The sequence below is a fragment of the Mesorhizobium sp. M0052 genome (genome assembly GCF_040323255.1).
Taxonomy (GTDB): domain Bacteria; phylum Pseudomonadota; class Alphaproteobacteria; order Rhizobiales; family Rhizobiaceae; genus Mesorhizobium.
In genome coordinates this window covers 279515-328271 of the sequence record NZ_JAMYUS010000005.1, presented here as the reverse complement: position 1 = coordinate 328271, position 48757 = coordinate 279515, and the positions used below count along the sequence as shown (strand labels likewise).

Genomic DNA, 48757 nt, shown 5'->3' with positions numbered 1-48757 from the left:
TCTCGGGCCGTGGCACGGTCGTGACCGGCCGCGTCGAGCGCGGCATCGTCAAGGTCGGCGAGGAACTGGAAATCATCGGCATCCGCCCGACGACCAAGACGACCTGCACGGGCGTCGAGATGTTCCGCAAGCTGCTCGATCAGGGCCAGGCCGGCGACAACATCGGCGCGCTGCTGCGCGGCGTTGATCGTGAAGGTGTCGAGCGCGGCCAGGTTCTGGCCAAGCCCGGTACGGTGAAGCCGCACAAGAAGTTCGTGGCCGAAGCCTACATCCTGACCAAGGACGAAGGTGGCCGTCACACGCCGTTCTTCACCAACTACCGTCCGCAGTTCTACTTCCGCACGACCGACGTGACCGGCATCGTGTCGCTGCCGGAAGGCACGGAAATGGTTATGCCCGGCGACAACATCACGGTCGATGTCGAGCTGATCGTGCCGATAGCCATGGAAGAGAAGCTGCGCTTCGCCATCCGTGAAGGCGGCCGCACCGTCGGTGCCGGCATCGTCGTCACCATCAAAGAGTAATTTAGACTTAAACCGATCTGTCGCGGGCGCAGGATTTGCCCGCGCCGCGCCAGAACAAGGAAGTGACGCATGAACGGACAGAATATCCGCATCCGCCTGAAGGCGTTTGATCACCGCGTGCTTGACGCCTCGACGAAAGAAATCGTGTCGACGGCCAAGCGCACCGGAGCAAACGTCCGCGGCCCCATTCCGCTGCCGACGCGGATCGAAAAGTTCACGGTCAACCGGTCGCCTCACGTCGACAAGAAGAGCCGCGAGCAGTTCGAGATGCGCACGCACAAGCGTCTGCTCGACATCGTCGATCCGACCCCGCAGACGGTCGATGCTTTGATGAAGCTCGATCTGGCCGCCGGTGTCGACGTCGAGATCAAGCTCTAAGGGAATGAGAGCGCGGTAAGGGGCGGTGCCCCTGGCCCGGAACTCTAAAGGAATTGAACCGATGCGTTCAGGTGTGATTGCAAAGAAGGTGGGAATGACCCGCATCTATAATGATGCCGGGGAACATGTTCCCGTCACCGTTCTCCAGATGGAGAACTGCCAGGTCGTGGCTCAGCGCACGCAGGAGAAGAACGGCTATACGGCCGTCCAGCTCGGCGTTGGCCTTGCCAAGGTGAAGAACACGTCGAAGGCGATGCGCGGCCATTTCGCGACCGCTTCCGTCGAGCCGAAGGCGAAGGTCGCCGAGTTTCGCGTCTCCGCCGACAACATGATCGATGTCGGCGCCGAGATCACCGTCGAGCACTTCGTCGCCGGCCAGAAGGTCGATGTGACGGGCACGACGATCGGCAAGGGTTTCCAGGGCGTCATCAAGCGCCACCACATGGGTGGTGGCCGCGCGACGCACGGTAACTCGGTTTCGCACCGTACGCACGGTTCGACCGGCCAGCGTCAGGATCCGGGCAAAGTGTTCAAGGGCAAGCATATGGCTGGCCACATGGGCGACACCCGCGTCACCACACAGAATGTCGAGATCGTTTCGACCGACGCTGATCGCGGCCTGATCCTGATCCGCGGTGCGGTTCCCGGATCGAAGGGCGCCTGGATCCTGGTCCGCGATGCGGCCAAGGTGGCACTGCCGGCCAATGCGCCGAAGCCTGCCGCGATCCGCGCCGTTGCCGCCGAGAGTGGCGCCAAGAACGAGGCTCCGGCCGCAGAGGGAGCAGAATAATGGATCTCAAGATCACAACGCTTGGCGGCAAGGACGCCGGCAAGGTGAAACTCTCCGAGGAGATTTTCGGCCTTGATCCGCGCGAGGACATCCTGCAGCGCGTCGTGCGCTGGCAGCTGGCCAAACGGCAGCAGGGCACGCACAAGGCCAAGGGCCGCGCCGAAATCGCGCGCACCGGCGCCAAGATGTACAAGCAGAAGGGTACGGGCCGCGCCCGTCACCATTCGGCACGCGCTCCGCAGTTCCGCGGCGGCGGCAAGGCCCACGGCCCGGTCGTTCGCAGCCACGAGCACGATCTGCCGAAGAAGGTGCGCGCTCTGGGCTTGCGGCATGCTCTCTCGGCCAAGGCCAAGAGCGCGTCGATCATCATCATCGACGAGCTGAAGCTGACCGAGGCCAAGACGAAGGCGCTGATCGCGAATTTCGCGACGCTGGGCCTGACCAATGCCTTGGTGATTGGCGGTGCCGAGCTTGACCAGAACTTCAAGCTGGCGGCGACCAACATCCCGAACATCGACGTGCTGCCCATCCAGGGCATCAACGTCTACGACATTCTGCGCCGCGGCACGCTGGTCCTTTCGAAGGCCGCCGTCGAGGCTCTCGAGGAGCGCTTTAAATGACCGACCTCCGTCATTACGACGTGATCGTCTCGCCGGCGATCACCGAAAAGTCGACCATGGCTTCCGAGAACAACCAGGTTGTTTTCAACGTCGCCAAGAAGGCGTCGAAGCCGGAAATCAAGGCCGCTGTCGAAGCGCTGTTTGGCGTCAAGGTTACGGCCGTGAACACGCTTGTCCGCAAGGGCAAGATCAAGCGCTTCCGCGGCACGATCGGCCGCCAGAGCGACGTCAAGAAGGCGATCGTGACGCTGGCCGACGGCCAGTCGATCGACGTCGCGACGGGTCTCTGAGCTAGGCCGCGAGGACAGGACAATGGCACTTAAAAAATTCAACCCGGTAACGCCGAGCACCCGCCAGTTGGTCATCGTCGACCGCTCGGGCCTCTACAAGGGCAAGCCCGTCAAGGGCCTGACCGAAGGCCTGACGAAGTCGGGCGGCCGCAACAATCACGGCCGCATCACGGCCCGCTTCATCGGCGGCGGTCACAAGCGTTCGTACCGCATCATCGACTTCAAGCGCCGCAAGTTCGACGTCGTCGGCACGGTCGAGCGCATTGAATACGATCCGAACCGCACCGCCTTCATCGCGCTGATCAAGTATGACGATGGCGAGCTGTCCTACATCATCGCTCCGCAGCGCCTTGCCGCCGGCGACAAGATCGTGGCCGGTGAATCGGTCGACGTGAAGCCGGGCAATGCGATGCCGCTGGCCTCGATGCCGGTCGGCACGATCGTCCACAACATCGAGCTGAAGCCGGGCAAGGGCGCCCAGGTTGCCCGCTCGGCAGGTGGCTACGGCCAGCTGGTCGGTCGCGACCAGGGCATGGCGATCCTGCGCCTCAACTCGGGCGAGCAGCGTGTCGTTCACGGCTCCTGCATGGCCACCGTCGGCGCCGTGTCGAACCCCGACCACGGCAACATCAACGACGGCAAGGCCGGCCGCACGGTCTGGCGCGGCAAGCGCCCGCACAATCGCGGCGTGACCATGAACCCGGTCGACCATCCGCATGGCGGTGGTGAAGGCCGCACCTCCGGTGGCCGTCATCCGGTCAGCCCGTGGGGCAAGCCGACCAAGGGCAAGAAGACGCGGTCCAACAAGGCGACCGACAAGTTCATCCTGCGCTCGCGCCATCAGCGCAAGAGCTAAGAAGAGGTAACGCCAAGTGACTCGTTCTATTTGGAAAGGCCCCTTCATCGACGGCTACCTTCTCAAGAAGGTGGACAAGGTTCGTGAAGGTGGTCGCAATGAGGTGATCAAGATGTGGAGCCGTCGCTCCACCATCCTGCCGCAGTTCGTCGGCTTCACCTTCGGTGTCTACAACGGCCAGAAGCATGTTCCCGTCTCGGTGAACGAGGACATGGTCGGTCACAAGTTCGGTGAATTCGCTCCGACCCGGACCTATTACGGTCACGGCGCGGATAAGAAGGCGAAGAGGAAATAATCATGGGCAAGGCCAAAGCTCCGCGCAGGCTTGCTGACAACGAAGCGCGCGCCGTTCTGCGCACGATCCGTATCAGCCCGCAGAAGCTGAACCTGGTTGCCGCGCTGATCCGCGGCAAGAAGGTCGCGACAGCGCTTTCCGATCTCGAATTCTCGGCCAAGCGGATTTCCGGCACGGTCAAGAAGACGCTGGAATCGGCTATCGCCAACGCGGAAAACAACCACGACCTCGACGTCGATGCGCTGATCGTGGCGGAAGCCTATGTCGGCAAGTCGATCGTCATGAAGCGGTTCCATGCTCGTGGCCGCGGTCGCGCCAGCCGTATCGAAAAGCCGTTCTCGCACCTCACGATCGTCGTTCGTGAAGTCGAAGAAAAAGGGGAGGCCGCATAATGGGCCAGAAAGTCAATCCGATCGGTCTGCGCCTCGGCATCAACCGCACCTGGGATTCGCGCTGGTTCGCGAACACCGGCGAGTACGGCAAACTGCTGCATGAGGACATCAAGATCCGCAAATATCTTGAAAAGGAACTGAAGCAGGCTGCGATTTCGAAGGTCGTGATCGAGCGCCCGCACAAGAAGTGCCGCGTCACCATCCATGCGGCGCGCCCGGGCCTGATCATCGGCAAGAAGGGCGCCGACATCGAAAAGCTTCGCAAGAAGCTGATGGAGATGACGAAGTCCGAGACGCACTTGAACATCGTTGAAGTGCGCAAGCCGGAAATCGACGCGACCCTGGTCGCCCAGTCGATCGCCCAGCAGCTCGAGCGTCGTATCGCGTTCCGCCGCGCCATGAAGCGCGCCGTTCAGTCGGCGATGCGCCTGGGCGCCGAAGGCATCCGCATCAACTGCGCCGGCCGTCTCGGCGGCGCCGAGATTGCGCGCATGGAATGGTACCGAGAAGGCCGCGTGCCGCTGCATACGCTGCGCGCCGATGTCGACTACGGCACGGCCGAAGCGCATACGGCTTACGGCATCTGCGGCGTCAAGGTCTGGGTGTTCAAGGGCGAAATCCTCGAGCACGATCCGATGGCTTCGGAGCGTCGCGCGACCGAGGGTGATGCTGCGCATGGCGGTGGTGGCGATCGCGAACGCGGTCGTCGTCGCGAAAACGCCTGATTATTTAGGAATTTGGAGTTAGAACGATGCTGCAGCCAAAGCGCACAAAGTTCCGCAAGCAGTTCAAGGGCCGTATCCATGGTACCGCAAAGGGCGGCACCAACCTGGATTTTGGTGGTTTCGGGCTGAAGGCGCTTGAGCCGAACCGCGTCACCGCGCGTGAGATCGAGGCGGCCCGCCGCGCGATCACTCGTGAGATGAAGCGTGCCGGCCGCGTGTGGATCCGTATTTTCCCTGATGTGCCGGTGACGTCGAAGCCGACCGAAGTGCGCATGGGCAAGGGCAAGGGCGCTGTCGATTACTGGGCGGCGCGCGTCAAGCCGGGCCGCATCATGTTCGAGATCGACGGCGTCAACGAAGAAACCGCCCGTGAGGCGCTGCGTCTCGGCGCGGCCAAGCTCTCGGTCAGGACGCGCTTCGTACAGCGCATCGCAGAATAAGGACGGGCTGATCATGAAAGCCGAAGACATCCGGACGAAGACCCAGGACCAGCTGACCGACGATCTGGCCAGCCTGAAGAAGGAGCAGTTCAACCTGCGCTTCCAGAAGGCCACCGGCCAGCTCGAGAAGACCGCGCGCGTGCGGCAGGTTCGCAAGGACATTGCGCGTATCAAGACCATCGCTGCGGAAAAGTCCGCGGCCAAGAAGGCTTAAGGACGAAAATCATGCCAAAGCGCATTCTGCAGGGCACTGTCGTCAGCGACAAGAACGAGAAGACGGTAGTCGTCAAGGTCGAACGGCGCTTCACGCATCCCGTGATGAAGAAGACCGTGCGCATGACCAAGAAGTACAAGGCGCACGACGAGAACAACGCCCACAAGGTCGGCGATCAGGTGTTCATCCAGGAATCGAAGCCGATTTCCAAGGACAAGCGCTGGATCGTCGTGTCTTCGGACCAGGCGTAACAAACCGAATTTTGGACAGACCGGGGAGGGGCTTTGAGCCCGTCCCGTTAGAAGAGAAGAAGGCGGCCAGTCATGATTCAGATGCAAACAAACCTCGACGTCGCGGATAATTCCGGCGCCCGTCGTGTCATGTGCATCAAGGTGCTGGGCGGCTCGAAGCGGAAATACGCTTCCGTAGGCGACATCATCGTGGTGTCGATCAAGGAAGCCATTCCGCGCGGCCGCGTTAAGAAGGGCGATGTGATGAAGGCGGTCGTGGTTCGCACGGCCAAGGACATCCGCCGCCCGGACGGCAGCGTGATCCGTTTCGACAAGAACGCGGCCGTTCTCGTCGACAACAAGAAAGAGCCGATCGGCACGCGTATCTTCGGACCGGTTCCGCGCGAACTCCGCGCCAAGAACCACATGAAGATCATCTCGCTCGCGCCTGAAGTGCTGTAAGGAGCCGGACCAATGCAAAAGATTAGAAAAGGCGACAAGGTCGTCGTGCTGGCCGGCAAGGACAAGGGCCGTTCGGGCGAAGTCCTCTCGGTTCAGCCGAAGGAAGACACCGCGCTGGTGCGCGGCGTCAACATGATCCGTCGTCACCAGAAGCAGTCCCAGTCCCAAGAGGGCGGGATCATCACCAAGGAAGCGCCGATCCAGCTGTCGAACATCGCGCTCGCCGACCCCAAGGATGGCAAGCCGACCCGCGTCGGCTTCATCTTCCAGAAGGACGGCAAGAAGGTGCGCGTCGCCAAGCGCTCGGGAGAAGTCATCAATGGCTAAGGCTCAAACCACGAAGCCCAAGGCTGAAAGCAAACAGTCCAAGGCCCAGAACACGCCGCGCCTCAAGCAGGTCTACAACGAGACCATCCGCAAGGCGCTGCAGGAGCAGTTCGGCTACGAGAACGAGATGCAGGTTCCGCGCATCGACAAGATCGTGCTGAACATGGGCGTCGGCGAAGCGACCGCGGATTCGAAGAAGCCTTCGATCGCGGCCGAAGACCTGGCGATGATCGCCGGCCAGAAGGCCGTCGTCACCCGCGCCCGTAATTCGATCGCCGGCTTCAAGGTCCGCGAGAAGATGCCGATCGGCGCCAAGGTCACGCTGCGCAAGGAACGCATGTACGAGTTCCTCGACCGTCTCGTGAACATCGCACTGCCGCGCGTCCGCGACTTTCGCGGACTGAATCCGAAGAGCTTCGATGGCCGTGGCAACTACGCCATGGGCATCAAGGAACACATCGTGTTCCCGGAGATCAACTACGACAAGGTTGATCAGATCTGGGGCATGGACGTCATCGTTTGTACGACTGCGAAGACGGACGACGAAGCCAGGGCATTGCTCAAGGCCTTCAACTTCCCCTTCCGCCAGTAACGGCAGCGAGAAAAGGAAAAATCTGAAATGGCAAAGACCAGCTCAGTCGAGAAGAACAACAGGCGCCGCAAGCTTGCCGACCAGTACGGTCCCAAGCGCGCTGCCCTGAAGGCGATCATCATGGATCAGTCCAAGCCGATGGAAGAGCGTTTCCGCGCTCAGCTGAAGCTTGCTGCCCTGCCGCGCAACTCGGCCAAGATCCGCATCCGCAACCGCTGCGAAGTTACCGGCCGTCCGCGCGCCTATTATCGCAAGCTCAAAGTATCGCGCATCGCGCTTCGTGATCTCGGCAATAACGGCCAGATCCCGGGCCTGGTCAAGTCGAGCTGGTAAGGAGGACATAACATGTCATTGAGCGATCCTCTCGGCGATATGCTGACCCGCATCCGCAACGCGTATGGCCGCAAGAAGTCGAGCGTTTCGACGCCGGCCTCGCGCCTGCGTACCCGCGTCCTCGACGTGCTGAAGGCTGAAGGCTATATCCGCGACTACAGCCAGACCGACTTCGACAACGGCAAGTCCGAGATCGAAATCGAGCTGAAGTATTTCGACGGTGCTCCGGTCGTGCGCGAAATCGCCCGCGTCTCGAAGCCGGGCCGCCGCGTTTACGTCTCGGCCAAGTCGATCCCGCACGTCGCCAACGGCCTCGGCATCGCCATCCTTTCGACGCCGAAGGGCGTGATGGCCGACCACGAAGCACGCGAACAGAATGTCGGTGGCGAGATCCTCTGCCAGATCTTCTGATCTGGCAGCTGACCGCAAAGTGGAATCCGGTCTTCGGATCGTTCCCGAAGACAGAGACCTGAAACAAGAGAAGTGACGAGGACAACCAAATGTCTCGTATTGGAAAGAAACCCGTTTCGCTGCCGCAGGGCGTGACCGCGACCGTCAACGGCCAGACCGTGACGGCGAAGGGCCCCAAGGGCGAGCTGAAGTTCGTGGTGAACGACGAAGTGCTGGTCAAGATGGAAGGCAGCGAAATCGCTGTCCAGCCGCGCGACCAGACCAAGACCGCCCGCTCCAAGTGGGGCATGTCGCGCACGCAGATCGTCAACATCCTGCAGGGCGTCAAGGACGGTTTCGAGAAGAAGCTCGAGATCACCGGCGTCGGCTATCGCGCGGCACTCCAGGGCAAGAACCTGCAGCTGGCACTTGGCTTCAGCCATGATGTCGTCTACCAGACGCCGGCTGGCATCACGATCACTGTGCCGAAGCCGACGGAAATCACCGTGACCGGCATCGACAAGCAGCAGGTCGGCCAGGTTGCCGCCGAGATTCGCGAGTATCGCGGTCCCGAGCCCTACAAGGGCAAGGGTGTCCGCTATGCCGGCGAGAAGATCGTCCGCAAGGAAGGCAAGAAGAAGTAGTAGGCCTGGCCCCGAAAAGTTGCAGACTTTTCGGAAAAGGCCAAGCCAAAGAACTGCAACGCCGCGGGGAGCGGTCGCGGGAGGCGCTTTCGCCTACCGCACATGGCGGCCCCCCGTTTTTTGAAGGCAAGGAAGACTATCATGGCTACCAAGGAATCCATCCAGCGCCGCGCGCAGCGCGTTCGCCGTCAGATCAAGAAGGTCGCCGGCGAGCGCCCACGTCTCTCGGTTCACCGCACGTCGAAGAACATCTACGTGCAGGTCATCGACGACGCCAAGGGCCATACCATCGCGGCGGCATCGACACTCGAGAAGGACCTCAAGGGTTCGCTCAAGACCGGCGCCGACACCGAGGCAGCAGCCGCTGTTGGCAAGCTGATCGCCGAGCGTGCTTCGAAGGCCGGCGTCAAGGAAGTCGTCTTCGACCGCGGCGCCTATATCTATCACGGCCGCGTCAAGGCGCTGGCCGAGGCTGCCCGTGAAGGCGGTCTGAGCTTCTAATTGCCTGATCCCGAACCGAAGGTCAGCGCAGCAAAAAGTTGCAGACTTTTCGGACAAGATCATGCAAGGAAAAATAATTCGCCCCCGGTGACCCAAAGAGGCGCACCGGATCTTATCAGCAACCGTGCTTCCGGAAAAAAACAAGGAACAGGATATGGCACAGGAACGTAGGGATGGCGGCCGCGGCCGCGATCGTGAAGAACGCGATGACGGCATGGTGGACAAGCTCGTCCACATCAACCGTGTCGCCAAGGTCGTCAAGGGCGGCCGTCGCTTCGGTTTTGCAGCACTCGTCGTCGTCGGCGACCAGAAGGGCCGCGTCGGCTTCGGTCACGGCAAGGCGCGCGAAGTGCCGGAAGCGATCCGCAAGGCAACCGAGTCGGCCAAGCGCGACATGATTTTCGTGCCGCTGCGCTCGGGCCGCACGCTGCACCACGACGTCGAAGGACGCTGGGGTGCCGGACGCGTGCTGCTGCGCGCTGCCAAGCAGGGTACCGGCATCATCGCCGGCGGCCCGATGCGCGCTGTCTTCGAGACGCTCGGCATGCATGACGTGGTCGCCAAGTCGATGGGTTCGTCGAACCCCTACAACATGGTTCGCGCCACGTTCGACGCGCTGAAGAGCCAGATGCATCCCAAGGATGTGGCTGCTGCGCGCGGCATCAAATATTCGACCCTTCAGGCCCGCCGCGGCACCGCCGTTGCGGCTGAAGAATAGTCGATCTGACCAGGGATTTTGACCATGGCCAAGAAAGCAACCAAGACCATCACCGTTGAGCAGATCGGTTCGCCGATCCGCCGCCCGAAGGAACAGCGCGCAACGCTGGTCGGCCTCGGCCTCAACAAGATGCACAAGCAGCGCACGCTGGAGGACACTCCCTCGGTGCGCGGCATGATCGCTGCCGTCCAGCATCTCGTCCGCGTCGTGGACGAGGGCTGAGCAAAAGCGCAGGAGAACCCAGATGAAACTCAACGATCTGCGTGACAAGGACGGCGCGACGCACTCCAAGAAGCGTCTCGGCCGTGGCATCGGCTCCGGCTCGGGCAAGACCGGCGGTCGCGGCGTCAAGGGCCAGAAGGCGCGCTCCGGCGTTGCCATCAACGGCTTCGAGGGCGGCCAGATGCCGCTCTATCGGCGCCTGCCGAAGCGTGGCTTCAATAACATCTTCGCCAAGAGCTTTGTCGTCGTGTCGCTGGCTCGTATCCAGACGGCGCTCGATGCCAAGAAGCTCGACGCCAAGGCGACCGTGACGGCCGAGGCACTCGTTGCCGCCGGCGTCATCCGCCGCGTCAAGGACGGCGTGCGCATCCTCTCGGACGGCGAGCTCAAGGCAAAGCTTGCCTTCGACGTCGCCGGCGCCTCCAAGGCCGCGATCGAGAAGATCGAAAAGGCCGGCGGTTCGGTCAAGCTGCCGGAAGCGGCAGCGGAGTAACGGCAATTTGAAGCGCGGTCGGCAGGAACGGTATCCGTTTTTGTTCACGATTGCGCTTTGATCCGATCAATTAGGCGGCCGCGTCAACGCGGCCGCTTGCATGTTTGGAGCCCGGAGCTTATCTCGTGAGCTTCGGTGCCACGCGCCGCCTGAGCTGCGGGCATCGAGCGTGACATACAAATCAAAGAAGTAGCGCATGACGTTGTCCGAAAACCGCTTCACACTTTTCGGCATCATGCTCTAGCGGAGAATCAGGCATGGCTTCGGCTGCTGAACAACTAGCCTCGAATCTGAATTTTGCGGCTTTCGCCAAGGCGGAGGACCTGAAGAAGCGAATCTGGTTCACCGTCGGCGCGCTGCTCGTCTATCGCCTCGGCACCTATATCCCGCTGCCCGGCATCAATCCGGATGCATTCGCGCAGGCCTTCTCTTCGCAGGCCAAGGGCGTGCTCGGCATGTTCAACATGTTCGCCGGCGGCGCCGTGCAGCGCATGGCGATCTTCGCGCTCGGCATCATGCCTTATATCTCAGCCTCCATCATCATGCAGCTGATGACCTCGGTCATTCCGTCGCTGGAAGCGCTGAAAAAGGAAGGCGAGCAGGGCCGCAAGGTCATCAACCAGTACACGCGCTACGGCACGGTACTCCTGGCGCTGGTGCAGGCCTACGGCATTTCAGTGGGCCTGGAAGGCGGCAACGGCATCGTCAACGATCCCGGCATGTTCTTCCGCATCTCGACCGTCGTCACGCTGGTTGGCGGCACCATGTTCCTGATGTGGCTGGGCGAGCAGATCACCGCCCGCGGCATCGGCAACGGCATTTCGCTGATCATTTTCTCCGGCATCGTCGCCGGCCTGCCGCGCGCCATCTCCGGCACGCTGGAGCTCGGCCGCACCGGCGCCCTATCGACCGGGCTGATACTCGCGATCATCGTGCTGGCCATCATCGTCATCGCGCTGATCGTGTTCTTCGAGCGCGCGCAGCGCCGCCTGCTGATCCAGTATCCGAAGCGCCAGGTCGGCAACCGCATGTTCCAGGGCGACACCTCGCATCTGCCGCTGAAGCTCAACACGTCGGGCGTCATTCCGCCGATCTTCGCGTCGTCGCTGCTTTTGCTGCCGGCAACGGTCGCCGGCTTCTCGCAGACGACAAACCTGCCGGCCTGGGCAAGCACCGTGCTCGCTTCGCTCGGCCACGGCCAGCCGCTCTACATGCTGTTCTATGCGGCAATGATCGTGTTCTTCGCCTTCTTCTACACGGCCATCGTGTTCAATCCGAAGGACACCGCCGACCAGCTCAAGAAGCATTCCGGGTTCATTCCGGGCTACCGTCCGGGTGAGCGCACCGCCGATTACATCGACTATGTCCTGACGCGCATCACCGTCGTCGGCGCCATATATCTGGTGCTGGTGTGCCTGCTGCCCGAGTTCCTGATTTCGGCGACTGGCGTACCATTCTACCTCGGTGGCACATCGCTTCTGATCGTGGTCAGTGTAACCCTCGATACGGTGGCGCAGATCCAGGGTCACCTGATCGCGCACCAGTATGAGGGCCTGATCAAGAAGTCGAAGCTGCGCGGGGGGAAGAAGGCCAGATGAGATTGATATTGCTTGGGCCGCCAGGAGCGGGCAAGGGGACGCAAGCACAAAGACTGGTAGAAAAATACGGCATACCGCAGCTGTCGACGGGCGACATGCTGCGGGCCGCCGTACAGGCCGGCACTGAAGTCGGCAAGCGCGCCAAGGCGGTGATGGATGCCGGCGAGCTGGTTTCCGACGCCATTGTCAACGCGATCGTGGCCGAGCGCATCGACCAGCCCGATTGCACCAACGGTTTCATCCTCGACGGATATCCGCGCACGCTGGTGCAGGCTGATGCGGTTGAATCGATGCTCGCCGAGCGCGGCATTGGCCTCGATGCCGTGATCGAGTTCGTCGTCGACGACAAAGCGTTGGTCGGCCGCATCGTCAAGCGCGCCGACGACGCCAAGGCCGCCGGACAGCCGGTGCGCAAGGACGACAATCCGGTGGTGTTCGAAGAGCGCCTGCGGGAATATTACAAGAAGACGGCGCCGCTGATCGGCTATTATTACGCCAAACGCTCGCTTAGGAGTGTCGACGGCATGGCTCCTGTCGACACCGTGACGGCGGAGATTGAAGCGCTGCTCGCGGCGGTGACGCGGGAGACCGTTACGGTAAAGTAAAGATTGCGCTTGACTGGAACGGTTCGCTGGGTTATGGCGGCCCGTCTTCCTATCAGGCATGAGGCTTGCTTGTCCGCAAGGGCAAGGCAGCCGCATTGAAACTAGGGAACTCCCGCAAGGGCCGGCCTCCACCGGACGCGGGGTAATTTGAACAGCGCCGCGCATGCCTTGTTTTGAAGGCCGGCCGGTCCCACATGGAGAAGAGAAGAATATGGCTCGTATAGCCGGCGTCAACATTCCGACCAACAAGCGCGTCGTCATTGCGCTTCAGTACATTCACGGCATTGGCAAGAAGTTCGCCCAGGAGATCGTCGACAAGGTCGGCATCCCGGCCGAGCGCCGCGTCAACCAGTTGACCGACGCGGAAGTGCTGCAGATCCGCGAGACCATCGACCGCGACTACCAGGTCGAAGGCGACCTGCGCCGCGAAGTGTCGATGAACATCAAGCGTCTCATGGACCTCGGCTGCTACCGCGGTCTGCGTCACCGCCGTTCGCTGCCGGTTCGCGGCCAGCGCACGCACACCAATGCACGCACCCGCAAGGGCCCGGCCAAGTCGATCGCCGGCAAGAAGAAGTAAGTGAGCGAATAGCGAGTAGCCATTAGCGAGTAGGGGTCCCTATTCGCTAGTCCCTATTCACTACTCGCTTTCAAAGGTGGAGCCGCTGGCATTACGGCGGTGTAGAGATCAACTGAAAGGACTATCATGGCCAAGGAAGCCGCTCGTGTTCGCCGTCGCGAACGCAAGAACATCTCGTCGGGCGTTGCCCACGTCAATTCGACCTTCAACAACACGATGATCACCATCACCGACGCGCAGGGCAATTCCATTGCCTGGTCGTCGGCCGGTGCCCAGGGCTTCAAGGGTTCGCGCAAGTCGACCCCGTTCGCCGCCCAGATGGCTGCCGAAGACGTCGCCAAGAAGGCCCAGGAACACGGCATGCGCATGCTCGAAGTCGAGGTCTGCGGACCCGGCTCCGGTCGTGAATCGGCGCTTCGCGCCCTGCAGGCGGCCGGCTTCACCATCACTTCGATCCGTGATGTGACGCCGATCCCGCACAATGGCTGCCGCCCGCGTAAGAAGCGCCGCGTCTAAGACATTACCGAACGCCGCGTGAGCGCCTCAAGGCGCTCCTCCACGGCACTCCAGGTCGCCCGCCACGATTGGATGGTGGCGGGTCAACGGAAGGAAAGCATCATGATCCAGAAAAATTGGCAGGAACTGATCAAGCCGAACAAGATCGAGTTCTCGTCGAAGAAGAAGACGCTGACCACGCTGGTCGCCGAGCCGCTCGAGCGTGGCTTCGGCCTGACGCTCGGCAACGCGCTGCGCCGCGTGCTTTTGTCTTCGCTGCGCGGTGCGGCTGTCACCGCCGTGCAGATCGACGGCGTTCTGCATGAATTCTCGTCGATTGCCGGCGTGCGTGAGGACGTGACCGACATCGTCCTCAACATCAAGGAAATCGCCATCCGCATGGAAGGCGATGGTCCCAAGCGCATGGTCGTTCGCAAGCAGGGCCCGGGTGCGGTTCTGGCTGGCGACATCCAGACGGTTGGCGACGTCGAGATCCTCAACCCCGACCACGTCATCTGCACGCTGGACGAGGGCGCTGAAATCCGTATGGAATTCACAGTCGACACCGGCAAGGGTTACGTGCCGGCAGACCGCAACCGCGCCGAAGACGCGCCGATCGGCCTGATCCCGGTCGACAGCCTGTATTCGCCGGTCAAGAAGGTCTCCTACAAGGTCGAGAACACCCGCGAGGGCCAGGTTCTCGACTATGACAAGCTGACCATGACCATCGAGACCGACGGTTCGATCTCGGGCGAGGACGCGGTGGCATTCGCTGCCCGCATCCTGCAGGACCAGCTTGGCCTGTTCGTCAATTTCGACGAGCCGCAGAAGGAAGTCGCCACCGAGGCCGTCACCGAGCTCGCCTTCAACCCGGCGCTGCTCAAGAAGGTGGACGAGCTCGAGCTTTCGGTGCGTTCGGCCAACTGCCTGAAGAACGACAACATCGTCTACATCGGCGATCTCATCCAGAAGACCGAAGCCGAGATGCTGCGCACCCCGAACTTCGGCCGCAAGTCGCTGAACGAGATCAAAGAAGTGCTCGCGGCGATGGGCCTGCACCTCGGCATGGAAGTGCCGGACTGGCCGCCGGAAAACATCGAAGACCTGGCCAAGCGTTACGAAGACCAATATTGAGCATGAAGTCCAAGGATCGGCGGCGTGGGCCGCTCGATCCGACGGTCATGCGGAAAACCATCAGAGGCCGTGGCCTCTTGAGCAACTGAAGGAAAAGAGCCATGCGCCACGGTTTTAAAGGCCGCCGCTTCGCCCGAAGCATTAGCCATCGCAAGTCGATGTTCGCCAACCTCGCCGTGTCGCTGCTCGAGCATGAGCAGATCGTCACCACCCTGCCGAAGGCGAAGGATTTGCGTCCGATCGTCGAGAAGCTGGTGACGCTCGGCAAGCGCGGCGACCTGCATGCGCGCCGCCAGGTCATTGCCCAGATCGGCAATGAAGGCGTCGTCAAGCGTCTGTTCGACACCATCGCGCCGCGCTACGCCACCCGCAATGGCGGCTATCTGCGCATCATGAAGGCCGGCTTCCGCCACGGCGACAATGCCGCCATGGCAGTCATCGAGTTCGTCGATCGCGACACCTCGGCCAAGGGCGCCGGCGACCGCGCCCGCATCGAGGCCGAAGGCACCGACGAGGAAGCCGCTGCCGCATAAGGCTCGGTTTTTCAGGAATGACTTCAAGGGGCCTTCGGGCCCCTTTTTGTTGCCGGCGTCCTACGTTTAGCGTGTCTTACGTTTAGCGAGTAAGCATCAGGTAGTCGCGACCGCTAAGCAGATTCCAATTGAAGGCGCCGGGAATCTCTTCGAACGCCGGTTGGGGATAGGAATAGATACTGTCGAGGGTGGCGCGGGAATCTATATCGCTGACCACTCGCGACACGGTGGAATTGGTCAGGTATTTTTGGGCGTCCCCATCTTCGATGAAGTCTGTATCGACTCGGAAATGAATCTGAACGGGACCCGCGCAGATGTTCAGCAATATTTCGTCGCTCAAGGCGGCGTAGAACACCGCTGCCTCTTCTGGAGCCCAAAGGCCGGCAGTCAAGAATTCCGAAGGTGTCGTCTCTCCACTGAACCCATCCAATGAGAGCACAAGGCGATCGGTGAGAACCTCAAAATCACCTTCGAGATAGCCCGCTTCTTCGATCTGAAACCAGTTCATCCAATGAGGTGCTTCTTCATCAAAGGAAATTTCGAGCTTTCCGAAAGTCCAATAGACCGGAATCGTCTCTGCATGTTCCGTGATCCAGCCGTCAGGCGGACCTAGCATACTGGCGATGTCGATCATTTTCAGAGAAGGGAAAACAGGCCCAAAAGTGCCGGTCTTCAAAAAGTCACGGAATGACAGGAGTTGTTTTTTCATGAGGGCCGACGAAGGTTTTCAGTTTCAAGTCGACCTATAGCTGCTTTGCTGCCCAGAATAATCGGATTTCAGCGGCTTAGCCTTTCATTTTGCACAATCGTCGGGACAATGCCCCCGAACTTGCCTTGGAGGATTCGCGAATGCGCGCCAACCGACTGTCTCTTGTTCTGCTCTTCGCCATAATGGCGTTCGCAGCCGCGCCGACAGTCAGGCAGGCGCTGGCCGAGGACGCCGCCAAGCCAGCCGATCCGGGGCTCTCCGATGTGCTGACCGACCTCTTGCATGGCGTCGAGGGCGAGAACGGCACCTCCGGTCCCGACAAACGCGTGCCGTTCGGCCGCGAGGAGGTGCAGCTTTCGTTCGCGCCGCTGGTCAAGCAGACGGCGCCGGCGGTGGTCAATGTCTATGCCTCACAGACGGCCAAGGTCACGTCGCCCTTTGACGGCGACCCGTTCTTCGAGGAATTTTTTGGCCGCGCACAGCCGCGCGCGCAATCCTCGCTCGGCTCGGGTGTGCTGGTTGACCCGAGCGGCGTCGTCGTCACCAATTTCCACGTGATCAAGGATGCTGACGAGGTCAAGGTCGCGACCGCCGACGGGCGCGAATTCACCTCGAAGGTCATGCTCAAGGACGAGACGCTTGACCTCGCCGTGCTCAAGATCACCTCCGACAAGCCGTTCCCGGTGATTGCCATCGGCGATTCCGACGCGCTCGAGGTCGGCGACCTGGTGCTGGCCATCGGCAATCCGTTCGGCGTCGGCCAGACCACCACCAGCGGCATCGTGTCGGCGCTTGCCCGCAGCCATATCGGCGTTTCGGATTCGGGCTACTTCATCCAGACCGACGCCGCCATCAATCCCGGCAATTCCGGCGGCGCGCTGATCAACATGGGCGGCCAGCTGGTCGGCATCAACACCGCCATCTACAGCCGCAGCGGCGGCTCGATCGGCATCGGCTTTGCCATCCCCGCCAACATGGTGCGCGCCTTCGCCGACGCGGCCAAGGCCGGGCTCGATTTCTTCGAGCGGCCCTATATAGGCGCCGAGTTCGAAGCGGTCACACCGCAGATCGCTGAATCGCTTGGCATGGAGAAGCCGACCGGCGCGCTGGTGTCGTCGGTTGAGGAAGCCGGACCGGCGGCCAAGGCAGGGCTGAAGCCCGGCGATGTCGTGCTGCAGCTCAATGGCACGACGGTCGAAGGCATCGAGGCGCTGGATTACCGCATGGCGACCCTGTCGATCGGCACCAAGGCGACCTTCGCCATCCTGAGCAAGGGCCAGCAGGCGACGATGGAGATTGCACTGGAGCGCGCGCCGGAAGGCGCCAAGGCGTCGGAAGTGACCCTGCATGGCCGCAGCCCGTTCTCCGGCGCCAAGGTCGCGGAACTGTCGCCCAGGCTCGCCCAGCGGCTCGGCCTGCGCACCGACCTCAAGGGGGTAACCGTGGTCGACATCAACCGCGATTCGCCGGCCGCCGATTTCGGCTTCCAGCCGGGCGACATCGTGCGCGAGGTGAACGGCACGACGGTCGATACGGCGGCGACACTGGCGCAGCTTGCCCAGCAGGATACACGCTGGTGGCGCTTTACCGTCGAGCGCGGCGGGCAGATACTGCGCCAGGTGTTGCGTTACTGAGGCGATCTTCCCATTTCTGAGGATCGTGCTCCAACCAGAAGACCTAGATGGCCGATCTGTTCAGCGTCGATGAACCGGAAAGAGCGCCGCCCGGCCGGCCTTTGGCCGATCGGCTGCGTCCGAAAAACCTCGGCGAGGTTGTCGGCCAGGAGCATTTGACCGGGCCGGACGGCGCGCTGACGCGGTTGATCAACTCCGGTTCGCTCGGCTCGATGATTTTCTGGGGGCCACCCGGCACCGGCAAGACCACGGTGGCGCGGCTGCTGGCCGGCGAGACCAGCCTTGCCTTCGAGCAGATCTCAGCGGTGTTTTCCGGCGTTGCCGATTTGAAGAAAGTGTTCGAGGCGGCAAAGCTGCGTCGCACCAATGGCCGCCAGACGCTGCTGTTCGTCGACGAGATCCATCGCTTCAACCGCGCCCAGCAGGATTCGTTTCTCCCGGTCATGGAGGACGGCACCGTCGTGCTGGTTGGCGCCACGACCGAAAATCCGTCCTTCGAGCTGAACGCCGCGCTTCTGTCGCGCGCGCGGGTGCTGGTGTTTCACTCGCTGGGCGAGGACAGCATTGCCAAGCTGATGACGCGCGCGGAGGAGACGGAGGGCAGGGCGCTGCCGCTCGACGACGAGGCGCGGGCGATGCTCATCCGCATGAGCGATGGCGACGGCCGGGCCTCGCTGACGCTGGCCGAGGAAGTCTGGCGCGCCGCCAAACCCGGCGAGGTTTTCGATCCCGAAGGGCTGCAGCGCATCGTCCAGCGCCGCGCGCCGATCTATGACAAGGGCCAGGACGGTCACTACAATCTGATCTCGGCGCTGCACAAATCGGTGCGTGGGTCCGACCCGGACGCGGCGCTTTATTATCTTGCCCGCATGTTCGACGCCGGCGAGGATCCGCTCTATCTCGGCCGCCGGCTGGTGCGCATGGCGATGGAGGATATCGGGCTGGCCGACCCGCAGGCGCTGGTTATCGCCAACGCCGCCAAGGACGCCTACGACTATCTCGGCTCGCCCGAAGGCGAACTGGCCTTCGCCGAGGCCACCGTCTATCTCGCCACCGCGCCCAAATCCAACGCCGTCTATACCGCCTTCAAGGCAGCCACGCGGGCGGCGAAGGAGTTCGGTTCGCTGCTGCCGCCCAAGCACATCCTCAACGCGCCGACCAAGCTGATGAAAGAGGAGGATTACGGCGCCGGCTACCGCTACGATCACGACCAGCCCGATGCTTTTTCCGGCCAGGACTATTTCCCCGAAAAGATGGGCCGGCAGACCTTTTATGATCCGCCCGAACGCGGCTTCGAGCGCGATATCAAGAAACGGCTGGACTATTGGGCAAAGCTGCGCAGCGAGCGGGAAAAATAGGTGCGCGGGACAAACGGGACGAACTCGGCCTGCCCGCGATGAACTGAAATTCTGTCCCCGCCAGTCACAGCAGTGTGATTGTACCGCATGACAAAAAGCCCTATCACGTCGCATGACTCGGCCGGGAGGCTGCCAGGACGGGCGATAATTCGGAACGGGGACAGCGCGCGGCGCGAACAGAAATGACAAAATCCCTTCGCAAAACGCTTCGCCAGGCTGTGATTGCTGTCCCGCTGCTCGTGCTCGGCTTCTATTTCATTCCGATCCTGACCACGATTTGGATCGTCTGCGGCCTGATCGATGTGCTGCGCAACGCCAGCAAGGATCTGTCGCTGTTGCGCGGCTATTTCCTCGGCAATGGCATCTTCACCTGGCTGCTGTCGCCCTTCAATCTGCTGGTGGACCTCGTTTGCTACCGCAACCCGGGTGTGTGGAAGCTGGAGCAGTTTCCTGCCGATTATCAGCGCGAGGTCAACGAGGTTCTTGACGTCTTCAAGGCGCGCAAGGACGAGATCATCGCCGATATCGACGCCAATTTCGGCACCGGTCGTCGCGGCATGTATGTCTATCAGTGGTACGGCAAGCACCGGATCGACAATGTTGCGGAATTCAACAAGGATTTCAAATACATCAAGACCATTGCCGTGTCTGTCTTCAGAGGCAAGGAATCGACTTCCTGGCATTTCGGACCGCTGCGGCTCAGCCTGCGCATCCTCTACAATCTCTTGCCGGTGAAGGCAGAGGTTTTCGTCGAATGCAACGGCGCCAGGAATTACTGGCACGACAACCCGCTCTATATTTTCGACGACACGCTGCTGCACCGCTCGGTCAACGAGTATGATGGGCGCCGCTACTGCGTGTTCATGGACATCATCCGCCCGTCGCCGTTCCCCGGTTTCATCGCCGGACTTCTGGCCATCGTTTCGGTCACCGTCGAGCGCATCAATTCCATGTTCTACAAGAACTGGAAGATGATCGGCTCGAGCAAGGCAAAGAAGGTCGAGACGACCTGAGGCGTTAGCCTGAAGGGATTGACCGCACTGCCTTGGCCGGGCAGTAAACGGGCATGTTCAATCTGCTTCTTGTTGTGGTCGGCGGCGGCATCGGCGCCGGCATCCGCCACCTGACCAACATCGGCGCCTTGCGCCTCGTCGGGCCCAACTACCCCTGGGGGACAATGGCGATCAACATCCTCGGCTCCTTTGTTATGGGGCTGTTCGTCGCCGCGCTGATGCGGCGCGGCGGTTCCAATGAGCTCCGGCTGTTCGTCGCCACGGGCATCCTTGGCGGCTTCACCACCTTCTCCGCCTTTTCGCTCGATTTCGCGACCCTGTGGGAGCGCGGAGCGACGCTGACGGCGTTGGGATATGCGCTTGCCAGCGTCGTTGGCGCCATTATCGCCCTGTTTCTGGGACTTTGGCTCGCAAGAACCGTTTCATAGTGTTATTGCCCCGACCTGGAGCACGCCGCATCCTCTGGACGCGCTGCAGAAACTTTGATCTTGCGCATGATCCTTTCCGAAAGCCGGAGTAGATTTTCGGGGTCACGCGTTAGAAACGGATAAAGCGAAAATCATGGCAGGCGTAGAACAGATCACGGTGGAGGCCGGCGAGGCGGGCATGCGGCTCGATCGCTGGTTCAAGACCCATTTCCCCGGCCTCGGCTTTGGCCATCTGCAGAAGTTGCTGCGCTCGGGCCAGATCCGCGTCGATGGCGGCCGGGTCAAGGCCGACAGCCGTGTCGAGCCCGGCCAGGTGGTGCGTGTGCCGCCGCTCGAGGTCGACAAGAAGGGCGAGAGTGCGCTTACGGGTTACTCGATCCGCAACCAGGGCGACGCCGATGTGCTGGCCAAGATGCTGATCCACGAAGATCCAAAAGTCTTCGTCTTCAACAAGCCGGCCGGCCTGGCGGTGCAAGGCGGCTCGGGCGTCACCCGCAATGTCGACGACATGCTGGAGGCCTGGCGCAGCCAGAAGGGCGAGAAGCCGCGCCTGGTGCACCGGCTCGACCGCGACACGTCGGGCGTGTTGGTGGTTGCCCGCACCAGGCTTGCGGCGATGAAGCTTTCCGAGTCATTCCGGGCGCGCGAGACCAAGAAGACCTATTGGGCGCTGGTCAAGGGCGTCCCGCCCAAGCGTGAGGACAAGATCTCGACCTGGCTGATCAAGGAGCCGACCGAGGACGGCGACCGCGTGCGCGTGGCAGCCCATGGCGAAAAGGGCGCCGACCACGCCGTGTCCTACTATCGCATCATCGAGCAGGCGGCTCAGACGATGACCTGGCTGGAAATGGAGCCGTACACTGGCCGCACCCACCAGCTGCGCGTTCATGCCGCCTATATCGGCTGCCCGATCCTCGGCGACCCCAAATATTTCGAGGCCGACACCAACTGGGACTTTCCGGGCGGCATTCAGAACCGCCTGCATCTGCATGCGCGCCGCATCGTCATTCCGCACCCGGACAAGGGCGTCATCGACGTCACCGCGCCGATGCCGCCGCATATGCGCCAGAGCTGGAACCTGATCGGCTTCGACGACGCCAGCGCGGAGGACTGACATTGGCCGTTGCCTCGGTATTGGATCGCCGCGATGCGGTCGATCTGGCGGCTGCTTCCATCATGGTCGGGTTGACCTTTTCCTGGGGGCTGAACTAAGTCGCCGCCAAGATCTCCTATGCCGGCTTCGATCCGGTTTTCGTCTCGATCGCACGTTCGATCATTGGCGGGCTCTGTGTGCTCGGCTGGTGCTGGCTGCGCGGCATCAGGCTGTTTAAGGCCGACGGGTCGCTTGTCGCCGGCATCATCGTCGGCGTGCTGTTCGGCGTCGAGTTCCTGTGCCTCTATATCGGGCTGGAATACACGACCGTTGCCCGCAACACACTGCTGGTCAACACCATGCCGTTCTGGGTCCTGATCGGCGGCCATTTCCTGCTCGGTGAGCGTATCAACGCGCGCAAGCTTGGCGGGCTCGTTCTCGCCTTCTGCGGCCTGGTGGCGGTGTTTTCAGACGGGATTGCCGGCGGCACCGACGTGACCTTGATGGGCGATCTGCTCAGCCTCGGCTCCGGTATTCTGTGGGCGGCGACCAGTATCGTCATCAAGCGTTCGAAACTGGTCGAGACCAGTGCCGAGAAATTGCTGCTTTATCAGCTGGCCGGTGCGGCCATTGTCGGTGTCCTGGTTCTGCCTTTCGCCGGCCCGCCGATCCGCGCGGTCAGTGCCTTGCCGACATTGGCGCTGCTGTTCCAGTCGCTCTATATAGTTGCCTTCACCTATGTGCTGTGGTTCTGGCTGCTCAGGCGCTATCCGGCATCGGGCCTGTCGAGCTTCGCCTTCCTGTCGCCGGTGTTCGGCGTCCTCTGCGGCGCTATCATTCTTGGCGAGGCGCCAACGACCAGGATCTTTGTGGCGCTTGGGCTGATCGCAGTCGGCCTGATCATCGTCAACCGGCCGGCGCGCAAGCAGGTACCTGGATAGAAAGTTCGACCATGCGTGACATCCTCAACGACCTCGAAGCGGGAAAGCATCTGTCCGATCCGGATCCGGTCCGCCGCGCGCAGATCCAGATGAAGACGCACCTGCCGAAGCGCTTCTACAAGGACGTGTCGGTCGCAGCTGTGGAGGACGGTTTTGCCGTCCATCTCGACGGCAAGCCGGTGCGCACGCCGGGCAAGGCGCTGCTGGCGCTGCCGACCGAAAAGGCCGCCGCCCTGGTCGCCAATGAGTTCGCTGCACAGGGCGAGACCATCGACCCGGTCACGATGCCGGTGCTGCGTCTGGTCAACACCGCCATCGACGGCGTCGCCAGCGACCCGCAGGCGGTGCTGGAGGACGTCTTGCGCTTCGCCTCGTCCGATCTGACCTGCTACCGCGCCGACGCGCCACAGGGGCTGGTCGAGCGGCAGAACCAGCATTGGGATCCGGTGATCGACTGGGCGAGAGCGACATTAGGGGCTCGGTTCAATCTCGCCGAGGGCATCATCCATGTCGAGCAGCCGCGCGAGAGCATCGCAGTGCTCGGCGCTCATCTTGCCCAGCGTGCCGAGCCGCTGCGGCTGGCCGCAATCCATGTCATGACTTCGCTGACCGGGTCGGCGCTGCTGGCGCTGGCGGTCGATTACGGCGCGCTCGATGGCGACGCGGCTTGGGCCGCCGGCCATGTCGACGAGGACTGGCAGATCGAGCATTGGGGCCAGGATGCCGAGGCTGTCGCACGCCGCTCGGCCCGCAAACGCGACATGATGGCGGCCGTCGGCCTGCTCGATGCGCTGAAGACCTGATCCTCGGCCTTTGCCGCACTGCACCTAATACCAAAGTCATAAATCCAAGGTCTGTCTGCCTCCGGCGGTCGCTTTCTGTCATTTTTTACGCTGATGGCTGGTTCGAGTCGCGTTCAGAGGGAACGCCGACGATGACGCCCAGCGTCGAAGGCAGACGATTCACGGGAGGACAGTTCAATGGCATTGGCATCGACCGCCGGCGGAGCCAGCCGCGGCATGACACGAGAGGAGAAGAAGGTCATCTTCGCCTCCTCGCTGGGCGCGGTTTTCGAATGGTATGATTTCTATCTCTACGGAGCGTTGGCCGGCGCGATCGGCTTGACCTTCTTCAACTCGTTTCCCGAAAGCACCCGCTACATCTTCACGCTGCTGGTCTTCGCCGCCGGCTTCATCGTGCGCCCGTTCGGCGCGCTGGTGTTCGGCCGCATCGGCGATCTCGTCGGCCGCAAATACACATTCCTTGTCACCATCATGATCATGGGTCTGTCGACTTTCCTTGTCGGCCTGCTTCCGGGTTCAGAGACACTGGGCATTCTGGCGCCGATCCTGTTGATCGCGCTGCGCATGCTGCAGGGCCTGGCGCTTGGCGGCGAGTACGGCGGCGCCGCGACCTATGTCGCGGAACATGCGCCGGACGACCGTCGCGGCTTCTACACCTCATGGATCCAGACGACGGCGACGCTCGGCCTTTTCCTGTCGCTGATTGTCATCCTGCTGGTGCAGAATTCCGTAAGCAAGGACGCCTTCAACGCCTGGGGATGGCGCATTCCGTTCCTGGTCTCGGCTATCCTGCTCGGCATTTCGGTCTGGATCCGGCTGTCGCTTTCGGAATCGCCGACCTTCCTGCGCATGAAGGAAGAGGGCAAGAGTTCCAAGGCGCCGCTGTCGGAAGCCTTCGGCCAGTGGAAAAACGCCAAGATCGCCATCCTGGCGCTGTTCGGCCTCACCGCCGGTCAGGCCGTGGTATGGTACAATGGCCAGTTCTATGCACTGTTCTTCCTGGCCAATGTGCTCAAGGTCGACGCGCAGTCGGTCAACATCATGATCGCCATTGCGCTGGCACTCGGCACGGGCTTCTTCGTCTTCTTCGGCTGGCTGTCCGACAAGATCGGCCGCAAGCCGATCATCATGGCCGGCCTTGCGCTGGCAGTCGTCACCACCTTCCCGCTGTTCAAGGCGTTGACCTGGGCCGCCAATCCGGCGCTCGCCACCGCACAGCAGAACACGCGCGCCACGGTGACGGCGGCTCCGGGAGACTGCAACTTCCAGTTCAACCCGACCGGCACGCGCGTACCGGTCAGTTCGTGCGATATCGCGACCGACTTCCTTGCCAAGAACTCGGTGCCTTACGACATCGTCTCTACCGCGGCGGCGGGGACCCCGGCGAGTGTCATGATCGGCAGCGAAACTGTGGCGTCTTATGATGCCAAGGCCGCGGGCGACAAGAAGGCTGCAAGCGACGCTGCCTTCAAGAAGGGTATCAACCTCGCGCTTCAGGGTGGCGGTTACCCGTTGAAGCGCGCTGCCGCCAAGGTTGCCGACCAGAAGCTCGACGCCTTTGTCGCGGCCAATCCTGAACTGAAGCTCGATGCGGCAGCCATCCGCGCCGGCGAAAAGACCGCGGTCCCGACCGAACAGGCCATCAAGGACAAGGTGCTGACCAAGGATGAGGCCGCGGGCGCCACCGAGGTGACCGTGTACAGCGTTCCGGCAGCGGGCGCGTTCGCGATGTTTGCCGACCCCGCACAGGTCAACTGGGCAAAGGTCATCGGCATCCTGTTCATCCTGGTCCTCTACGTGACCATGGTCTACGGGCCGATCGCGGCGATCCTGGTCGAGATGTTCCCGACACGCATCCGCTACAGCGGCATGTCACTGCCCTATCACATCGGCAATGGCTGGTTCGGCGGCCTGCTGCCCGCGATCGTGTTCGCGTTCAGCGCCTACAAGGGCGATATCTATTACGGCCTTTGGTATCCGGTGGTGATCGCGGCGGTGACGCTGATCATCGGCATGATCTTCGTCAGGGATACGCTCGGCACCGACCTGCATACCAAGCAGTAGCCGACGGCTCTGTATCAAACAAAAAACCCGGCGCGAGCGATCGCGCCGGGTTTTTGATTTGTGGGCCTGTTCGATCTATCAGCGCGGAAGACGCCTAGCTCTTGCGAGGCTGTTCGGCCTCCGCAATGGCGGCCTCATGATACCAGGCCCCGCCATGGGCAAGCGGGTGATCGCGCAGCGAAGCAAGCTCTGCCGCAAACTTGGCCTTTACGCCTAAATTTGAGGCACCCGCACGCGCTGCCACCGGGAACATCAGGATTTTGGCCGACGGACGGGCTGAGGTGATTTCCATGGTCGGTCTCCTTTCTTCTGGAGAGGCTCTTCGATTCATCTTTCCATCAAGGTAGGTCCTGCAATCCTTTTAGGCAAGATGCCTAAAGAAAGATCGGCATTTGCCTGTTATTTAAGCAAATTCTGCCTTTGATTGATCCGGGCGCATTGCTTAGGCGGCTTGCCATCACCGGCGGGATGAAAGGGCATTTTTGCCGCACCCTGACCAACTGAAGTGGCACACGATTTGCATTTTATCGACCGGCAGCTGGGCTGCTGGATGGCTCGGCGCGCCGGCGTCATCCAGGTTCGGTGATCAAGCAACGAGAGGCTCTAGAATGACGAAATACAAGCTCGAGTATATCTGGCTCGATGGTTACACGCCGGTCCCCAATCTTCGCGGCAAGACCCAGATCAAGGAGTTCGCCGAGTTCCCGACGCTCGAGCAGCTGCCGCTGTGGGGCTTCGACGGTTCTTCGACGCAGCAGGCCGAAGGCCACAGCTCCGACTGCGTGCTGAAGCCGGTCGCCGTATTCCCGGACCCGGCCCGCAGCAATGGCGTGCTGGTGATGTGCGAAGTGATGATGCCAGATGGCGTGACGCCGCATGTGTCCAACAAGCGCGCCACCATCCTCGACGACGAGGGCGCCTGGTTCGGCTTCGAGCAGGAGTATTTCTTCTACAAGGACGGCCGTCCGCTCGGCTTCCCCGAGAGCGGCTATCCGGCGCCGCAGGGCCCGTACTACACCGGCGTCGGCTATTCGAATGTCGGCCCGATCGCGCGCCAGATCGTCGAGGAGCATCTCGACCTTTGCCTCGCAGCAGGCATCAACCATGAAGGCATCAACGCCGAAGTGGCCAAGGGCCAGTGGGAATTCCAGATTTTCGGCAAGGGCTCCAAGAAGGCCGCCGACCAGATGTGGATGGCCCGTTATCTCTTGCAGCGCCTGACCGAAAAATACGAGATCGACATCGAGTATCACTGCAAGCCGCTTGGCGACACCGACTGGAACGGCTCGGGCATGCACGCCAACTTCTCGACCGCCTATATGCGCGAAGTCGGCGGCAAGGCCTATTTCGAAGCGCTGATGGCTCAATTCGACAAGAACCTGATGGACCACATCGCCGTCTACGGCCCGGACAATGACAAGCGCCTGACCGGCAAGCATGAGACCGCGCCGTGGAACCGCTTCAGCTACGGCATCGCCGACCGCGGCGCCTCGATCCGCGTGCCGCATTCCTTCGTCAACAATGACTACAAGGGCTACCTGGAAGACCGCCGCCCGAATTCGCAGGGCGACCCCTACCAGATCGCTTCGCAGATCCTGAAGACCATCGCGGAGGTTTCGACCAGCGCCCAGGTCTCGGCGGCCGCCTAAGCATCTATAGCGGCGCAGGCTTCGTAAGCCTGCGCCGTAGCCTGCCGCTACCACATCTACGGTCTGCTATTGGTCAAACAAAAACCCCGGCGTCTGAACTGACGCCGGGGTTTTTCCTTGTCGCTGAGGCTTATCGTTCAGACCGAATAGTACATGTCGTATTCGACCGGATGCGGGGTCATTTCGAAGCGCATCACTTCGGCCATCTTGAGCTCGATGTAAGAGTCGATCTGGTCGTCGTCGAAGACGCCGCCGGCTTTCAGGAAGCCGCGGTCCTTGTCCAAGCTTTGCAGCGCTTCGCGCAGCGAACCGCAGACGGTCGGGATCTTCTTCAGTTCCTTCGGCGGCAGGTCGTAAAGATCCTTGTCCATCGGCTGTCCCGGGTGGATCTTGTTCTTGATGCCGTCGAGGCCGGCCATCAGCATGGCGGCGAAAGCGAGGTAGGGGTTCGCGCCCGGATCGGGGAAGCGGACCTCGACGCGCTTGGCTTTCGGCGACGAGCCGAACGGAATGCGGCAGGAGGCCGAACGGTTGCGCGCGGAGTAGGCGAGCAGAACCGGTGCTTCATAGCCAGGCACAAGGCGCTTGTAGGAGTTGGTCAGCGGGTTGGTGAAGGCGTTGATCGCCTTCGCGTGCTTGATGATGCCGCCGATGTAGAACAGGCACGACTCCGACAGGCCGGCATATTCATTGCCGGCGAAGGTCGGCTTGCCGTTCTTCCAGATCGACTGGTGGACGTGCATGCCCGAGCCGTTGTCGCCGAAAATCGGCTTCGGCATGAAGGTGGCCGTCTTGCCATAGGCGTTGGCGACCTGGTGCACGACATATTTGTAGATCAGCATCTTGTCGGCGTTGCGGACCAGCGTGTCGAACTTGATGCCGAGCTCGTGCTGGGCAGCGGCAACCTCGTGATGGTGCTTTTCGACGCGCACGCCCATTTCGGCGAGCACGGTCAGCATTTCGGAGCGCATGTCCTGCGCGCTGTCGATCGGCGGCACAGGGAAGTAGCCGCCCTTGACGCGCGGGCGGTGGCCGAGATTGCCGGTCTCGTAATCGGTGTCGTCGTTGGACGGCAGTTCGGTCGAGTCCAGCTTGAAGCCGGTGTTGTAGGGATCGGCCTTGTACTTGACGTCGTCGAAGACGAAGAACTCGGCTTCGGGGCCGACATAGATGGTGTCGCCGATGCCTTCGGCCTTCATGTAGGCCTCGGCCTTCTTTGCAGTGCCGCGCGGATCGCGGTTGTAGGATTCGCCGGAGACCGGATCGAGAATGTCGCACAGGATGACCATGGTCGACTGGGCGAAGAACGGATCCATGTGGACGGTGTCCGCATCGGGCATCAGCACCATGTCGGACTCGTTGATCGCCTTCCAGCCGGCGATCGAGGAGCCGTCGAACATGACGCCGTCGGCGAACATGTCTTCCTCGACCTCGATGACATCCATCGTCACGTGCTGCAGCTTGCCCTTCGGATCGGTGAAGCGCAGGTCGACGAATTTCACGTCGTTGTCCTTGATCTGCTTCATGATGTCTTTGGCTGTCGTCATGTCGTTTCTTCCCTGTGTGATGACGTTTCGAGGAGACGTTAATCTGAAATCAGAAAGCTCAGACGGCGTCCATCCCCGTTTCGCCGGTACGGATGCGAACGACCTCCTCGATGTTGGAGACGAAGATCTTGCCGTCGCCGATGCGGCCGGTCTGCGCCGCCTTGCGGATGGCTTCGATGGCGCCTTCGACGGCGTCGTCGCCCAGCACGACTTCGATCTTCACCTTGGGCAGGAAGTCGACGACATATTCGGCGCCGCGATAGAGTTCGGTATGGCCTTTCTGGCGGCCAAAGCCCTTGGCCTCGGTCACGGTAATGCCTTGCAGACCGGCCTCCTGAAGCGCTTCCTTCACTTCGTCTAGCTTGAACGGCTTGATGATCGCTTCGATCTTTTTCATGTAGAAAGTGGCCTCCACTGCCAAAAAAACGGGTTGTGCGCCCCGCTTGCGCCTCCATCAAGCACGAACTGTGCCAATTTCAGCCCACGCGAAGCGGTTTCGCGCAATTCCAATGCCGCGCCGCGCCGGGATGCACATTCGCGTCATCCTCTGCTTCGGCTGCGGCAAAGCTGCCCGAAGCCTACACATTGCCGCTTCGGGCGTCTGCACGATAATTAGGCAGATTGCGCATTTTGCAGGCCCGCGCGGATCCGTGGCACCAGTCTGCGAAAGGATTGGCCGCACGCCAACGCAGCACCTGGCCGTTTGCTTCGAATCCGAAACTGGACAATGCTCGATAGGGACAAAGGGGTCGGCCTTGAACGAAATGCGGATCGGCAATCCATGAGCAATGAAGTCCTGTCGCCGGCCGAGATGGGCGAGACCGACCGGCTGGCGATCGCGGCCGGTCCGCTCGACGGCTATGGCCTGATGCAGCGCGCCGGCGAAGCGGTCGCTGCTGTGGTCCTGGCACGCTATCCCGCAGCAAGCCGCGTGCACGTGCTGTGCGGCCCCGGCAATAATGGTGGCGACGGCTATGTTGTAGCGCGGTTGCTGGCCGAGGCTGGTGTGAATGTGGCGCTCTGGGCCGAAGGCAAGCAGAAGCCCGGGAGTGATGCGGCGCGAGCTTCCGAGGCCTGCAATCTGCCGGTCGAGCACATCGGACACTGCTACCCGGAACCGGGTGAAGTCGTCGTGGACGCGCTCTATGGTGCGGGATTGTCGAAGAAGATATCCCTGCATGCCTCTGCCGTCTCAGGATTGGCCGCGGCGGAGCGCGTGCCTGTGGTGTCAATCGATCTGCCTTCTGGTGTGTCGGGCGAGACCGGCTTGAGCAACGCTTATTTCAAGGCCGACGTGACGGTGACGTTCGTGCGGAAAAAGCCCGGCCATCTGCTGATGCCGGGGCGCAGCCTCTGCGGCGAGATCATCATCGCCGATATCGGCATTCCGGATGCGATCGTCGATGAGTTCAAGATCAAGACGTTCGAGAACACGCCTGACTTCTGGCTATACAGTTTTCCGAAAACGGCGGCCGATACACATAAGTATAAGCGCGGCCACGTCAGCGTCTTTTCCGGCGGGCCGAGCGCGACAGGTGCGGCGCGGCTGTCGGCGATGGCTGCAGCCAGAGCCGGGGCAGGGGCGGTGACCGTGCTCTCGCCTGAAAATGCCATGCAGGTAAACGCCGCGCATCTGACATCGATCATGCTGCGCGAGGCCGGTTCGATGGAGGAAGTGCAGGAATTTTTGTCGGCGAGGCACCCCGAAGTACTTGTGTTCGGACCAGGGCTCGGGCCGAAACCCAAAGTGGGGGATTTCGCGTTGCAATTGATCGCGACGGTCGCTGACCTAAACCGCACGTCGACGAGTTCATTCGGAATTCAGCGCCCTGCCATTGTCTTGGATGCTGACGCCATCACGTCATTGGCGCATCAGCCTCAGGCCCTGTTCGACGCCGCGCTGCTCCCGTTGGGGCCGGTATTGGTGCTGACGCCGCATGAAGGCGAATTCGCCAGACTTTTTCCCGACATCGCGAAGGACAAGAAGCAGTCGAAACTCGCCAAGGCGCGCGCAGCCGCTGAACGAGCCAACGCCATCATGGTCTACAAGGGCGCCGACACCGTCATCGCGGCGCCGGACGGCCGCGCGGTGATCAACGCCAATGGTGCACCATGGCTCGCCACCGCTGGTTCCGGCGACGTGCTGGCGGGCATTGTCGCCGCGCTGCTGGCGCAGGGCATGCAGGCATTCGAGGCCGCCTGCGCAGCGGTCTGGATACACGCCGAGGCCGGCAGCCGCTTCGGACCGGGTCTGATCGCCGAGGATCTCCCGCTGGCACTGGTGCCGGTGCTGCGTGAACTGGTCGATGCACGGCAGAAGGTGGCGATCAGATGAAGCATTTCGCGCTCGCCATTGCAGCCATCATCGCGCTGTTCGCGTCACATGGCGTGCGTGCTCAAGAGCCCGTGACCATCGTCGACGATCCGGCGGTGCTCGCCGCCCTCGATGCCAAGGGTTTTGGCTTCGCCCGCATTTTCGCCGTCGACGGCGCGGACGATCTGAAGACGCTCTACAGTGAGGCGCCGGCCTATCGTGCTGTTGTCGACATGGTTGCGGCCGATATTGCCGCGCTGCGGGCCGAGATAAAGGCCGGCGGGCGCACGCTCTACGAGGTGACCGACGGCAATGTCGGCCGCATCATGGATATGCGCTGGCTGAAGACCGAGGCCGCGCGCTTCCGCCTGGTCGGCGTCGTCAACCGGCTCGACCGGCGCGATTTCAATGTTTTGGCTGGCGACAAGAGCTGTGGCGAGGTGCGCTTCATCTATCGCCTGGCCTACAGTTTCCGCAAGAACGGCAAGGTTCTGGCATCGCGGCTGCCATTCAATTTCAACGCCGTCTACAGCGTGGCGCCGGATGCCGATGGCGGCTGCGTCGGCGTTGCCGGGCGCTGGACACCGCAGATCGACGAAAACGTCGATGCCGGCTGGCTGGCCGGCGGTTCGCTGGCACCGGAGGAACTGACGTTCAAGCAGCTTGAACTCAACGCGCAGGTGGTGCGCTTTCCCTCGGGCCAGGAGACCGAATTCGGCGGGCAGGCGGCCTATCTGATGCGGATCTTCGGCATCGATGGCGCTGCCATCAGCGAGAAGCCGCTGGAGAATACGCCTGACGTTGCGCGGCTCTCGGATGATGCCGCACTGAAGAAAGGGCTCGCCGACTACGTCAGCGCCAATGTCGCGGCCGTCGATCTCGGCGTCTACGAAATCCCCGACGAATTCCTGGCCAAGAAAATCATCTCGTGGTCGACCTTCGGCAGCGCGAGACGGGCCAACCATCCGTTCACGCCGCTGTTCCAGCCAGCGGATTTCGCCGGCTTGGACTATGCGGCGCTAAAGCTGGTGCGGACACCGGAGGCGCTGGTCGAGCGGCTGGACAATGGCGCCTGCCAGGGGTGCCACCAGGCGGGCTCGACGGCCGGCTTTCACTTCATCGGCCTCGACGACAAAACGACGTCGCCTCTCAACCGGATCGAGGTCGGCATCTCGCCGCATCTCCATGCCGAGATTGCGCGACGTGAGGCCTGGCTGCGCGCGACGGAAGAAGGCAAGGAGCCGAACCGCTACCGGCCGCTGTCCTTCGCGCCGCCGGCGACATGGACCGATGCCGGCGATGTCGACTACGCCCCGGCCGAGATCGCGATGCCGTGCCTGATGCCGGATGATGCAAAACGCTTCGGCGCGACCTGGCAATGCGGTGGCGGCACCGTCTGCACGCCGCTCGCGACGGCCTCAGGCGTGCATACCGCGCTGGCGCAATGTCTGTTGCCCACGGACAGTCCAAAGATGTTTTCGGGCCATCCCTGCCTGACCGGGTCGATCTCCAGCAACCCGTCTCAGCCGTTCAACGACCGCTACAAGATCACCGGCCAGTTCGCCGCTTTTGCGCCGACCCTTTCGCGGACCGCCTACACCTGCCGGCCACCGAAAATCGGCGTACCGGCAGGCATCGCTTATCGCGCCTGCGACGACAAGGACCGCAGCTTCGCCGCCTTCAAGACGGGCAAGCCGATGCCATCGGAAATTTGCGGCATGGTCGGCGGCAAGAAATTCGACACCTGCGTCGCCACCAACAATTTCGACCAGTGCCTCGGCGGCGCGGTCAACCGCGGCAACCGTCCCGCATGTTCGGCCGATCATTTCTGCCGCGAGGATTATATGTGCCAGTCGCTGCCGCCGGACACGCCGGGCGCCGACAAGGTAAAAGGCATCGGCTACTGCTCGCCGACCTATTTCATCTTCCAGATGCGCATCGACAACCACGCAACGCCTTGGGCGACCGCGACCAGCGCCCCCAGGGATGCGGGGTTCGGCGCGGCGGAAGAGGAGTGAGCCTGCGAGTTGGGCGACCACCAGTTCAGCGCTGGAGATAGTCTTCCATCCGCGCAGTCCATTTGGTGTCGAATTCCGCAATATGCCGCTGTGCTACGCTCGAGTTCAGCAGCGTCGAGAGCGCGGTCACGGCGATCGGGTCCAGGTCGGGCGGCTCCGTGTAGCCAAGCGCCGCCAGCCGTTGAGCCCATGATGGATGGGTAGACTTTGCGTCATCCGGGCTTGCCCACGCCTTGCGGGCGCAAACATTGAGGCAAATGGGTTCTCGCAGCTGGCCGGCAGCTTCCAGCACGCGCTCGAGCGGCGCTCGCGGCGGACGCAAAGCACCTCGCAATTCATGCCGCAAAGGGTCATAGACCGTCTCCGTGAAATGCACGTCTGCCGTGGCAAGAAGCAACAGCGCGCGTGCGGCGTGCTCGGCGTCGCCGGAGGATGCCGCGTGTCGATCTGCCTTGATCTCCGCTTCGCGCGAAAGCCGGATTTCTTCCCGCTCGAACGATTGCGCCAGCCAGCCGATAGCGGCGTGGAGCAGGCTGCCTGTGATCGTGGTTCCGGGCGGGGCATACTCGAAGACAAATCCGAAACCGTTTTCGAACTCAGCGAGATTGAGGCTGCCATTGGTATCCTTGTTGCGCACATGCGCGTCCTCATGGGCAAGGATCGCGGCAAGCGCTCTTTCATCGGTCACTGCGAGGAGAGGGATGCCAATGGTTAGAAACAGCCGATTGCCGAGAAGGCCGAGAAGCGTGCGCTCTTCGCGCACGCTGGCGTTCAGGTTGCCCTCTAGTATGACAACCGTGCGCGCAGCACGGCGCGGTCCGGCGACGCTCCGCCACAGCGCCCACAGGCCGGGCGCTTCTGCTTCACTGACGCCTTTGATCTTGCTGCGTCGGAAGCCCGCAAACAATGTGCCGAACAGAAATGCCAAGGCCGTGGTGGCGATCGGCATGACGACGAAGCCGCTGGCCATAAACCAGATTGGTTGGTTGTCGAGCAGGGACATCCAGACGCAGAAGACGATGAGAGCGGGAACAACGAAAAACAGGACCGTGAACCTGCCAAACCGCCGACCGGCGCTGATGATCAGTCGCGACATTGGATGTTACAACGGGATGTTGTCGTGCTTCTTCCAAGGGTTCTGCATGTCCTTGTTGCGCAGCATGCGCAGTGCCCGGGCAATGCGGCGGCGGGTCGAATGCGGCATGATCACCTCGTCGACATAGCCGCGTTCGGCGGCGACGAAGGGCGACAGGAAACGGTCCTCGTAAGCCTTTGTGTGAGCTGCGATCTTTTCGGCGTCGCCAATATCCTTGCGGTAGATGATCTCGACCGCGCCTCTCGCCCCCATCACCGCGATCTGCGCCGTCGGCCAGGCATAGTTCATATCGCCGCGCAGGTGCTTTGAGGCCATCACGTCATAGGCGCCGCCATAGGCTTTGCGGGTGATGACCGTGATTTTCGGCACGGTCGCCTCGGCGTAGGCAAACAGGAGTTTCGCGCCATGCTTGATCAGGCCGCCATATTCCTGCGCGGTGCCGGGCAGGAAGCCGGGTACGTCGACGAAGGTGACGATGGGAATGGAAAAACAGTCGCAGAAGCGCACGAAGCGCGCCGCCTTGCGGCTTGCGTCGGAATCGAGCACGCCGGCCAGCACCATCGGCTGGTTGGCGACGAAGCCGACGGTGCGGCCTTCGACGCGGCCGAAACCGGTGACGATGTTCTTGGCAAAGTTCTGCTGGATCTCGAAGAAATCGCCTTCATCGGCAACTTTGAGGATCAGCTCCTTGATGTCGTAAGGCTTGTTGGCGTTGTCTGGGATCAGCCGGTCGAGCGACAGATCATGGTCGGTGACCGACTGGTAGCACTCGATCTCAGGAAGCTCCGACGTATTTGACGCGGGCAAAAGGTCTACCAGCCGGCGCATCTGCAACAGCGCCTCGACGTCATTGTCGTAGGCGCCGTCGGCAATCGACGATTTGGTCGTGTGGACGGACGCGCCGCCAAGGCTCTCGGCCGTCACCGTCTCGTTGGTGACCGTTTTGACCACATCCGGCCCGGTGACGAACATGTAAGAGGTGTCGCGGACCATGAAGATGAAGTCGGTCATGGCCGGCGAATAGACGTCGCCGCCGGCGCACGGGCCCATGATCACGGAAATCTGAGGAATGACGCCGGATGCGAGCACGTTGCGCTGAAAAATCTCGGCATAGCCGCCTAGCGCCGCCACGCCTTCCTGGATGCGGGCGCCGCCGGCGTCGTAGATGCCGATGATCGGCGCGCGGTTGCGTAGCGCCATCTCCTGCACCTTGATGACCTTTTCGGCGTGAGCCTCCGACAGCGAGCCGCCGAAGACGGTAAAGTCCTTGGCGAACAGATAGACCGGACGGCCATTGACGGTGCCCCAGCCGGTGACGACACCATCGCCGGCGATCTTGGTTTTCTCCATGCCGAAGTCGGTCGAGCGATGCTCGACATACATGTCGAACTCCTCGAACGAGCCTTCGTCGAGAAAGACATCGATGCGCTCGCGCGCGGTGAGCTTGCCCTTCTTGTGCTGGGCGTCGATGCGGGCCTGGCCGCCGCCCATGCGGGCGATCTCGCGGCGGCGCTCGAGTTCCTTCAGCACGTCCTTCATCGCTCGGTCCCCAGAAATGGCAGCTGCCTTTGTGGTAATGATGGCTGCGGGCGTGCGCAAGCGCCGCTTTCGCAGTCGATTTTGCTGCGCTGCAACATGTCGCCCCTTGCATTCCGGGGCGAACTCAGCCATATGCAGCCCATAGGCGCTTGGGCCGGGAGATTCCGGCCTTCTCGACAAATGAGACTGGTTGCGTCTGTTTTCCCTCTTTCCGGTATATCGGCCCCTCTTTCCGATACATCACGAAGTGGCGAAAGAGCCCCGTGGCATGACGCCTGCGGGCACGACAGCGCAGCCGAGTGGACGTTTCCGTCCGCCCGCCTTGTCGTTTCAAATCAATTTTTTCGACGGCAGGTTGCGCCCTGCCGCCATCGATGTTTGCGGCCAAGACCGCGTGAAAGAAGACTATTTTGACCAACGAAAACACCTCAGCCGGTAACGCGATCTCGACCGGCAACACTGCGGACCTCACCGGTTTCGCAGCTCTTGGGATCACGGGCGCGCTGCTCAAGGCGACGCATGGCGCCGGCTTCACCGAGCCGAAGCCGATCCAGACGCAGGCGATCCCGCCGCAGATGGAAGGCCGTGATATCTTCGGCATCGCCCAGACCGGCTCGGGCAAGACCGCTGCCTTCGCGCTGCCGATCCTGTCGAAGATCATCGCGCTCGGCACCAAGCGCCGAGCCAAGACCACTCGTGCGCTGATCCTGGCGCCGACGCGCGAACTCGCCGTCCAGATCGAGGACACCATCAAGATCCTCGCCAAGGGCGCGCATGTCTCGACCGCTCTCGTGCTTGGCGGCGTCTCGCGCTTCAGCCAGGTGAAGAAGGTTGCGCCCGGCGTCGACATCCTGATCGCCACGCCCGGCCGCCTGACCGACCTGGTGCGCGAGGGCGACCTCATTCTCTCCGACACCAAATGGCTGGTGCTGGACGAGGGTGACCGCATGCTCGACATGGGCTTCATCAACGACGTCAAGCGGATCGCCAAGGCGACCGCGCCCGACCGTCAGACGGTGCTGTTCTCGGCCACCATGCCCAACGAAATCGCCGAGCTGGCGAAGGGCCTGTTGAAGAACCCGATCCGCGTCGAAGTCGCGCCGCAGAGCACCGCGGCCGCCGAGATCGTGCAGGGCGTCGTCTTTGCCCGCACCAAGCAGAAGCGCCAGGTGCTGTCGACGATGCTCGCCGACGAGGCAATGAAGTCCGTCATCATCTTCTCGCGCACCAAGCATGGCGCCGACCGGGTGACCAAGGACCTCGAGCGCGACGGCTTCAAGGCCGCCGTCATCCACGGCAACAAGTCGCAGAACGCCCGCCAGAAGGCGCTCAACGATTTCCGCGAGGGTTCGGTGCGCATTCTCGTCGCGACCGACATCGCGGCGCGCGGCATCGACGTTCCCGGCATCAGCCATGTGGTGAATTTCGACCTGCCGGATGAGGCCGAAAGCTATGTCCACCGCATCGGACGTACCGGCCGTAACGGCATGGACGGCATCGCCATCACGCTTTGCGATCCTTCCGAAAACAGCAAGCTGCGTCAGGTCGAGCGCATCATCCGCAGCAAGCTGCCGATCGTTGCCGACCATCTCGGCAGCCCGGATCCGGTGCGCAATCCGGCCGAAAAGAACGAGCGCTTCGAGCCCGCCAATGATCGCAACGACCGCAATGGCCGTCGCGACGGCAGGCGGCCCGGTGGCCAGAACAACGGCTTCGCCAAGAAGCGTTTTGGTGACAAGCCGGCCTTTGCGGGTGCAAGCGAGCGCAAGCCGGAAGGCGCCAAGGCCTTCAAGGGCAACAACAACCGCCGCTTCGGCGGCAAGCGGCCCGCTGCGCGGGCTGCCTGATCAGACGAACCGGTCAGGCTCGTCGAGCCTGGCTTGATTGCTGACGATTGAATATGAGGACGGCCGGGGCAATGCTTCGGCCGTCCTTTTCGTTTAGGGCTGCCCGGTAATTGCCTTCACCCACACGACGATCCGCTGCGCCAGGAAAGCCGTGGTCGAGGGCGACAGCGCGTCGCCGGCAATGACGTGGTCGTCGGGATCGCCATTGTCGTCGACGGGCACCAGTTCATGCGGTGCGCCCCAGCGGCCGGCGATTTCGCGGGTGCGATCCTGGCGCACCACCTTGTCGGAATCCGAGAAGATGAACAGCGCCGGTATGGTTGCCTTCTCCACAGGCGCTGCGTAGGCAAGGTTGGTCAGCGCCGCCATCGGTAGCACAGCTGCCATTGGATATGTGTGCGTCCAGAGTTTCTCGTGCAGCGCGTTGCGGGTCGGAAAGCTGCGCTCCTTGCCGCCGACGAAATCGGCGATCTGCCTGCCCCAGGGCATGGTCAGCAGCTCGGCGCCTGAAGCCCTGATGCCAAAATTCGGCGAGATGAATGCGATTGCAGCGACGCCGTCCGATGCGCCAGGCTCAGTCGCCGCCCATGCCGCCAGCGATCCACCGGTCGAGGTGCCGATGACGATCACCTTGTCGCCGATGGCTCGGCCGATGGCGAGCGCCTCCTCATAGTCGTTGATCCAGGCATTGACGCTGCCTTGCGCCATAGCAGCGCCGTCCTGCCCATGACCGGTGAGGCGGGTGTAGAAAAGGTTGGCGTCGAGTTGGTCGGCGACCTCGTCGGCCAGCGGGCGAACCTCGCCCTTCGATGCCGAAAAGCCATGGATATAGACGATCGCCAATGGCGTCCTGGCGTGAACCATCGGATCGGCCCAGATGATTTCTTTCTCGAGCCCGTCGCGAACGTTGGGCACGGCAGCCTCTTCGCGCGCAATATACGCTTGCGGATCGTCGCCGATCACTTTGGGGTCGAAGCTGATTGTTGTGTCGACGGGAACGCGCGGACCAAGCAGGAGGGCCAAGACAAGGATGATGACGACGCCCAGCACCGCAAGCACGATCCGTCGCCCCATCTCAGACTCCACAACAATTCTAAAGCCTATGGCGGCCGGTGCAGTCAGGCAACAGCCGGACTGTGGACAGCTATTGGTTCGGCGGCTTGCGGTCGAAATTCAGCGGCCGCCCTGTCCAGCGGGTCGCCGTGCTGATGAACCACCGGCAGACTGGCCTTGGCAGCAGTGCCAGCACCTTCAGCCCCCAGCTCAGCCGGTGAGGGAAGGTAACCTCGAAGCCGCCATGCTCGATGCCGCGCAGCATGCGGCGCGAGGCGCGGTTGACCGGCATCAGTCCCGGCATCGGCAGCATGTTCTTTTCGGTCAGCGGCGTGTCGATGAAGCCCGGATTCATCACCTGGATCCGGACATTCATCTTGTCGAAATCGTATTTCAGCGACTCGGCCAAGATGTTGATCGCCGCCTTCGAGCCGCCATAGGCCGCCGTGGTCGGCCAGCCGAAATAGGCGGTAACCGATCCGACAAGCACAATATGGCCGCGCGCACGGATGCGCATGCGCTCCATGAGCGGGACGAGGCCATTGATGATACCGAAATAGTTGACCTCGAAGGTCTGGCGAAAGTCGCGGACCCTGAGGTCTTCGCCGGGCGTGGCGATGTAGTTGCCGGCGTTGAAGACGGCGAGCACGATCGGCCCGAGCTCCTTTTCAATCGCCGCCACCGTGCTTGCCATGCGCGGCTCATCGGTGACGTCGCAAGGGTAGGCGACGACACGTCCCGGCATCTGCGCCGTCTCGACGATGAGCGCGTCGAGTGGGTCGCCGTCGAGTGCGGTGACCGCGACGACAAAGCCCTTTGCCGCGAGGTCCTTGGCCAGCGCACGGCCGATGCCGCTGCTGCCGCCGGTTATCCAGGCGACGCCGTGCTTCGGGTTGGCCCGGTAAAGTGTCATTCTGCGCCCTGCCGATCTGTCATTAGTGCTCTAGCGGTGAAAAAATCGAATGAAAAGAGCGCTTTTCCGTACTGGTTGAAATGATCGTCATCGCGCGTTGTCCGGCCGCGGGAGATTGCAGTGCCCGAAATGCGACTGGACCAGGCGAATTCTTGCCTTGAAACGCAAGCTTCGGGTTTCTAGGGTCTCGCCGCAGCTACATAAGGAATCCCGGATGCCCCGTTCTGTGATCGAAGCGATCGGCAACACGCCCCTGATCCGCCTCAACAAGGCCTCGGAGCAGACCGGCTGCGAGATCCTGGGCAAGGCCGAGTTCATGAACCCCGGCCAGTCGGTCAAGGATCGCGCCGGCCTGTTCATCATCCGCGACGCCGAACAGCGCGGGCTGTTGAAGCCGGGCGGGGTCATCGTCGAAGGCACGGCAGGCAATACCGGCATTGGCCTGACGCTGGTTGCCAAGGCGCTGGGCTATCGCACAGTGATCGTTATTCCCGACACCCAGAGCCAGGAAAAGAAGGACACGATCAAGCTGCTTGGTGCCGAGCTGATCGAAGTGCCGGCGGTGCCTTACAAGAACCCCAACAATTACGTGAAACTGTCGGGGCGGTTGGCCGAGCAGATGGCGAGGTCGGAGCCGAACGGCGCGATCTGGGCCAACCAGTTCGACAACGTTGCCAATCGCGACGGCCATATCCGCACCACGGCGGAAGAAATCTGGATGCAGACCGGCGGCAAGGTCGACGGTTTCGTCTCGGCGGTGGGTTCGGGCGGAACGCTGGCCGGCGTCGCCTTCGGGCTGAAGGCCAAGAGCAGCAACGTCAAGATCGCGCTCGCCGATCCGCTGGGTGCGGCGCTCTATTCCTTCTACACCAGTGGCGAATTGAAGTCCGACGGCAGCTCGATCACCGAAGGGATAGGGCAGGGGCGCATCACGGCAAATCTCGATGGGTTCACGCCGGACTTCTCGTTCCAGGTGCCGGACGAAGAGGCGCTGCCGATCGTCTTCGACCTGATCCAGGAAGAAGGCCTGTGCGTCGGCGGTTCGACCGGCATCAACATTGCCGGCGCTATACGGATGGCGCGCGAGCTTGGCCCCGGCCACACCATCGTGACCATACTTGCCGACTATGGCACGCGCTACCAGTCGAAGCTGTTCAACCCGGAATTCCTGCGCGAGAAGAACCTGCCGGTGCCGGGCTGGATGGATGAGCGCAGCACAATTCCGGTGCCGTATGAGAAGGTCGCCTGATGGCGCACAGAACAGAAGCGCTGTTTCGCGACGACGCCTATCTCAGAGCGGCCGACGCCACCGTTGTCGCCATCAACGAGCGCGGCGGCATCATTCTCGACCGGACCATCTTCTATGCCACATCGGGCGGCCAGCCTGGCGATACCGGCACATTAGAGCGCGCCGACGGCACCCGCATCGCCATTGCCGCCACCATCACCGGCGAGACCAAGGACGAGATCATCCATGTGCCGGCGCCGGAGCAGCCGGCACCCGAGGTCGGCGAGCAGGTGAAACTCGCCATCGACTGGGAGCGGCGGCATCTCCTGATGCGCATGCACGCAGCTTGCCATTTGCTCACCGTCGTCTGTCCGTTTCCGATTACCGGTGCTGCGGTTTCCGAAGATGACAGCCGCGTCGACTTCGACGCTCCCGATGCCGGCTTCACCAGGGAAGACGTCACCGCCGGGCTGATGGAGCTGGTGCGGGCCGATCATCCGATCTTCGTCAGGCTGATCACCGACGAGGAACTGGCAGCCAATCCTGGCCTGGTGAAATCCAAGACTGTCCGGCCGCCCGCCGGCACCGGCAAGATCCGCCTGGTCTGCATCGGCGACAACGCTTCGATCGACAGCCAGCCCTGCGGCGGCACCCATGTCAAAAGCACCGGCGAAGTCGGTGAAATCCACATCGGCAAGATCGAGAAGAAGGGCCGCGAAAACCGGCGTTTTCGCATTCGCTTCGGACCAATGCCGGTAGCTTGAACGAACCATGATCCCGAAAAGTGGAAGCGGGTTTTCGGGGAAGATCATGGTCAACAGGAAGCAATGCTTCGCCAAGGCGGAGCAGGAGAAGAACAATGGCCGATGACAGCCCTTTCACCGTCGATGCGGACTGGTTGCAGAGCCGTCTTGGCGAGCCCGGCCTGACGATCGTCGATGCATCCTGGTATCTGCCGGCGCAGAAGCGCGATGCGCGCGCCGAGTATGAGGCTGCGCATATTCCGGGTGCGCGATTCTTCGATCATGATGCGGCCTCCGATCCTGATGCCAAGCTGCCGCACACGCTGCCCTCGCCACAGCATTTCGCGCAATATGTAGGCGCCATGGGAATTTCGGCCGACGACACCATTGTCGTCTATGACGGTCCGGGTTTCTTCTCGGCGCCGCGCGCCTGGTGGATGTTCCGCGTCATGGGCGTGTTCCAGGTCTATGTGCTCGACGGCGGCTTCGACCGCTGGAAGGCGGCGGGCCGGCCGGTGACGGCGGAGCCGACCAAGATCGCGCCGAATGTGTTTCATGCCGATTTCGATGCCGCTCGCGTCGCCAGCCTTGCCGACATGCGCCGCATCGTCGAGACTGGCGAGAGCCAGATTGCGGACGCCCGAGGCGCGGGCCGCTTCACCGGCGCCGAGCCAGAGCCCCGCGCGGGTGTTCGCTCCGGCCACATGCCCGGCGCGCACAATTTGCCTTATTCGGCGCTGTCACAGGATGGCGCGCTGTTGTCGAAGGACCAGTTGCGCAAGGCCGTTGAGGATGCCGGTATCGATCTGTCGAAACCGGTCGTCACCTCTTGCGGTTCCGGCATCACGGCGGCTGTCGTCACTCTGGCGCTGGAGACGCTCGGCCACACCGACAACCGGCTCTACGACGGCTCATGGACGGAATGGGGCGGGCTGGCAGACACGCCCGTGGTGACGGGCAAGGAATGATGGCGATGGAAAATGGCGCGCTGGACGACATCGAGGTCACGGTCACGTTTCTGGAAATGCATGTGCCGCCGGCCTATTCGCCGCCCTTGCCCTACAACAGGCAGATCGCGCTGCTCAGGACCAAGGACATTCCGCTGCATTTCTATCGCTATCTGATGGATCGGGTCGGGCGCAAATGGCATTGGGTCAATGTGCTGAGGCTGGACGATGACGAGCTTGCCGCCGGGATCCACCGCGAGGACCGCGACATCAGGGTGCTTTATCTCGACGGCGCGCCGGCCGGTTTCTTCGACCTCAAGCCGCATTTGCCAGAGGAAGTCGAGCTCGCCTATTTCGGCATGATGGAACATGCGACCGGGCAAGGCATCGGCCGTTGGTTCCTCGGTGCGGCGATTGCCGCAGCATGGTCGTATGGGCCGAAACGGGTAACGGTGCAGACCTGCACGCTCGACCATCCGGCTGCCTTGCCGCTCTACCAGAAGCTCGGTTTTGCGCCGGTGGCGCAAAAGAAGGAGACCGTGCATCCGCTGTCGTTCGCCGAGCGCTCGGCCAGCGTCATGCGGCCGTGACTTTCTCCGACTGAAGGCCGAACCGACCGTTCATGGCGAGGAATTCCTGCTCGTGCGGACCCAGGACGAGAACTGGCGCAGGCGCCGGGTGATGCTGCGCCGCTTCGACGATTTCATCCGCTGAGCCGGCGCGGGACCTGCCCAATGCCGAAGCAGTCCGGCCTGAGACTGGCCGGGCTGCTGACAGTTGACAGGAATCGGGTGGGAAGCACCTCGGCGGGGGCATAATTTCCGGTCAACCACACCGGAGATTTAGCCATGACCGTCCAGTTCAAAGCCTTGCCGACAGAAGATGTGAGAGCGCTGCAGCGCGGCGGGCCGGACGCCTACGGGCAAACGCCGGAGCGGAAGGTTTCAGATGGCGACGGGGTGCCGTGCCGGCATTGCCTGAGAAACGTCGCCGAAGGCGATGGCTATCTGATCATGGCCTATCGGCCGTTTCCGGCGTTGCAGCCTTACGCCGAGACAGGACCGATCTTCCTGCATGCGCAGGAATGCGAACGCGCAGCCGAGACAGAAGCGCTTCCAGAGATGCTTGAGAGCAGCGACTATATCGTGCGCGGCTATGGTGCGGATGACCGCATCGTCTATGGCAGCGGCGGCGTCATTCCGACTGGCGGCATTGCGGCGCGGGCAGAGACGCTGTTTGAGCGCGCTGACATCGCCTATGTCCACGTCCGCTCGGCGCGCAACAATTGTTATCAGTGCCGCATCGAGCGTTTCTGACAAAAAGATGCCCGCCGGTGGTCTGGCGGGAAGTTGGCAACCGTGTGACGGCTCGATCCGTCAAGTTGGCATCCCTGTCTGCGCATGCTTTTCGAATTGCGGATGTGAAGCACTTCACACAGCATCGCGATCCTCGCCGGCATGGCGACGCACGCCGATGGCGGTTGGGACTTGTCGTACTCCCGTCGCATTCTCTCGGTAAAAGACCAGCGTCGATGGATTGCCGACCGCGGATGAACCGGCGGGGATCTCGATGACCGAGGAAGCGGGGCTTTGGCTCCGCTTTTTTGATGTCCGCCAGCCTGTTCAATTCCGGCGCCAGGAATTTTGCGCAAAGAAAAAGCCCGCCGGAATTGACCGACGGGCCTTCGCCGTGTGTGTGTGCGGCGTTTAGTTGAATTTATACTTCGCGCCGACGCGAACGGTCTGGAAGGAAGGCTCGTCGGTGAGGAAGCCGCCCGAGCCGAAATCTTCTTTCTCATACTGCGAATAGCGGTATTCGAGACCAAGCGTCATGTTGCTGGAAACGGCCGTTTCCAGGCCGCCACCGACCGAGAAGCCGCTCGATCCCCAGTCGACGATGTCGCCAACGGGCGAGGAGGCATGCAGGTCGAAATGCTGCCAGCTGTAACCGCCGAGGACATAGGCCAGCGTCGATTCGTTGACCTTGGCGCCGATGCGGGCCAGGGCATCGAAGCCATAGTCGGCATCGCCCTTGATCGACCCACCCGGAATGTCCAGCTTCGAGCGTATGCCGGAATAGCGGGCGTCGACCAGAACGCCGGCGACCCAGCCGCCGAAATCATGGTCGTAACCGATGCTCGCCTCGCCGAACACGCCTTCGCCGCCGATGCCATCCAATTCGAGGGCGCTGGCGAGCGTCAGGTCATGCACCACGGTGCCGGCGCCAAGCGCGCCGCCGACATAGAAGCCGGTCCAGTTGTAGGTCGGAGCAGCAAACGAGGCCCCGCCGCCATTCTGGGCGCCGAAGCGGTAATTGGCCGCGATGTGGAAGGTGTGGCTGGACGGCTCGACATCCAGAGAGGTTCCCGGGCCGCCGATAATGCCGAGGTCAGCCACCGAGTCGTCGCCATAGTTGGCGTAGCGGTACTCGGTCTTAATCGTCCAGTTGCCGCGCAGCACGGTTTCCATACCAACGCCGACGACATAGCCGCCACGGTTCTCCGTGAAATCAAGACCGTCGGCAAAGCCCGAACCCTCGAGCTTGAAATGGTTCCAAGTGTAGCCGCCGAGCACATAGCCGAGCGTACTGGGGTTCAAGAGATAGCCGGCGCGCAAGCCGACGTCGAAGCCATAAGCGTTCGTCAGGTCGATATCAGCGCCCGGAAGGCTGATCGACGGACCGATATTCCCGATGTTGGCGTCGATGAAGCCGCCGAGCAGGAAGCGTTCAGAGACCATGTAGTCGTAGCCGGCGGTCACTTCGCCAAACACGCCGTTGCCGCCGATGCCATTGAAGTCGAGAAACGGGTCGACGCTGATGCGGTGCACGGTGGCGCCGAAGCCGCCGCCGATGCCGACATAGGCGCCGCTCCAGTTGAAACCGGCAGGTTCTTCCACCGGCTGCACAACGTCGGCGGCATGCGCTACCGATATCAAAGCCATTGCCGAAACGGCGCCGAGAAGAACGGATTTAGCAGAAATAAACATTTTAGCCCCTTAGCATAGAACAAACCCGTCCGTGTTCTAACAGGATGCTCGTTAATATTGGAATGACAAAAATGTCACATCGACAGGCAAAAGCGCTGTCGAGAGGGGCTGCACCTTGCCCTGGAGCGGGCGTTTTGCGGTCTTGTAGCCAAGAAAAACCCGCCGGTACAACCGGCGGGTAAGGGAGGCAAAATGCCAGGTCAGGTCAGGCAGCCAGAACCACTTTCGGTTCGACCAGCTCATAGCCGAGTGCTTCGGCCACGGCGCGATTGGTGATCTTGCCCCTGTGGACATTGAGGCCGTTGCGCAAATGGTGGTCGTCGACCAGCGCCTTCAGGCCCTTGTCGGCCAGCTGCAGGCCATAATGCAGCGTCGCGTTGTTGAGCGCGTGCGCCGAGGTCACCGGCACGGCGCCCGGCATGTTGGCGACGCAGTAATGGATCACGCCGTCGACCTCATAGGTCGGCTCGGCATGGGTGGTGGCGTGCGAAGTCTCGAAGCAGCCGCCCTGGTCGATAGCGACGTCGACCAGCACCGAGCCCTTCTTCATGCCCGACAGCATTTCGCGGGTCACCAGCTTGGGTGCAGCAGCACCCGGGATGAGCACGGCGCCGACGACGATGTCGGCCGAGAAGCATTCTTCCTCAAGCGCCTCGACTGTGGAGTAGCGGGTGTGGACGCGGCCGGTAAAGAGGTCGTCCAGCTGGCGCAGGCGCGGGATCGAGCGGTCGATGATGGTGACGTCGGCGCCGAGGCCGACCGCCATGCGGGCGGCATGCAGGCCGACGACGCCGCCGCCGAGCACGGTGACCTTGCCGGGCAGCACGCCGGGCACGCCGCCGAGCAGCACGCCGCGGCCACCATTGGCCTTCTGCAGCGCGGTCGCGCCGGCCTGGATCGACAGGCGGCCGGCAACTTCCGACATCGGCGCCAAGAGCGGCAGGCCGCCGCGGTCGTCGGTTACGGTCTCATAGGCGATTGCGGTGACGCCGGACGCGAGCAGGCCCTTGGTCTGCTCCGGATCCGGGGCCAGGTGCAGATAGGTGTAGAGGATCTGGCCGTCGCGCAGCTGCGCCCATTCGTTGGGCTGCGGCTCCTTGACCTTGACGATCATGTCGGACTTGGCGAACACGTCGGCGGCGGTCTTGGCGATGGTGGCGCCGGCGGCGCGGTAGGCATTGTCATCGGCGCCGATGCCGGCGCCGGCGCCGCTTTCGACCAGCACTTCATGACCATGCGCGACATATTCGCGGACGGAGCCCGGCGTCAGGCCGACGCGGTATTCGTGGTTCTTGATTTCCTTGGGGCAACCGACGCGCATAGTCTTCTCCTGATCCGGCCCTTCGGGCTCGTTCCCTGTATCAACCGAGTGAACCACAAATCGTTGCGCAGGTGTTTGCGAATGCGCTTGCGCGGGGTCACGCGTTTCGATAATCGTTGCGCGAAATCAAGGAAATTTCGCAGGAATCACGAGAAATGCCGCTCGACAGGATCGATATCGCCATTCTCGAGGCACTGCAGAAGGATGGCCGCATACCCAATGCGGCGCTCGCCGAAAGGGTCGGCCTGTCGCAGTCGGCCTGTTCGCGCCGGCTCGACAATCTGGAGAAATCCGGCACCATCCGCGGCTATCACGCCCGGCTTTCGAATGCAGCGCTCGGTCACCAGATGACGGCGATCGTGCACATATCGCTGTCGGGACAGTTCGAAAAGACGCTGTCGGATTTCGAGGCGGCGATCAAGCGCTGCCCGAATGTGCTGTCGTGCCACCTGATGTCGGGCGAATACGACTATATCCTGCGCATCGCCGCCAAGGATCTGGTCGACTATGAGCGCATCCACAAGGAGTGGCTGTCGGCGATGCCGCATGTGACCAAGATCAACTCATCCTTTGCCCTGCGCGAGATCGTCGATCGGACCGCCATGGGAATGAAGCCGGAACTGGCTTAACGCCACAAACATACTCGGACGTCCTTCCCGATATAGCATGCGCCTTCGCGGCGAAGTTCTTCCCAGCGTTCATCACCGTGGGTGGCGCGAATGTCGGAGTTTGCATAGCCCGCCCAGACATCACCGTCCTTGTAGACATCCGCCCAGTAATCTTTAGACATTTCACCAGCGCCACTATGCGGATCAGGATAGTCGATCCCTGCAAAAACTTGCTTCGGTCCCTGGATATTGAAATCGCCGCCCTGCTCGATTTGATAAGAGCACCTTCCGGATATGCGGGTCTGACCGCCAACAACAAGCAGGCAGCGGCCCCATTTGTAGCCGCTCGGCAAACGATGCCGTGGTTGCGCATGCAAAGGCGAAAGGGAAAACGCAATTGCGAGGGTAATTGCTATGGTTCGTCCGATCATCTCGCCACCCGTTGCGAAGCAGCCAATTCAAGAGCGGCTCGACACTGTTGGATCCGCCCGAAGCGCATGTCGAAGCGGTTCGCTGCAGCATGGTTCCCTTAAAGAGTATTTATCGACCACGTCGGATTTTTGTCACGTAACATTTGTGTTGCTACACGGCGGTCAACCGGCCTCGATGCGGCGATAAAGTGCTGCCCAAATGTGCTGTCCTGCCACCTGATGTCGGGTGAATACGACTACATCCTGCGCATCGCGGCGAAGCACCTCGTGGGCTATCAACGCATCCACAAGAAGTGGCTGTCTGTTATGCCGCACGTGATGAAGATCAGTTCGTCCTTTGCCTTGCGCGATTGTTGATCGCGCGGCGATGGAGAAGAAGCGGAGAGGCTTAGGAGCTGAGTAGCGGAGTGCACGGAATTGTGCTTAAAACAAATAAAGTGGATACTAGAAAAGCCGCTGAAGAGGTGAAGATAATCGCCGACAGTGCCAATGACATGGCCCGATTGATTGAGCTTCCGTCTGCAGGTGCGCTACACGCGCGCACCGGAGATCCGCTTGTCTTTCTGAAAATTCTGTTCAGTGTGTATCGCCGCATTCGTTTGTTGGCCGAGTATAAAGATGCCGGTAAGGCGGATATTCCTCAGTTGCCTGGGAATGACACCAACGGCGATCTTTTCTAAGCGTGATATTTATGAATATGTGCGATCACACGGAGGGTCTCTGAATCTCATCACGCTAGGCTTTTAATACCTCGGTCACCAGTTGGTCCATCGGGATGTCGTGCGGCTGCGGGTAGATGGTGGGGATGCGCTGCAGTTCGTAGCCGACGCCGATGACCAATGGCTTGAACGGCATGGCAGCCAGCGTGCGGTCGAAGAAGCCACCGCCATAGCCCAGGCGGTAGTTTCGCGGGTCGATGCCGACGATCGGCGAGATGACGATGTCGGGCAGCACCGGCTCGCCTTCGGCCGGGATCGGGATGTTCCAGATGCCTTTTTCCAGCCGGTCGCCGGGCACATAAGCGCGGAAGATCAGCGGCTGGCCTTTCTCGATCACGATGGGCAGCGCCGTGCGGCCGCCGCGTTCGTTGAT

The 48757-nt window shown here is 62.0% G+C and carries 58 protein-coding genes and 2 pseudogenes (1 of these 60 only partly in view); 48 read left to right on the top strand and 12 right to left on the bottom strand.

The features are described 5' to 3' along the window. The 28 genes from NKJ77_RS09180 to rplQ form a co-directional block, all read left to right on the top strand. Positions 1-524 (top strand): EF-Tu C-terminal domain-related protein (locus tag NKJ77_RS09180; RefSeq protein WP_352534959.1); only part of this gene is annotated, 524 nt, incomplete at its 5' end. 69 nt (positions 525-593) lie between these two features. Continuing rightward, positions 594-902 (top strand): 30S ribosomal protein S10, encoded by a 309-nt coding sequence (rpsJ, locus tag NKJ77_RS09175; RefSeq protein ID WP_010909272.1) that lies wholly within the window; start codon positions 594-596, stop codon positions 900-902. Positions 903-963: 61 nt separating this feature from the next. Further along, complete coding sequence (rplC, locus tag NKJ77_RS09170) at positions 964-1692, top strand: 50S ribosomal protein L3 (protein ID WP_023682606.1); 729 nt, start codon at positions 964-966, stop codon at positions 1690-1692. Beyond that, the gene (gene rplD / locus NKJ77_RS09165; RefSeq protein WP_023672750.1) at positions 1692-2312 is read left to right on the top strand and encodes a 50S ribosomal protein L4; all 621 of its coding nucleotides are present in this window, start codon (positions 1692-1694) and stop codon (positions 2310-2312) included. Before rplC ends, rplD begins: the two co-directional genes overlap by 1 nt. After that, positions 2309-2602 (top strand): 50S ribosomal protein L23, encoded by a 294-nt coding sequence (locus NKJ77_RS09160; protein ID WP_023672751.1) that lies wholly within the window; start codon positions 2309-2311, stop codon positions 2600-2602. Before rplD ends, NKJ77_RS09160 begins: the two co-directional genes overlap by 4 nt. A gap of 22 nt (positions 2603-2624) precedes the next feature. Beyond that, the gene (gene rplB / locus NKJ77_RS09155) at positions 2625-3458 is read left to right on the top strand and encodes a 50S ribosomal protein L2 (RefSeq protein ID WP_023706515.1); all 834 of its coding nucleotides are present in this window, start codon (positions 2625-2627) and stop codon (positions 3456-3458) included. Positions 3459-3474: 16 nt separating this feature from the next. After that, positions 3475-3753, top strand: coding sequence for a 30S ribosomal protein S19 (rpsS, locus tag NKJ77_RS09150; RefSeq protein ID WP_006205463.1), 279 nt, complete (start codon positions 3475-3477; stop codon positions 3751-3753). Between the two features lie 2 nt (positions 3754-3755). Then, the gene (gene rplV / locus NKJ77_RS09145) at positions 3756-4145 is read left to right on the top strand and encodes a 50S ribosomal protein L22 (RefSeq protein ID WP_006205462.1); all 390 of its coding nucleotides are present in this window, start codon (positions 3756-3758) and stop codon (positions 4143-4145) included. Beyond that, positions 4145-4870: a 30S ribosomal protein S3 gene (rpsC, locus tag NKJ77_RS09140; RefSeq protein WP_023672753.1), complete on the top strand. Its 726-nt coding sequence runs from the start codon at positions 4145-4147 to the stop codon at positions 4868-4870. Before rplV ends, rpsC begins: the two co-directional genes overlap by 1 nt. Before the next feature lie 26 nt (positions 4871-4896). Further along, positions 4897-5310 carry a 50S ribosomal protein L16 gene (rplP, locus tag NKJ77_RS09135; RefSeq protein WP_006205460.1) on the top strand — a complete coding sequence of 138 codons (414 nt, stop codon included), beginning with the start codon at positions 4897-4899 and terminating at the stop codon, positions 5308-5310. Between the two features lie 13 nt (positions 5311-5323). Further along, positions 5324-5524, top strand: coding sequence for a 50S ribosomal protein L29 (gene rpmC, locus NKJ77_RS09130; protein ID WP_006205459.1), 201 nt, complete (start codon positions 5324-5326; stop codon positions 5522-5524). An 11-nt stretch (positions 5525-5535) separates the two neighbouring features. Then, positions 5536-5775, top strand: a complete 240-nt coding sequence (rpsQ, locus tag NKJ77_RS09125) for a 30S ribosomal protein S17 (protein ID WP_010909280.1) — start codon at positions 5536-5538, stop codon at positions 5773-5775. A gap of 72 nt (positions 5776-5847) precedes the next feature. Next, complete coding sequence (rplN, locus tag NKJ77_RS09120; RefSeq protein ID WP_006205457.1) at positions 5848-6216, top strand: 50S ribosomal protein L14; 369 nt, start codon at positions 5848-5850, stop codon at positions 6214-6216. A 12-nt stretch (positions 6217-6228) separates the two neighbouring features. Continuing rightward, a complete protein-coding gene (rplX, locus tag NKJ77_RS09115) occupies positions 6229-6543 on the top strand; it encodes a 50S ribosomal protein L24 (protein ID WP_013531428.1) in 315 nt (104 codons plus the stop codon). Further along, positions 6536-7135: a 50S ribosomal protein L5 gene (gene rplE / locus NKJ77_RS09110; RefSeq protein ID WP_023672755.1), complete on the top strand. Its 600-nt coding sequence runs from the start codon at positions 6536-6538 to the stop codon at positions 7133-7135. The genes rplX and rplE overlap by 8 nt, the downstream gene beginning before the upstream one ends. Positions 7136-7162: 27 nt before the next feature. Continuing rightward, entirely contained in the window at positions 7163-7468 is a 306-nt protein-coding gene (rpsN, locus tag NKJ77_RS09105) for a 30S ribosomal protein S14 (protein WP_010909282.1), read from the top strand. Positions 7469-7480: 12 nt separating this feature from the next. Continuing rightward, a complete protein-coding gene (gene rpsH, locus NKJ77_RS09100; protein ID WP_006205453.1) occupies positions 7481-7879 on the top strand; it encodes a 30S ribosomal protein S8 in 399 nt (132 codons plus the stop codon). Positions 7880-7968: 89 nt separating this feature from the next. Then, positions 7969-8502 carry a 50S ribosomal protein L6 gene (rplF, locus tag NKJ77_RS09095; protein WP_023691246.1) on the top strand — a complete coding sequence of 178 codons (534 nt, stop codon included), beginning with the start codon at positions 7969-7971 and terminating at the stop codon, positions 8500-8502. A gap of 141 nt (positions 8503-8643) precedes the next feature. Next, the gene (rplR, locus tag NKJ77_RS09090; protein WP_023682602.1) at positions 8644-9003 is read left to right on the top strand and encodes a 50S ribosomal protein L18; all 360 of its coding nucleotides are present in this window, start codon (positions 8644-8646) and stop codon (positions 9001-9003) included. 154 nt (positions 9004-9157) lie between these two features. Further along, positions 9158-9721 carry a 30S ribosomal protein S5 gene (gene rpsE, locus NKJ77_RS09085; protein ID WP_006333394.1) on the top strand — a complete coding sequence of 188 codons (564 nt, stop codon included), beginning with the start codon at positions 9158-9160 and terminating at the stop codon, positions 9719-9721. 24 nt (positions 9722-9745) lie between these two features. Beyond that, entirely contained in the window at positions 9746-9943 is a 198-nt protein-coding gene (rpmD, locus tag NKJ77_RS09080; protein ID WP_006205449.1) for a 50S ribosomal protein L30, read from the top strand. 22 nt (positions 9944-9965) lie between these two features. Then, positions 9966-10436, top strand: coding sequence for a 50S ribosomal protein L15 (rplO, locus tag NKJ77_RS09075; RefSeq protein WP_023672760.1), 471 nt, complete (start codon positions 9966-9968; stop codon positions 10434-10436). A 257-nt stretch (positions 10437-10693) separates the two neighbouring features. After that, positions 10694-12034, top strand: a complete 1341-nt coding sequence (secY, locus tag NKJ77_RS09070) for a preprotein translocase subunit SecY (protein ID WP_023672761.1) — start codon at positions 10694-10696, stop codon at positions 12032-12034. Continuing rightward, positions 12031-12639, top strand: coding sequence for an adenylate kinase (locus NKJ77_RS09065; protein ID WP_023701778.1), 609 nt, complete (start codon positions 12031-12033; stop codon positions 12637-12639). The genes secY and NKJ77_RS09065 overlap by 4 nt, the downstream gene beginning before the upstream one ends. 211 nt (positions 12640-12850) lie before the next feature. Then, a complete protein-coding gene (gene rpsM / locus NKJ77_RS09060; RefSeq protein WP_006205445.1) occupies positions 12851-13219 on the top strand; it encodes a 30S ribosomal protein S13 in 369 nt (122 codons plus the stop codon). A 126-nt stretch (positions 13220-13345) separates the two neighbouring features. Beyond that, the gene (rpsK, locus tag NKJ77_RS09055) at positions 13346-13735 is read left to right on the top strand and encodes a 30S ribosomal protein S11 (RefSeq protein ID WP_006205444.1); all 390 of its coding nucleotides are present in this window, start codon (positions 13346-13348) and stop codon (positions 13733-13735) included. Positions 13736-13837: 102 nt separating this feature from the next. Then, positions 13838-14848 (top strand): DNA-directed RNA polymerase subunit alpha, encoded by a 1011-nt coding sequence (locus NKJ77_RS09050; protein ID WP_023682599.1) that lies wholly within the window; start codon positions 13838-13840, stop codon positions 14846-14848. Positions 14849-14949: 101 nt separating this feature from the next. Beyond that, positions 14950-15381, top strand: a complete 432-nt coding sequence (gene rplQ, locus NKJ77_RS09045) for a 50S ribosomal protein L17 (protein ID WP_023682598.1) — start codon at positions 14950-14952, stop codon at positions 15379-15381. A gap of 82 nt (positions 15382-15463) precedes the next feature. On the opposite strand, the gene NKJ77_RS09040 is transcribed toward rplQ, so the two are convergent. Beyond that, positions 15464-16090 carry a hypothetical protein gene (locus tag NKJ77_RS09040; RefSeq protein WP_023832214.1) on the bottom strand — a complete coding sequence of 209 codons (627 nt, stop codon included), beginning with the start codon at positions 16088-16090 and terminating at the stop codon, positions 15464-15466. Positions 16091-16230: 140 nt separating this feature from the next. Between NKJ77_RS09040 and NKJ77_RS09035 the strand changes: the two genes are divergently transcribed. The 8 genes and pseudogenes from NKJ77_RS09035 to NKJ77_RS09000 all read left to right on the top strand — a co-directional run bounded on the left by NKJ77_RS09035 (position 16231) and on the right by NKJ77_RS09000 (position 25424). After that, on the top strand, positions 16231-17724 hold the full coding sequence (locus tag NKJ77_RS09035; RefSeq protein ID WP_023682596.1) for a DegQ family serine endoprotease: 1494 nt from the start codon (positions 16231-16233) through the stop codon (positions 17722-17724). Between the two features lie 47 nt (positions 17725-17771). After that, on the top strand, positions 17772-19082 hold the full coding sequence (locus tag NKJ77_RS09030) for a replication-associated recombination protein A (RefSeq protein ID WP_023682595.1): 1311 nt from the start codon (positions 17772-17774) through the stop codon (positions 19080-19082). A 182-nt stretch (positions 19083-19264) separates the two neighbouring features. Beyond that, a complete protein-coding gene (locus NKJ77_RS09025; RefSeq protein WP_023738900.1) occupies positions 19265-20095 on the top strand; it encodes an aspartyl/asparaginyl beta-hydroxylase domain-containing protein in 831 nt (276 codons plus the stop codon). Positions 20096-20148: 53 nt separating this feature from the next. Beyond that, complete coding sequence (gene crcB, locus NKJ77_RS09020; protein WP_023682593.1) at positions 20149-20523, top strand: fluoride efflux transporter CrcB; 375 nt, start codon at positions 20149-20151, stop codon at positions 20521-20523. A gap of 133 nt (positions 20524-20656) precedes the next feature. After that, entirely contained in the window at positions 20657-21637 is a 981-nt protein-coding gene (locus NKJ77_RS09015) for an RluA family pseudouridine synthase (protein WP_023672769.1), read from the top strand. Between the two features lie 62 nt (positions 21638-21699). Beyond that, positions 21700-22557, top strand: a pseudogene (locus tag NKJ77_RS09010) (DMT family transporter). An 11-nt stretch (positions 22558-22568) separates the two neighbouring features. Beyond that, the gene (locus NKJ77_RS09005) at positions 22569-23360 is read left to right on the top strand and encodes an ATP12 family chaperone protein (RefSeq protein WP_023738898.1); all 792 of its coding nucleotides are present in this window, start codon (positions 22569-22571) and stop codon (positions 23358-23360) included. Positions 23361-23537: 177 nt separating this feature from the next. Beyond that, positions 23538-25424: an MFS transporter gene (locus NKJ77_RS09000; RefSeq protein ID WP_023682590.1), complete on the top strand. Its 1887-nt coding sequence runs from the start codon at positions 23538-23540 to the stop codon at positions 25422-25424. 94 nt (positions 25425-25518) lie between these two features. On the opposite strand, the gene NKJ77_RS08995 is transcribed toward NKJ77_RS09000, so the two are convergent. Continuing rightward, positions 25519-25716 carry a DUF2735 domain-containing protein gene (locus NKJ77_RS08995; RefSeq protein ID WP_023706518.1) on the bottom strand — a complete coding sequence of 66 codons (198 nt, stop codon included), beginning with the start codon at positions 25714-25716 and terminating at the stop codon, positions 25519-25521. A 316-nt stretch (positions 25717-26032) separates the two neighbouring features. Between NKJ77_RS08995 and NKJ77_RS08990 the strand changes: the two genes are divergently transcribed. Further along, positions 26033-27073, top strand: a complete 1041-nt coding sequence (locus NKJ77_RS08990; protein ID WP_023691256.1) for a glutamine synthetase beta-grasp domain-containing protein — start codon at positions 26033-26035, stop codon at positions 27071-27073. 137 nt (positions 27074-27210) lie between these two features. Here NKJ77_RS08990 and glnA read toward each other — a convergent pair whose 3' ends face one another. Together glnA and NKJ77_RS08980 are read right to left on the bottom strand one after the other, a co-directional pair. After that, positions 27211-28620: a type I glutamate--ammonia ligase gene (glnA, locus tag NKJ77_RS08985; RefSeq protein WP_023672775.1), complete on the bottom strand. Its 1410-nt coding sequence runs from the start codon at positions 28618-28620 to the stop codon at positions 27211-27213. Between the two features lie 58 nt (positions 28621-28678). After that, positions 28679-29017: a P-II family nitrogen regulator gene (locus NKJ77_RS08980; protein WP_006205430.1), complete on the bottom strand. Its 339-nt coding sequence runs from the start codon at positions 29015-29017 to the stop codon at positions 28679-28681. Between the two features lie 384 nt (positions 29018-29401). Here NKJ77_RS08980 and NKJ77_RS08975 point away from each other — a divergent pair, with 384 nt between their 5' ends. Together NKJ77_RS08975 and NKJ77_RS08970 are read left to right on the top strand one after the other, a co-directional pair. Beyond that, positions 29402-30955, top strand: coding sequence for a bifunctional ADP-dependent NAD(P)H-hydrate dehydratase/NAD(P)H-hydrate epimerase (locus tag NKJ77_RS08975; RefSeq protein ID WP_023832213.1), 1554 nt, complete (start codon positions 29402-29404; stop codon positions 30953-30955). After that, positions 30952-32952: a hypothetical protein gene (locus NKJ77_RS08970; RefSeq protein WP_023832212.1), complete on the top strand. Its 2001-nt coding sequence runs from the start codon at positions 30952-30954 to the stop codon at positions 32950-32952. Before NKJ77_RS08975 ends, NKJ77_RS08970 begins: the two co-directional genes overlap by 4 nt. 25 nt (positions 32953-32977) lie before the next feature. Here the strand turns inward: NKJ77_RS08970 and NKJ77_RS08965 are convergent, their stop codons facing one another. Together NKJ77_RS08965 and NKJ77_RS08960 are read right to left on the bottom strand one after the other, a co-directional pair. Further along, the gene (locus NKJ77_RS08965; RefSeq protein ID WP_352534955.1) at positions 32978-34048 is read right to left on the bottom strand and encodes a M48 family metallopeptidase; all 1071 of its coding nucleotides are present in this window, start codon (positions 34046-34048) and stop codon (positions 32978-32980) included. A gap of 6 nt (positions 34049-34054) precedes the next feature. Next, a complete protein-coding gene (locus NKJ77_RS08960) occupies positions 34055-35587 on the bottom strand; it encodes an acyl-CoA carboxylase subunit beta (RefSeq protein WP_023682585.1) in 1533 nt (510 codons plus the stop codon). Between the two features lie 410 nt (positions 35588-35997). Here NKJ77_RS08960 and NKJ77_RS08955 point away from each other — a divergent pair, with 410 nt between their 5' ends. After that, positions 35998-37434: a DEAD/DEAH box helicase gene (locus NKJ77_RS08955; protein ID WP_352534953.1), complete on the top strand. Its 1437-nt coding sequence runs from the start codon at positions 35998-36000 to the stop codon at positions 37432-37434. A 93-nt stretch (positions 37435-37527) separates the two neighbouring features. Here the strand turns inward: NKJ77_RS08955 and NKJ77_RS08950 are convergent, their stop codons facing one another. Both NKJ77_RS08950 and NKJ77_RS08945 read right to left on the bottom strand, forming a co-directional pair. Beyond that, positions 37528-38508: an alpha/beta hydrolase gene (locus tag NKJ77_RS08950; protein WP_023698794.1), complete on the bottom strand. Its 981-nt coding sequence runs from the start codon at positions 38506-38508 to the stop codon at positions 37528-37530. A gap of 70 nt (positions 38509-38578) precedes the next feature. Further along, positions 38579-39400 (bottom strand): SDR family oxidoreductase, encoded by an 822-nt coding sequence (locus NKJ77_RS08945; RefSeq protein ID WP_023698793.1) that lies wholly within the window; start codon positions 39398-39400, stop codon positions 38579-38581. Between the two features lie 214 nt (positions 39401-39614). Between NKJ77_RS08945 and NKJ77_RS08940 the strand changes: the two genes are divergently transcribed. The 5 genes from NKJ77_RS08940 to NKJ77_RS08915 all read left to right on the top strand — a co-directional run bounded on the left by NKJ77_RS08940 (position 39615) and on the right by NKJ77_RS08915 (position 43634). Further along, positions 39615-40649: a cysteine synthase A gene (locus NKJ77_RS08940; RefSeq protein ID WP_023830002.1), complete on the top strand. Its 1035-nt coding sequence runs from the start codon at positions 39615-39617 to the stop codon at positions 40647-40649. Further along, on the top strand, positions 40649-41392 hold the full coding sequence (locus NKJ77_RS08935) for an alanyl-tRNA editing protein (protein ID WP_023832210.1): 744 nt from the start codon (positions 40649-40651) through the stop codon (positions 41390-41392). The genes NKJ77_RS08940 and NKJ77_RS08935 overlap by 1 nt, the downstream gene beginning before the upstream one ends. A gap of 95 nt (positions 41393-41487) precedes the next feature. Continuing rightward, the gene (sseA, locus tag NKJ77_RS08930; RefSeq protein WP_023691267.1) at positions 41488-42339 is read left to right on the top strand and encodes a 3-mercaptopyruvate sulfurtransferase; all 852 of its coding nucleotides are present in this window, start codon (positions 41488-41490) and stop codon (positions 42337-42339) included. 5 nt (positions 42340-42344) lie between these two features. Beyond that, on the top strand, positions 42345-42908 hold the full coding sequence (locus NKJ77_RS08925; RefSeq protein WP_023682574.1) for a GNAT family N-acetyltransferase: 564 nt from the start codon (positions 42345-42347) through the stop codon (positions 42906-42908). A 258-nt stretch (positions 42909-43166) separates the two neighbouring features. Next, positions 43167-43634: a DUF1203 domain-containing protein gene (locus NKJ77_RS08915; RefSeq protein ID WP_023736671.1), complete on the top strand. Its 468-nt coding sequence runs from the start codon at positions 43167-43169 to the stop codon at positions 43632-43634. Between the two features lie 390 nt (positions 43635-44024). Here the strand turns inward: NKJ77_RS08915 and NKJ77_RS08910 are convergent, their stop codons facing one another. Both NKJ77_RS08910 and ald read right to left on the bottom strand, forming a co-directional pair. Further along, complete coding sequence (locus NKJ77_RS08910; protein ID WP_031195686.1) at positions 44025-45305, bottom strand: outer membrane protein; 1281 nt, start codon at positions 45303-45305, stop codon at positions 44025-44027. Positions 45306-45510: 205 nt separating this feature from the next. Beyond that, a complete protein-coding gene (ald, locus tag NKJ77_RS08905) occupies positions 45511-46626 on the bottom strand; it encodes an alanine dehydrogenase (RefSeq protein WP_023832208.1) in 1116 nt (371 codons plus the stop codon). A gap of 155 nt (positions 46627-46781) precedes the next feature. Between ald and NKJ77_RS08900 the strand changes: the two genes are divergently transcribed. Further along, positions 46782-47255, top strand: coding sequence for an Lrp/AsnC family transcriptional regulator (locus tag NKJ77_RS08900; protein WP_023668897.1), 474 nt, complete (start codon positions 46782-46784; stop codon positions 47253-47255). Here NKJ77_RS08900 and NKJ77_RS08895 read toward each other — a convergent pair. Beyond that, the gene (locus tag NKJ77_RS08895; protein ID WP_155922397.1) at positions 47252-47665 is read right to left on the bottom strand and encodes a hypothetical protein; all 414 of its coding nucleotides are present in this window, start codon (positions 47663-47665) and stop codon (positions 47252-47254) included. The genes NKJ77_RS08900 and NKJ77_RS08895 overlap by 4 nt on opposite strands. Before the next feature lie 174 nt (positions 47666-47839). On the opposite strand from NKJ77_RS08895, the pseudogene NKJ77_RS08890 reads away from it, so the two are divergent. Together NKJ77_RS08890 and NKJ77_RS08885 are read left to right on the top strand one after the other, a co-directional pair. Then, positions 47840-48022 (top strand): annotated as a pseudogene (locus NKJ77_RS08890) (Lrp/AsnC ligand binding domain-containing protein); the annotation flags it as partial. 50 nt (positions 48023-48072) lie between these two features. Further along, positions 48073-48345 carry a hypothetical protein gene (locus NKJ77_RS08885; RefSeq protein ID WP_031203541.1) on the top strand — a complete coding sequence of 91 codons (273 nt, stop codon included), beginning with the start codon at positions 48073-48075 and terminating at the stop codon, positions 48343-48345. 55 nt (positions 48346-48400) lie between these two features. Here NKJ77_RS08885 and NKJ77_RS08880 read toward each other — a convergent pair whose 3' ends face one another. Further along, positions 48401-48757: the 3' portion of a 5-formyltetrahydrofolate cyclo-ligase gene (locus tag NKJ77_RS08880; RefSeq protein ID WP_023816022.1), read on the bottom strand. It continues 309 nt past the right edge of the window; the window shows 357 of its 666 coding nt (coding positions 310-666); its start codon lies off the right edge, out of view — the gene reads right to left on this strand; it ends in the stop codon at positions 48401-48403.

Coding starts and splice junctions, on each gene's coding strand:
- rplC (WP_023682606.1), top strand. CDS start 964: ATGCGTTCAGGTGTGATTGCAAAGAAGGTGGGAATGACCCGCATCTAT.
- ald (WP_023832208.1), bottom strand. CDS start 46,626: ATGCGCGTCGGTTGCCCCAAGGAAATCAAGAACCACGAATACCGCGTC.
- rpsK (WP_006205444.1), top strand. CDS start 13,346: ATGGCCAAGGAAGCCGCTCGTGTTCGCCGTCGCGAACGCAAGAACATC.
- NKJ77_RS08960 (WP_023682585.1), bottom strand. CDS start 35,587: ATGAAGGACGTGCTGAAGGAACTCGAGCGCCGCCGCGAGATCGCCCGC.
- NKJ77_RS09065 (WP_023701778.1), top strand. CDS start 12,031: ATGAGATTGATATTGCTTGGGCCGCCAGGAGCGGGCAAGGGGACGCAA.
- glnA (WP_023672775.1), bottom strand. CDS start 28,620: ATGACGACAGCCAAAGACATCATGAAGCAGATCAAGGACAACGACGTG.
- rplX (WP_013531428.1), top strand. CDS start 6,229: ATGCAAAAGATTAGAAAAGGCGACAAGGTCGTCGTGCTGGCCGGCAAG.
- rpsE (WP_006333394.1), top strand. CDS start 9,158: ATGGCACAGGAACGTAGGGATGGCGGCCGCGGCCGCGATCGTGAAGAA.
- NKJ77_RS08980 (WP_006205430.1), bottom strand. CDS start 29,017: ATGAAAAAGATCGAAGCGATCATCAAGCCGTTCAAGCTAGACGAAGTG.
- rpsC (WP_023672753.1), top strand. CDS start 4,145: ATGGGCCAGAAAGTCAATCCGATCGGTCTGCGCCTCGGCATCAACCGC.
- rplE (WP_023672755.1), top strand. CDS start 6,536: ATGGCTAAGGCTCAAACCACGAAGCCCAAGGCTGAAAGCAAACAGTCC.
- NKJ77_RS09160 (WP_023672751.1), top strand. CDS start 2,309: ATGACCGACCTCCGTCATTACGACGTGATCGTCTCGCCGGCGATCACC.
- rpmC (WP_006205459.1), top strand. CDS start 5,324: ATGAAAGCCGAAGACATCCGGACGAAGACCCAGGACCAGCTGACCGAC.
- NKJ77_RS08935 (WP_023832210.1), top strand. CDS start 40,649: ATGGCGCACAGAACAGAAGCGCTGTTTCGCGACGACGCCTATCTCAGA.
- NKJ77_RS08925 (WP_023682574.1), top strand. CDS start 42,345: ATGGAAAATGGCGCGCTGGACGACATCGAGGTCACGGTCACGTTTCTG.
- NKJ77_RS09050 (WP_023682599.1), top strand. CDS start 13,838: ATGATCCAGAAAAATTGGCAGGAACTGATCAAGCCGAACAAGATCGAG.
- rplO (WP_023672760.1), top strand. CDS start 9,966: ATGAAACTCAACGATCTGCGTGACAAGGACGGCGCGACGCACTCCAAG.
- rplP (WP_006205460.1), top strand. CDS start 4,897: ATGCTGCAGCCAAAGCGCACAAAGTTCCGCAAGCAGTTCAAGGGCCGT.
- NKJ77_RS09015 (WP_023672769.1), top strand. CDS start 20,657: ATGGCAGGCGTAGAACAGATCACGGTGGAGGCCGGCGAGGCGGGCATG.
- rpsM (WP_006205445.1), top strand. CDS start 12,851: ATGGCTCGTATAGCCGGCGTCAACATTCCGACCAACAAGCGCGTCGTC.
- NKJ77_RS08895 (WP_155922397.1), bottom strand. CDS start 47,665: ATGATCGGACGAACCATAGCAATTACCCTCGCAATTGCGTTTTCCCTT.
- NKJ77_RS08915 (WP_023736671.1), top strand. CDS start 43,167: ATGACCGTCCAGTTCAAAGCCTTGCCGACAGAAGATGTGAGAGCGCTG.
- rplR (WP_023682602.1), top strand. CDS start 8,644: ATGGCTACCAAGGAATCCATCCAGCGCCGCGCGCAGCGCGTTCGCCGT.
- rpsQ (WP_010909280.1), top strand. CDS start 5,536: ATGCCAAAGCGCATTCTGCAGGGCACTGTCGTCAGCGACAAGAACGAG.
- rpsJ (WP_010909272.1), top strand. CDS start 594: ATGAACGGACAGAATATCCGCATCCGCCTGAAGGCGTTTGATCACCGC.
- rpsN (WP_010909282.1), top strand. CDS start 7,163: ATGGCAAAGACCAGCTCAGTCGAGAAGAACAACAGGCGCCGCAAGCTT.
- NKJ77_RS09000 (WP_023682590.1), top strand. CDS start 23,538: ATGGCATTGGCATCGACCGCCGGCGGAGCCAGCCGCGGCATGACACGA.
- NKJ77_RS08965 (WP_352534955.1), bottom strand. CDS start 34,048: ATGTCGCGACTGATCATCAGCGCCGGTCGGCGGTTTGGCAGGTTCACG.
- NKJ77_RS09030 (WP_023682595.1), top strand. CDS start 17,772: ATGGCCGATCTGTTCAGCGTCGATGAACCGGAAAGAGCGCCGCCCGGC.
- NKJ77_RS09025 (WP_023738900.1), top strand. CDS start 19,265: ATGACAAAATCCCTTCGCAAAACGCTTCGCCAGGCTGTGATTGCTGTC.
- secY (WP_023672761.1), top strand. CDS start 10,694: ATGGCTTCGGCTGCTGAACAACTAGCCTCGAATCTGAATTTTGCGGCT.
- NKJ77_RS08970 (WP_023832212.1), top strand. CDS start 30,952: ATGAAGCATTTCGCGCTCGCCATTGCAGCCATCATCGCGCTGTTCGCG.
- rplV (WP_006205462.1), top strand. CDS start 3,756: ATGGGCAAGGCCAAAGCTCCGCGCAGGCTTGCTGACAACGAAGCGCGC.
- rpsH (WP_006205453.1), top strand. CDS start 7,481: ATGTCATTGAGCGATCCTCTCGGCGATATGCTGACCCGCATCCGCAAC.
- NKJ77_RS09035 (WP_023682596.1), top strand. CDS start 16,231: ATGCGCGCCAACCGACTGTCTCTTGTTCTGCTCTTCGCCATAATGGCG.
- NKJ77_RS08910 (WP_031195686.1), bottom strand. CDS start 45,305: ATGTTTATTTCTGCTAAATCCGTTCTTCTCGGCGCCGTTTCGGCAATG.
- NKJ77_RS08945 (WP_023698793.1), bottom strand. CDS start 39,400: ATGACACTTTACCGGGCCAACCCGAAGCACGGCGTCGCCTGGATAACC.
- rplD (WP_023672750.1), top strand. CDS start 1,692: ATGGATCTCAAGATCACAACGCTTGGCGGCAAGGACGCCGGCAAGGTG.
- NKJ77_RS08950 (WP_023698794.1), bottom strand. CDS start 38,508: ATGGGGCGACGGATCGTGCTTGCGGTGCTGGGCGTCGTCATCATCCTT.
- rplB (WP_023706515.1), top strand. CDS start 2,625: ATGGCACTTAAAAAATTCAACCCGGTAACGCCGAGCACCCGCCAGTTG.
- rplN (WP_006205457.1), top strand. CDS start 5,848: ATGATTCAGATGCAAACAAACCTCGACGTCGCGGATAATTCCGGCGCC.
- NKJ77_RS08990 (WP_023691256.1), top strand. CDS start 26,033: ATGACGAAATACAAGCTCGAGTATATCTGGCTCGATGGTTACACGCCG.
- rplQ (WP_023682598.1), top strand. CDS start 14,950: ATGCGCCACGGTTTTAAAGGCCGCCGCTTCGCCCGAAGCATTAGCCAT.
- NKJ77_RS09040 (WP_023832214.1), bottom strand. CDS start 16,090: ATGAAAAAACAACTCCTGTCATTCCGTGACTTTTTGAAGACCGGCACT.
- NKJ77_RS08900 (WP_023668897.1), top strand. CDS start 46,782: ATGCCGCTCGACAGGATCGATATCGCCATTCTCGAGGCACTGCAGAAG.
- NKJ77_RS08940 (WP_023830002.1), top strand. CDS start 39,615: ATGCCCCGTTCTGTGATCGAAGCGATCGGCAACACGCCCCTGATCCGC.
- crcB (WP_023682593.1), top strand. CDS start 20,149: ATGTTCAATCTGCTTCTTGTTGTGGTCGGCGGCGGCATCGGCGCCGGC.
- NKJ77_RS08975 (WP_023832213.1), top strand. CDS start 29,402: ATGAGCAATGAAGTCCTGTCGCCGGCCGAGATGGGCGAGACCGACCGG.
- sseA (WP_023691267.1), top strand. CDS start 41,488: ATGGCCGATGACAGCCCTTTCACCGTCGATGCGGACTGGTTGCAGAGC.
- rplF (WP_023691246.1), top strand. CDS start 7,969: ATGTCTCGTATTGGAAAGAAACCCGTTTCGCTGCCGCAGGGCGTGACC.
- NKJ77_RS09005 (WP_023738898.1), top strand. CDS start 22,569: ATGCGTGACATCCTCAACGACCTCGAAGCGGGAAAGCATCTGTCCGAT.
- rpmD (WP_006205449.1), top strand. CDS start 9,746: ATGGCCAAGAAAGCAACCAAGACCATCACCGTTGAGCAGATCGGTTCG.
- NKJ77_RS08995 (WP_023706518.1), bottom strand. CDS start 25,716: ATGGAAATCACCTCAGCCCGTCCGTCGGCCAAAATCCTGATGTTCCCG.